The following is a 55,247-nucleotide window of genomic DNA, read 5'->3' on the forward strand; positions in this document are numbered from 1 at the left end:
TCACCGAGGACTTCGGTGATGCGGTATTTGCCGAGCTGAGAGGGATGCTTGGCCGGACTAGGCATCGAGTAGCTTCATGGCCTGCACGACGCTGGCGCGCATGCGCGAGAAGGAGTCGGACAGCGTGGCGATCTCGTCGCGGCCGCTGGTCTTGAACTCAGGGGCCTCCAGGTCGCCCTGGCTGACGCGGTCGGCCAGCGCCGACAGGCGCGTGACGGGGCGCACGACCAGCATCCACACCATCAGGTTGAGCACGATGCCGACAACGATGAAGACGCCGATCAGCGAGGTGATGAAGACCTGGAAGACCTTGTCTGCGCGTTGCAACGGCACGCCCAGCGGCACGGAGACGATCTGCGCGCCGATGACCTCGTTGAGGTTCCAGCCGAAGCCGTTGGCCGGGCCGTACTTGGCGACCATGGTGGCGGGCGCGGCGTCCACGCTGCTGTGGCAGGCCAGGCAGGCGGGGTCGGTGATGCGCAGCGGGCGGGCGATGTAGAGCGAGGGGCCGGCAGGGGTGTCACGCGTGCCGACGGTTTCCTTCAGGTCGGCGGCGCTCCTGAATTGACCCACGATGTCGGCCTCCCAACTGGTGGCGCGGTCGCGCGGGTTGGTGGGGTTGAGCGTCGCCTCCTTGTAGGCGAACTCGGGGTGCTTGGCCAGCAGCGTGCCCAGCACCTCGGTGGCGGAATAGCTGGGCACCGTCTGCGGCAGGAACTCCTGGGCCATCTGCGAGACCAGCAGCGGCTTGATCTGCGTGTTGGTGTAGGCGCGCACGGCCAGCGCCTTCTCCATCAGCATGCGGGCGCTGCCGACGACCTCCTGCTGGGCGTTGTCCTGCAGCAGCTGGCGGGCGATGTAGCCGCTGACTGCGATGCCCAGGCTCATGACCAGCAGATAGACCAGGTTGAATTTGACGAGCAGTTTCATGGTGACCCCGTAAGGGCGGCAATGTTAGTGCCGGCTTGTGTCGGCCGACCTTCGTGCTTGCGCGCAGATTCACGTGCTGGAAAGTAAAAAAGGGCGCCCGGCCGAAGCCGGGCGCCCTGAAGCAGTGCCACTGCACCGCATCAACCCTTCACGCACACCACCTGCTTGAGCGTGTGCACCACGTCGACCAGCTCGCTCTGCGCGGCCATGACGGCATCGATGTCCTTGTAGGCCGCGGGCGTCTCGTCGAGCACGTCCTTGTCCTTGCGGCACTCGACGCCCTCGGTCGCGGCGCGGTGGTCGGCCAGCGTGAAGGCGCGCTTGGCGTCGCCCCGGCTCATGACGCGGCCGGCACCGTGCGAACAACTTTCGAAGCTGTCCGCATTGCCCTTGCCGCGCACGATGTAGCTGCGCGCGCCCATGCTGCCCGGGATGATGCCGAGCTGCCCCTGCTTGGCGCTCACCGCGCCCTTGCGGGTCAGGTAGACCTCCTGGCCGAAGTGCGTTTCCTTCTGCACATAGTTGTGGTGGCAGTTCACCGCCTCGATGTGGCTCTGGAAGTTCTTGTGGATGACGGTCTTCGCCGCCTCGATGACGCGCTTCATCATCACCTCGCGGTTGGTGGCCGCAAACTTCTGCGCCCAGCCCACAGCGCGCACGTAGTCGCCGAAGTAGCGGCTGCCTTCCTCGAAGTAGGCCAGGTCGCGGTCCGGCAGATTCGCCTGGTGGCGCATCGCGTCCTGCTTGGCCAGCTCGATGAACATCGTGCCGATGAAGTTGCCCACGCCGCGCGAGCCCGAGTGCAGCATGAACCACACCGCGCCCGCTTCATCCAGGCAGACCTCGATGAAGTGGTTGCCCGAACCCAGCGTACCCAGGTGCTGGATGTGGTTGGTCTTGGCGATCTTGGGGTAGTCGCGGCAGAGCTCGGTGAACTCGGGCTCCAGCTGCGCCCAGGCCGTGTTGACCGAACCGGGTGCCTTCTGCCAGGCGCCCGGGTCGCGGCTGCCAGGCTGGCGGCCGTGGGGCACGGCGCGTTCGATGGCCGAGCGCAGGGGACCGAGGTTGTCGGGCAGGTCCTCGGCCCTCAGCGTGGTCTTGCAGGCCATCATGCCGCAGCCGATGTCCACGCCGACGGCGGCCGGGATGATGGCCTTGACGGTAGGGATGACCGAGCCGACGGTCGCGCCGATGCCGAAGTGAACGTCCGGCATCGCGGCGATGTGCTTGAAGACGATGGGCAGGCGGGCCGCGTTCTGCAGCTGGCGCTTGGCCTGCGGCTCGACGGGCACGCCCTGCGTCCACATCTTCAGCGGCACGCCGCCGGGGACGTCTTCGTGGATGTGTTGGGGTTCCATGGTTGTTCTTTCTATCAATAGGTCAGGTGATCGAACACGGCGTCCACCATGACGGGGAACGGCGCGCAGCCGTTGGACTGCGTCTGATCGACCTGATCCAGGAAGTGAGGGAGCAGCAGCTTGGTCGTGAAGGCTGCCTTGGTGGCGGGTGCCAGCATCCAAGCCTTGAAGACCGCCTGCAGTTGCGCGCGGTCGCTCGCAAAGGCGTTGGTGATCTCGTGTTGCGACCAGTAGCCCCAGTACGTGCTCTCCACGAACTTGATGGTGGATTGCGGGCTGGGGTGCAGGGTCCAGTGCTGCAGCAAGGGCGCCAGCGCGAGTCCGGCGTAGTCCGCCATCACCAGGAGCGCCAGCGGGTCTTCGAGCTCGTACCAGACGCCTTCGCCGCTGAAGTCGCCGCGCAGGCAGGCGTCGAAACAGGCCAGCATGAAGCCGTCGAGCGCGGCCCGCTCGTTGGCGCTGAAGGCATCGGCGGGACAGCGCCCCACGCGATCCAGCGTGAGCTCGACCGCGTGGTGTGTGTCGACGCCATCTGCCAGCAGCTCCAGCAGGCGCGGCAGCAGGTACTTCACCTCGTCGGCGGGCTGGTCGTCGACGGACTTGGCACCGGTGCTGTACTCGTAGAAGTGTTGCCGCTTCAGCTTGCGCAGCGGCACGGCGCGCATCTCGCGCTCCAGTTCCTCGGGCATGCAGCACTGCGTGCAGACGTCCAGATGTTGCCGGGGTGCGACGTAGTGGCCGAACACCTCGTAGGCGCGCCGAACTGCGGCTTGCAATGCCGGCGTGGTCATGATGTCTCCTTGGGTTGAGAACCCCCGCCGGTGACCCGGCGGGGGCGGCACTCAACGCAGCTTCACCAGCCCGTTGAGCACCTGGTCCAGACCTCCGAACACGGAGATCTTGTCGATGCGCTCGGCCACGCGTTCCAGCGTTTCCAGCTCCTTCAGGCGCAGGGCGACGGGGTTGTCCTCCATCACCTTGGCCGTGTTGAGCAGGGAACGCGTCGCCGCGGTTTCCTCGCGGCGGCGGATCACGTTGGCCTCAGCCGCCTTGCCGGCCTCCACCACCTGGGCGAGGATGGTCTTCATCTCGCCCGGCAGCACGATGTCCTTCACGCCCACGCCGTCCAGCTGCAGGCCGTAGCCGGCCAGCTTGGCGGTGACCTGGGCGGTCACGACCTCGTCGATGACCGACTTGTTCTCCAGCAGCTCGTCCAGCGTGCGCGTGCCCACCGCCGCGCGCAGACCGAACTGCAGCTCGCGGTAGAGGTGGTCGGCCGGCTTGGCCAGTTGCTCGAACGCGCGCAGCAGGTCGATGTAGCGCCAGGTGGCCGACAGGTTGAGCCGCAGCGAGACCTTGTCGCGGGTCAGGATCTCCTGGCCCGTCACCTCCAGCGCCTGCAGGCGCAGGTCGACCAGCTCCACGGCCACGTTGCGGCCGAACTTCCAGAAGGCGTAGGAACCTGCGGTCAGCAGGCGCTCCACCTTGCCGTCCACGCGCAGCAGGCCGGCACCGGTTTCCGGCACCTCCACCTGCAGCACGCCGGCCAGGCCAGTCACCGCGCGTGGGCGCAGCTGCGGCTGTGCCAGGCGCGCGGCCAAGGCGGCGGGCAGCTCGGCGGAGGCGCGGAGGTCGATCACCTCGACCTGCACGTCCACCAGGCCGAGCCAGTACAGGCGCCGCGTGGCGGGCGGCAGCACTTCGACGAGCACGCCGTTCTCGGAGCGCAGGCCGGCTTCGTGCTCGCCGAGTTCGACGCGCAGGAACTCCGCCGCGACGACCTCGGGCTCCCTGGCCATCAGGTAGTCGGTCAACGGATGCACAAAGGCCGGCGAGCTGATGGCGAACAGCTCGACCTTCAGCGTGTCCAGGCCGGCGAACAGCCAGTGCGCGCCCGGTTGCAGCACGCGCTCGAAATCGCCATTGCGCAGCAGGATGCCGCGCTCGTTCTTCTTCACAGTCACACGCTTGATCGTCATGGTGTTCTCCTTGTAGTGACGAGTGGTGATGGGGATGAGGGTGCCGTTACAGCAACCCATGCGGACGCCGGATGCCAGGGCTTGGCGCCACGGTGCGCGTTGAATGCCTCCTCCCTGAAGGCATTCGCGGCTGGCCGTGGAAGCAGAGCCCCGCTTGCCCGGCGCGCGAGCAAGGGCCGCTGATGCGCGGGTCCGGCCAAGGCCGGGGCGCACGTCCGGCGGGGTGGTCTTGCGACCGGTTTTGGATTGGCGTAGGCCAAGCTTGGAGCGGGAGTCGAACCCGCGACAGACGAATTACTAGTTCGTTGCTCTACCCGACTGAGCTATCCAGTGGTGGTGACGCCAGGACTCGAACCCGGACCCTTGCGGGACACCATGTCATCACCGTATCAACCGATTCCGGCAGGGCGGCATACGCCGCGGCAACGGGCGATGAAGCCCGGCCGCAACGCACCGGCGGGGCGTGTGAACCCCGGCCTGTGAGCCTTTGCCTTCCTCGGCAGATTTGTTGTCGCCCGAGCTTGTCAGCTGAGGCGAGATTCTCTCGGCAGGCGCGCGGCCAGCCAGTCGTGCACGTCGGCGCGGATGTGCCGCCCCTTCAAGATGAAGTCTTCGAAGCGGCTGGGCACGAACGGCGCGAACAGCAGCGGCATGCGCGCCTCGTCCGGCGTGCGGGCGGCCTTGTGCGAATTGCAGGCGCGGCAGGCCGCGACCGTGTTCATCCAGCTCAAGGGTCCGCCCCGGCTGGCCGGGACGATGTGGTCCACGGTCAGCGCGCGGTGGTCCTGCACGGCGCCGCAATAGGCGCAGGTGTGCCTGTCGCGCTTGAGCAGCTTGCCCTTGCCGAAGGTCGGCACCACGTCGAAAAGGTTGATCCTCGACGCGCCGCGCAGCGCCACGATGGGCGGCACGGCCAGCACCGACTGGCGGCCCGTGGCGGTGTTGACGCCGCCGCGCAGCACGGCCAGCGGCTGCGCGCCGACGGTCCAGACGACCGAGCCGGTCGCGACCAGGCAGGCGGCCTGCTCCACCGAGATCCAGGCCTGGGGCAGGCCGGTGATGTCCAACTGCAAAACGTCGTGCATGGTGACCTCCTTTCAGTCTGGGCACGGTTGAGGGGGAGGCGGGCGATCACCGTTGGTAGTGATCGCGGTTCACGCCGTCGAAAGCAGCCCTTGAGCAGGCAGCAGCGCTTGAAACGACCTCCGTGAACCACAGGGGCAAGGGTCGTTCCTGCCGAGCTTCTCGATCAATTCTTTGTGGCCATGCACGACACGGTCGCCACGCTTGACCTGGGTTTCAGACGGGAAGCCCTTGCGGCGCTTGCTCATGGTCTCGAAAGCTGTGGACGGTGTGCTTTTTCATGATGGTCTCCAGTGAAGGTGATGCATGCGCTTGGGGGTGGCCGGCCGGATTCGAACCGGCGATGCGAGGATCACAACCTCGAGCCTTAGGCCGCTAGGCGACGACCACACCCAAGCACACGCGCTGAGAAACGAGTGGCGCCGCCAGCGCGTCCTGACCCCGCGACCTCCGGTTCGACAGACCGGCGCTCTTCCAACTGAGCTATGGCGACATGAAATGGTTGGTCCGGGTGGCACGAGTTGAACGTGCGGCCCTCTTCGCAGAAGCAGACGCTCTACCTGGCTGAGCTACGCCCGGACTGAAAAGGTTGTCGGTAACGGGTTCCGACGCCGCCCAATCGTTGCGGCCGGTTTGCGCCCCTCGAAGCGTGAGTTCGCCGGGGGGCTTGGGTTGATGAGTGGTACCCCGTGCGGGAGTCGAACCCGCCTCTTCGGCTTGAAGGGCCGAGGACCTCACCGGAAGTCCAACGGGGCATGGTGAATGAATGGACTCGACGCTCGGAATCGAACCGAGGTGGGCTTGACGCCAGCGGCTTTGCAGGCCGCCGCCTTCGACCGCTTGGCTACGTCGAGTTTGTTTGGCGCCTCGTGAACGATTCGAACGTCCGACATCCGGCTTCGTAAACCGGCGCTCTTGTCCACTGAGCTAACGAGGCATGAAAAACCATCTCGGCTGTGTCCACACGCGACGCGGCTGGTTTGCGCAAACCAGAGATGCGTCGCTGCACGCGACAGGCGGCCGCCCGAGCGCACATGCACACCGGGCCGGCCGATGCTTGTGCGTGGGCACACCCGAGATGGGGCAGGGCAGCCGAGGACCAGCCTCGGCGCCTGCCAGTTTTTGAGCGCCGCGCCGATGTGGTCGGCGGGCGCTCGATGCAAGTTGTGAAAGAGCAGGCGCTGCGCTGGCGCAGCGGCGCCGAGGCAGCCCCGGCGGCGAAAACAAAACAAAAGGCCCGGTTCCTTGCGGATACCGGGCCTCAGAAGAGCGTGGAAGGGCGGCGCTAGCCGGGACCTTCTCCCGATGTGTGGGTGTCATGACGATCACGACCGCAGTCGTGGGCATAGCCGACCTGGGGCTGCATGCCCTCCGCTTTCGGTCCCTCAACCAGCGCCATCCAGGCGCCATCGCGCCTGCTCGAAGAGCCGAGGTGTGCGATGACGTTGAAGAGGTGGCGGTTCATGGCGAGGTGCGAAGCGGTTCGGTCGGGTTGAGGTTGTTCGGGTGCCCAACGGCTGTTGAGCGAATCCATGTATTGTGAAAACTGTTCACGCCTTGGTCAAGCGCGGCGCACCACCTAGAATGCATGTGAAGTGTTTTAACAACACTCAGCCCATCGACTGCTCACCGTGTCCAGCCCCGCCACCATCCGCCGGCTCAACGCCCTCGCGCTCTTCCAGACCTTCGCCGAGGCCCGCATCACTGCGGGCGATCCGCCCAAGGGCCTGGAGGCCGCGTGGGCGGCGCGCATCGGCGTCAGCGGCGCGACCTGGTCCATGGCCAAGAGCGGCGCCCGGCCCATCGGCGACAAGCTGGCGCGCCAGATCGAGCATCACTGCGACAAGCCGGCCGGCTGGATCGACGAAGAGCGCGAGCCCACCGGCCTCACGCCCGCCGAGCAGCAGTTCCTGGCGCTCGCGCTGAAGACCTATCGCGGCACGAACAGCGATGGGCGCAAGAAGCTCAGGCAGGCGCTGAAGGAGTTCGGCAGCGGCGGTTAACGCCGCTGCCTCGCGGCCTTACTTGGCCTGCGCCTTGTCTAAATCCCCCGCCCACGACCAGTTCGCCTTGGCCGGGTCCACCCAGCGCTTGATGGCCGCATTCACCTGGGCCAGCGTCAGCGCCTCGCCGCGTGCGTCCAGGTCGGCATTCCACTTGAACTGGCGGCCGCGCTCCAGGTGGCCGGCGATGGCACCGGCGACGGCGCCGTCCTCGCTGCGCCAGGTGTCGCTCTGCGCCTTCATGGCGCGCTTGGCGGTGTCCAGCTCGGCTTGCGTGATGCCGTCGCGCACGAAGCGGGCCAACTCGTCGTTCAGCGCGGCCTCGACGCGGCTGCGGTTCTCGGGCGCGAAGATGGCGGCCATGCCGATCTGGCCGTTGACGTCGAAGCTGGAGGCGTTCAGCCAGGCGCCGGCACCATAGGAGATGCCTTCCTTCTGGCGCAGCCGGGTCAGCAGCCGCGAGTCGAAGCCGCTGGCGCCCAGCACGTGCACGGCGATGCGCAGCGCGGCGTGGTCGGCGTTGTCATCGTCCAGGGGCAGCAGCAGGCCGCCCATGACCATGGCGTTGGGCTTGTCCTTCAGCGTCGCGTTGAGTTTGGCGCCCTGCAGGGGCGGCAGCGGCTGAGGGATGCGGGTGTAGGCCTGCGGTGCGCTCCAGCCGCCGAACAGGCGTTCGAGTAGCGGCTTGACCTCGGCGGGGTCGAAGTCGCCCACCAGCACCAGCTCTCCATGCGCGGCGCCCAGGAACTCACGGTGGAAGGCCTGCAACTTCTCCGGCGTCACGGCCTTCAGCGCGGCGATGGCTTCGGCGAAGCTGGCGACGTAGCGCGGGTCATCGGCCGGGTAGGCGGCGGTGACGGCCCGCTGCAGGTCGCGCGAGGCGACCGCCTGCGGCTGCTGAGAGGATTCCTCCAGGCCGGCGATCTGCTGGCGCGTCAGCTGCTCGACCTCGGCGGGCGGGAAGCTGGGCTCGCGCAGCACCTCGGCCAGCAGCGTCAGCGCTTCGGCCAGCTGTGGCCGGCGGCCGCTCAGCGTGACGTGGGTGCCGCTCACGGGGCCGCTTTGGGTGCGGACGGTGGTCTTGAGCTTGTCGAAGGTGTCGGCGATCTGCGCCCGCGTGCGCTGCTTCGTGCCCAGTGGCAGCGCGTCGCCCAGCAGGGCCGCCTCGGTGCGCTTGCCGCGCAGGCTGTCCGCCGTGCCGTAATGCAGATTGAGCGCCAGCTCCACGGTCTCGCCACGCGAGCGCTTGGGCACGAGGGCCACGCGCAGGCCGTTCTTGAGCTGGTAGCGCTCGGTGCGGCGGTCGATGTTGGCGGGCCTGGTGTCGAAGGTCTCGCCGGCGGCGACGGCGGCCTTGGGCGTGTAATCCTTCAACGCGTCGGCCGCGGCGACGGGCAGGGCCAGCGGCGTGCGCTCGGGCTTGGCCGTGGCGTAGAGGCGGCCGAGCGTGCGGTTGCTGGGCAGCAGCCATTGGCGCAGCGCCGCGTTGACGCCGTCCAACGTGGCCGCCTCGACGTGGTTGCGCAGCTGGAACAGCAGCCGCCAGTCGCCAGCCGCAATCGGCTCGGACAGCGCCACACACAGCTGCTGCGGGTTGGACAGCAGCTCGTCGAAGCCCTTGGCCCATTGCGCCTGGGCACGCTGCAGTTCCTCTGCGGTGATGGGTTCCTTGACGAGGCTCTCGACGGTGTCGCCCAGCAGCTGCTGGGCGCGATCAACGTCGTTGTCGGACTTCAGCACCAGGCCGAGGTTGAGCAGGCCGGGTTCGGCGTTGCGGGCGGCCCAGCCGAAGGCCTGGGCTGCCAGGCCGGGCTCGACGGCGCGCTTGTGCAGGCGGCCCGCAGGCGTGTCGGCCAGGGCCGTCACGGCGACCTCGAAGGCGGCGAAGTCGGGGCTGGCCAGTGGCGGGATGTGATAACTCGCGAACACGCCCTGCATGGCGCTGACGCGGCGCAGCGAGACCAGGCGCTCGCCCTCCTGCACGGGCTCGACGGTGTAGGTGGGCGGCAGCACGCGCGCCGGCTTGGGCAGGGCGCCGAACACGCGTGTGATCTCGGCCAGCGTGCGCTTGGCGTCAAACGCGCCGGCGACGATCAGCGTCGCGTTGTCGGGCTGGTAGTGGCGCTGGTAGAAGGCCTGCAGGCGCGGAATGTCGACGTGTTCGACGTCGGAGCGCGCGCCTATGGTGCTGCGGCCATAGGCATGCCACTGGTAGGCGGCGGCCTGGGTGCGCTGGATGAGGATGCCCAGCGCGTTGTTCTCGCCGGCTTCCATCTCGTTGCGCACGACGCTCATTTCGGTGTCGAGGTCGCTCTTCAGCACCTTGGAGCCGGTCATGCGGTCGGCCTCCATCGCCAGCGTCCACGAAAGCTGCGCGGGGTCGGCCGGGAAGGTCTCGAAGTAGTTGGTGCGGTCCGCGTTCGTCGAGCCGTTGAACTCCATGCCGCGCTTGGACATTTCGGTGCCGACGCTGGCGTACTTGCGCGTCGTCTTGAAGACGAGGTGCTCCAGTAGATGGGCCATGCCGGTCTCGCCCGCGCCCTCGTGACGGCTGCCGACGCGGTAGGTCACGTTGACGGTGACGGTGGGCTTGGTGGCGTCGGGGATGAGCAGCACCTGCAGGCCGTTGGCCAGGCGGTACTCGCTGACGCCCTCGGCCTCGCGCACCGGTGCTGGCGACGAGGGCGCGGCCATGGCCAGCAGGGGCAGCAGCAGGGCGATGGCGGCAAGACGGGGCGGCAGACGCATGGTGGGGGGCGCGTGGTCGGAAGGGGGCGCCAGCATAGCGACGGGTTAGGGCGTGAAGTCGGACGTCATACCTCGCGCCAGGCCACGGCCTAGGGGGCGACAGCCCTGCGTCAGCACCTCGGGTCGTCTCGCGCCATACTGCCCACCCATGCGCATCCTGCTCGTCGAAGACGACGAACAACTCGTCGAAACCACCGCTCGTGCACTGCGTTCGCAGGGCTGGGTCGTGGACTGCACCGCCCGAGGTGAGCCCGTGCCGCGCTCGCTGCGCGAGGACGCCTACGACCTGCTCATCCTGGACATTGGCCTGGCCGGCATCGACGGCTTCGAGACGCTGCGCCGCGTGCGCACCGAGGGCCTGGCCGTGCCGGTGCTCATCCTGACCGCGCGTGACGCCGTGGAAGACCGCGTGCGCGGCCTGGAGGGCGGGGCGGACGACTACCTCGTCAAGCCCTTTGCGCTGACCGAGCTCGTCGCCCGCGCCCGCGCGCTGGTTCGGCGCAGCCAGGCGCGCACCAGCAACCAGCTTCAGCTCGCCCGCCTGCGCATCGACCAGGAGGCGCGCCGCGCCTACATCGAGGATGAGCCGCTGGCGCTGTCCGCCCGCGAGTGGGACGTGCTGGGCTTCCTGATGGCGCGCGCCGGCAAGGTCGTGCCCAAGGAGCACATCGCCATGGCCAGCAATGCCTGGGACCAGGGCGTCAGCGACAACGCCATCGAAGTCTGCCTGTCGCGGCTGCGCGCCAAGATCGAACCCGGCGGCGTGCAGTTGCGCACGGTGCGCGGCCTCGGTTATCTGCTCGAAGAAATCATCTGAAGTGGCCCGGCGTGGCTGAAGGCTCGCGCTCCAGCCTGCAGCGCCGGCTGTTTGTCTGGCTGATGCTGCCGCTGCTGGTGGTGCTGCCGGTGCTGGGCACGGCGCTGTATCAGCAGGTGCAGAGCAGCGCCCAGAGCTGGCTGGACGAGGGCCTGGAGGACACCGCGCTGACGCTGGCCGGCCAGATCGACCTGCGCAGCGGCGAGCCGCGCATTGACATCAGCGCCACCATGGACCGCGCGCTGCGCTTCGACCGCCAGGACGATGTCTTCTACCTCGTGCTGGGGCCGCGCGGCGAGGTGATGCAGGGCGATGCCGGCCTGGCCGAGCTGCAGCCACGGCCCAAGATGCAGACGGCAGGCAAGGCCTACTACGGCGACGTGCGCCTGCGTGACCGCGAGCTGCGCCTGGTGCAACTGGGGCGCGAATGCGGCGATGGTGCCTGCCAGGTGCTGGTGGCCGAAACGCTGCACAAGCGCGACGCGCTGCAGCGCGAGATCGCCACCTACGTCGCGCTGAACGGCGTCACGCTGGCCGTGCTGCTGGCGCTGGCCGGCTGGTGGGCGGTGCGCCAGGGCCTGACGCCGCTGACCGGCCTGAGCGCCGAGCTGGAGCGCCGCGACCTGCACCGCCTGACGCCACTGACGGCCCGCCTGCCGCGCGAGCTGGTGCCGCTGCAGGCCGCCTTCAACCGCCTCTTCGACCGCCTGGGCCGCGCGGCCGGCGTGCAGCGCGAGTTCCTGGCCGACGCCGCCCACCAGCTGCGCACGCCGCTGACCTCGCTGCAGACCGAGATCGAGCTGGCCATGCTGGAGCCGCACGACCAGCGCGTCGACCCGCTGCTGGAGCGGCTGCGCCAGCGCGTCGTGCGCAGCGCCCGCCTGGCCCAGCAGCTGCTGTCGCTGGCTCGCGCCGAGGACCGCAGTGTCGACGTGGGCCAGCGCGTCGACCTGCGCGACATCGCCACCGAGAGCGGCCAGGACTGGGCGCACCGCAGCCTGCCCAGCGGTGTGGACCTGGGCTTCGAGCTGGCCGAGGCGCCGTGCCTGGGCCACGCCTTCCTGCTGCGCGAGGCGCTGGAGAACCTCATCCACAACGCCGTCAGCTATGCCGGCCCCAGCGCGCGCATCACCGTGCGCTGCGGCAGCGGGCTGGACGGCGCCTGGCTGGAGGTCGAGGACAACGGCCCCGGCATCGCACCGGCCGACCGGCCAGCGGCCATGCAGCGCTTTCGCCGCGGCGACACGGCGGTGGGCACCGGCAGCGGCCTGGGCCTGGCCATCGCGGCCGACATCGCGGCCCGCCACGGTGGCCAGCTGCTGCTGCTGGACGCGCATGGCGGCCCGGGCCTGCGCGCGCGGCTCAGCCTGCCGGCGGCGCCGGGTTCAATCCCAGCTGTTTGAACAGGTTCATCGCCACGACGACGCGCCGCCCCGGCGTGGCCGGCACCTCGTGCATTGCGATGCCCGGGAACATCACCAGCGTGGCCGGCCTGGGCTGGTAGGCGCTGGTCTTGGAGAACACCAGAGGCGCGCAGCCGGGCTCGGCCTCCAGGTAGACGACGCAGCTCAGGTCGGCTGGCCAGTGGTTGTGCGGCGCCGTGTAGTCGGCCTGCTCGTAGATGGCGCCCCAGCAGTGGGTGACGAGCAGGTCCAACCCCAGCGCGTCCAGGTCGCCCGACCAGGCCTTGGGCGCGGCCGCCCTGGCGATCTCGACGACGCTGGCGCACAGCGGCATCAGCTTCTCGTTGAGCAGGTGGCTCTTCCACGGGCTCATGTAGGCCGCCTTCACGTTGGACTCGGGCGACTGCGGGTGGCTGATGCGCAGCTCGTCAATCGCCTCGCGGGCCAGCTGCAGGCGGTCAGCGATGGGGCCGAGCTCGGCAATGATGACGGGCAGCTCGGTCTGGACACTGGCACCGACGACGCGGACGGATTCGCTCATCCGCGCAATTCTGCCCGTGACCCGCCTGACCGCGTGCCTACACTGACCCGAGCCCGACGGAGAGCCCTGCATGCTGCCCGCACCCATTCCCGCCAACGACGAAGAACGGCTGCGCGCCTTGCGCGAGCTGCTCATCCTCGACACGCCGCCCGAGGAGCGCTTCGACCGCCTTGTCGAGTTCGCGGCGGCCGAGTTCGATGTGCCCATCGCGCTGATCAGCCTCGTCGACCGCGAGCGCCAGTGGTTCAAGGCCCGCGTCGGGCTGGACGCCTGCGAGACCGGGCGCGACATCTCTTTCTGCGGCCACGCCATCGTGCAGTCGGAGTTGTTCCAGGTCATGGACGCGCTGCGCGACCCGCGCTTTGCCGACAACCCACTCGTGGCCGGTGCGCCGCACATCCGCTTCTACATCGGTGCGCCGCTGACGATGCCGAGCGGCGCTGCCATCGGCACGCTCTGCCTCATCGATGTCAAGCCGCGCGAGTTTGACGCCATGGACCGCGCCATCCTCGGCACGCTGCGCGACCTGGCCGTGGCCGAACTGGTGGGCCAGGGGGCCGAGGCGTGAACCCGCGCATCACCCCCAGCGGGCGGCTGCTGCTCGTCGAGCCGCAGTTCGTCATGCGCCGCACTGTCTCGACGATGGCGCGCGAGATGGGCCTGGCCGACGTGCAGGAGGCGACGAGCCCGGCGCACGCCGAGAAGCTGCTGACCGAACGCCGCTTCAATGCGCTGCTGATTGCCATCGACGACGAGGGTGAGGCACTGGAGCTGGTGCGCCGCGTGCGCGCCGGGGAGGCCTCGCACCCGGCCGACGTGCTCATCGCCGTCACGGCCATGAGCTGCGACGTGGAGCTGGCGCTGCGTCTGAAGCAGCTGGATGTCTGCCGCCTGCTGCTCAAGCCCTTCAAGGTGCGCGGCATGCTGGAGGTGATCTCTGCACTCGGGGCGCCCGAACCCCTGGCTGAGCACTGAACAGCCGGGCCTGATGGCCGCTTTTGCGGCCATCGCCCGAGCTGCTTCGGCCTAGCATGGGTCACCCATGCGCCGCCTTGCTCTCATCTCCGCTGCCCTGCTGGCCTCCGTGCTGGCCGGCTGCGGAACGCCCAGCCAGCCCCTGCCCATGGCCATCATGCCGGCCGAGGCATTGCAGATCCGCAGCTGGGTGCCGGACGCCTTGAAGGGCCAGGTGGCTGTCGCTGCCGTTCAGGGCGGCTTTGAGACGGGGCGCTGGTGGGGCTCCAAGGTCAGCGCCATGACGTTGCAGCAGGCGCTTGAGGAGTCGCTTCACGCCGTCGGCATGCGGCCCGCGTCGCCCGAACCGGCGCCGCGCTTCGAGCTGCAGGCCCGGCTGGTGCTGCTGGAGCAGCCCACCGTGCCCGTCGTCGGCGTGACCGTGGGCACGGCGGTGCACTACACGCTGGTCGACAAGGCCAGCGGCAAGCTCGTCTACCAGCGCCGCATCGCCAACACCGAGGAGGCCGGTTTCGGCGAGGCCGTGCTGTCGCCGTCCGAGCGGCTGCGCATCGCCAACGAGCGCGCGCTGCGCAGCAACATCAACTTGATGCTGCGCGATCTGGTGACGCTGCGTCCCTGATCTCGTGGTGACGGCGGCCAGCCGTCAGCCACAGCGCCAGTGCGCACAGCACACCCAGCACGCTGGCGATGCCGAAGAACTCCATCATGGCCGCATAGCCCGCTGGGTTGGCCGCGCTGGCGCCGGCGCGGTCGTTCAGCCAGCCGGCCACCAGGTTGGCGCCGCTGATGCCTGCGTTCTGTGCCACCCACATCAGGCCGATGGCTGTGCCGAAGCGGCTGGGCGCGACGATGCGGCTGGCCAGCGGCCACATGACGGCCGGCACCAGCGAGTAGCTGACGCCGATCAGCGCCGTCGACACCCACAGGCTCCAGTGCGTCAGCGCCATGACGGCCAGCGCCACCGGCAGCAGCAGCGCGCCGAAGGCGAGGAACGGCGCGTAGCGGTTGACGCGGTCGCACAGCCAGCCGAAGGCCGGCGTGGCGAACACGGCGGCCAGGAAGACGTAGCTGTTCATCTCGCCGGCCGTGGCCAGGTCCAGCCCGTGCACATGCTGGAAATACGTGATCGAGAAGGTGCTGCGGAAGGCCAGGATGACCGAGTACCACAGCACGCACAGCGCCAGCAGGTACCAGTAGGCGCGGCCGAAGTGCAGCAGGTCGCGCCACACCAGTCGCTCGGCCGTGCGGCCGGTGGGCAGCAAGCCGGCCTCACGCGGGCCGCGGTCCACGCGCCAGTAGACGAGCGACGCGGCGAACGAGGTCGCCGCGATGGCCGCCGCGATGATGAGCGGCGGCTGCCAGCCTTGGGCGTAGGCGGTGGCGAACCAGGTGGGCGACATGTCGGCGCTGTAGGAACCCAGCCGGCCTATGGCCAGGGCCAGGCCCATCGCCAAGGCGAGGCTGCGGCCGCCGAAGTAGTCGGCAATCGCGGCCAGCGTGGCGATGCTGAAGGTCTCGGCGCCGATGCCGAACAGCAATCGCCCGGCCGCCATGCCCGTGAAATTGGGGCTGAAGGCCGTGAGCGCCGCGCCGGCCAGGCAAATGGCTGCTGTCACCAGCGTCATGCGCGCCGCGCCGAAGCGGTCCACGAGGATGCCGCCCACCAGGATGAGGACGATGTTGGGCAGGCTGTAGATGGCGTTCAGCAGGCCGACCTGGCTGTTGCTGAAGCCCCGTTGCTGCTGCAGCAGGTCGGCCACCGGGCCGATGGAGTCGTAGACGTAGTAGTTGCCGAACAGCGCCAGCGCCACGAGGGCGCCGATGAGCCAGGCTGTGCCGCGCGGCGGCTGAGCAGCGGCCGTCACAGCTTGCGGTGGGCCAGTGCGGGCAACTGCTGGCGGACCTGGGCCAGGCGCGCCGGGTCGATGTCGGCGCAGACAACGCCCTCGCCTTCGGGCAGCACGGTCAGCACCTCGCCCCAGGGGTCGACGATCATGCTGTGGCCCCAGGTGCGGCGGCCGTTGGCGTGCTTGCCGCCCTGGGCCGGTGCGATGACATAGCACTGGTTCTCCACCGCGCGGGCGCGCAGCAGCAGTTCCCAGTGCTTCTCGCCCGTCGTGTACGTGAAGGCAGCCGGCACGGCAATCAGCTCGCAGGGGTTGTAGCTGCGGAACAGCTCGGGAAAGCGCAGGTCGTAGCAGACGGAAAGGCCCACGCGCACGTCCCCCGCGTTGAAGACCGTCGGCTGGCTGCCCGCCTCCAGCACGCGCGCCTCGTCATAGCTCTCGCGGCCGTTGTCGTAGGCGAACAGATGGATCTTGTCGTAGCGCGCCACGACCTCGCCAGTGGGCGAGAACACCAGCGTGGTGTTGCGCACGCGGCCCGGCTGCTCGGCCTTGATGGGCAACGTGCCGCCGATGATCCACAGCCTCAGCTCCCGCGCGGCGCGCGACAGCATGGCCTGGATGGGGCCGTGGCCCAGTTCCTCGGCAATGGCCAGCTTGTCGCTGTCCTGGTGGCCCATCAGGCAGAAGTATTCGGGCAGGGCGGCGAGGTGGGCCCCTTGCGCGGCGGCGGATTCGAGCAGTTGGCTCGCGGCAATGAGGTTGGCCCCCACGTCGGGGCCGGAGACCATTTGGCAGGCGGCGATTTTCATGTCGGCCATGCTATCGCTGACAGCGTTGGCAATGCGGCAGAAGTCACGCCGATCAGAGTCGCCCGGGACGAGAATCAAGCCGCCATGCCGCCTCCGTCCCGCCTGCGGCGTCACTTGCTGGCGCTTCCCCTCGCAGCCGCGCTGTCACCGGCCCGCGGCGCGAGTGCGGGCGCGCCGCTGACGCTGCGCGTGCCCGACCCGCAGGCCTACAGCGCGCACGGCCAGTTCTTCATCGAGGTGCTGAAGCTGGCGCTCGCCAGGACCGCCGACAGCGAGCCGCCGCCCACGCTCATCCACGCCCCGGTCGATCTGCCGCGCGAACGCCTGCGCCAGCTGCTGGCGGACAGCCAGCTCGACCTGCTGTGGAGCACGACGACGCCCGAGCGCGAGGCGCAAGCGCTGCCGGTGCGCTTCAACCTGCTCAAGGGCACCAACGAGCTGCGCTTCCTGCTCGTGCGCGCCGCCGACGTGCCGAGGTTGCGCAAGCTGCGCACGCTGGAAGAGCTGCGCCGGCTGAGCGCCGGTGCCGGCACCTTCTGGAGCGATGCGCAGATCCTGCGAGCCAACGGCTTCACCGTCGAGGCGACGCCCAAGTTCGATGCCTTGTTCCGCATGCTCAAGGCCGGTCGCTTCGATTTCATCCCGCGCACCCGCGAGGAGATCGACATCGAGGTGCAGCAGCATGCCGAGCTGGGGCTGGTCGAACTGCCGGGGCTGGCGCTGCAGTACCGGCAGCCGCTGTACTTCTTCGTCACGCCCGGCCGGCCGCAGCTGGCCGAGCGGCTGCAGCGCGGCTTGAACCTGGCGGCGGCCGATGGCAGCTTCGATGCCCTCTTCATGGCCCAGCCCGGGCTGAAGGCGGCGCTGGCGCAGCTGCGCGGCTACACGGGGCTGCGGCTGCAGCTGCGCGCGCTGGAGGCGGACGCAACACCCCGCCCGAATTGACCTAGAGCGCGCTGGCCGCGCTCGCGGCGCTCGCTGCCTTTGCCGCCGGCCCGTCCACCTTCTCGACCTTCGGGTCGTCCCAGGTGCCCGTGATGTGGAACTCGCGCGTGTTGGCCGCAGCCATGGGGCGGCTGAGGATCATCTGCGCCAGGAAGGCGCCCAGGGCGACGGCCGGGTTGATGGCCGCGTAGGCCAGCGAGGCGCCGCCGGCCGACACCTCGGGCACGACGACGACGCGCAGCTTCTGTGTCTCGGCGGCCAGGTCGGTGCTGCCGTCCACCAGCACGGCCGCCTGCAGGCCGCGGATGCGGATGTTGTCGCTGCGCGCCACGCCGGCGGCGATCTTCACGTCGCCGGTCACGCCGTCGAACGTGAAGCCCTCGGCGAAGACGTCGCGGAAGTCCAGCAGCAGCCGGCGCGGCAGCGACTGCAGGCTCAGCACGCCCAGCAGCCGGCCGACGCCGGGCTCGGCCTTCAGGAAGGTGCCTGTGTCGAGCTGGATGTTGAGGGCACCGGCCATGCTTGGGTAATGGGGCGCCAGCGGCGAGCCGTCCCAGCCCACCTGGCCGGCCAGCACACCCTTGCCGCCGCGCAAGGCCTGGCCCTGGCCGAGGCGCTCCAGCAGCTTGCCGCCATCGTGGACGTCGAGCTTCCAGTCGAGCGTGGTGCGGCGCTGGCCGTCGCTGCCGGGATTGCCGCCCCAACGGCCCGTGGCGCTCAGCGTCGCGTCGGGCGACAGGATCTGCAGCTTCTCCAGCTGCCAGTCGCGCGCGCCGGCCGGCGCCTGGGCCAGCACTTCCAGGCGCCCCATGTGCTTGCCGCGCAGCTCGAAGTCGTCGACCTCGATGTCCAGCGACGGCAGCGGGCTGCTGCTGGCCGCGGCCTTGGCCGGGTCCATCAGCTCGCTGACCGATTCGACCTCGGAGCGCGGCAGCGACAGGCGCGTCAGTCGCGCCTGCACGGCCTCGATCTGGCCGCCCTTGACGCCCTTCAGCTCGATGCGGCCGGTGAGCTGCTCGGCATCGACGTTGAGCCGCCAGTTGTTGCCATCGCGCGCCACCACGGCAGACACGCGGCCCAGCTGGCGGCCGCCCACCTTGAGGGCCTGGCTGCGCAGCGCGATCTGGCTGGGCAGCAGGCCCAGAGCGTCGTCACTGCTTTCGCCACCGTTGCCACCACCGCCGGCCAGCGCGCCCAGGCGCTGCTGCCAGGCATCCAGGTCCAGCGAGGCGACGTTGGCCTGCAGCAGCACGCCTGCCGCGGGCAGGGCGGGCAGCTTGTCCTGCACGGCCAGCGCGGCGCGCAAGACCTGCGAGACAGGGCCGGAGACGTCACGCTGCAACTGCGCCTGCAGCAGCGGCGCGCTCGCCGTGCCCACCTCCAGGCGGATCTCGTCGCGGCCGGCGCCGGTCGGCGCGATCAGCAGGCGCAGCGGCAGCTGGGTCTCGGCCTCCTTGCGTGCCGGCGCGGGCAGGTCCAGCGCCAGGCCTTGCAGGTTACTCGACACGCTCAGTTCCGGATGACCCTCCTTGCCCACGGCCAGCTGGAAGCGGTAGCCCGTCTGGCCGCTGGCCGCCTGGGCCAGGCGTGTGACGGCGCCCAGCTCGGTGGTGCGGCGCAGGCCCTCGGCCGTGGCCTGGCCCTGCACAGCGAAGCGCATGCTGCCGTCGCGCTGCGTGCCGCCCTCGATGCCGGCGTCTCCGCCCAGCAGCCGCGCCGTCATGCCAGCCAGCAGCAGGCCTTTGCGGTCGAAGTCGATGCGGCCGCGTGCGCTGGCCAGCGCGGGCAGCTCGGGCCGCAGCCGCAGGTCCACGCCGCCCAGCTGCAGCTGGCCCTTGACCGCCGTCTGCGTGGTGTCGTCCAGCGGGATGCTCAGACCCAGCTTGAGGGCCACCGGCCCCTGGGCCGCCGTGGTGCTCAGCGCGTGGCCCAGCCATTCGTCCAGCGGCGAGCTGCGCACGAAGTTGAGCAGCTCGGTGCCGGCGCCGCGCCCGTTGCCGTCCAGCGCCAGCACGCGGCCGCGGTGCAAGTCCTTGATGCCGCCGTTGACGCCGCTCAGCTCATAGCCCAGCACCTTGGCGCGGCCGTCCTTGATCTGCATGCCACCGCGCTCGAAGATGACCTCGGCGTCCACGCCCTCCATGACCGGCCAGTTGGTGCCGACGTCGCTCGGCGGCACATAGGCCAACCGCACGCCCTGGGCCTGAGTGGAGACGCGGAAGATGCCGCTGGATCTGGGCGTGTCGAAGGGGAAGTCAGCCAGCTCGCCCTTGATGCGCACATGGGTGTTGCGCGCCTCGCCGGCCAGCAGCGCGCGTGCGATGTAGCTGCGCGTGTTGGGCAGGCTCATCGGGACGTAGCGGGCCACGCGCGTCGCGTCCACCCGCTGGGCGACCCGGCCGGTCAGGTCCAGGAAGCCCGGCGTGGTGGCGCCGGCCTGGCGCTTCCAGGTCACGTCGAACTCGCCGCTCAGGTCGGGCGTCTGCAGCTTCAGGTCCTGCAACTTGAGCACCACCTCGCCGGGCGTCTTGGCAGTTGCTTGCGGCAACTGCCAGCTCAACTGCGTGGACAGCCGCGTGATTGGAAGCCGCGGGTCCTCGAACAGGCCGGGCAGCTCGACTTCGCCGTCGTGCACCGTCAGCCTGGCCGAGCCGCCGCGCTCGCTGGCGTCCAGTGCCAGGCTGGCGCCGCGCAGGCCGGGGCGGCCGAGGTGACCCTCTTCGCCGGGCTTGGCGGCCAGGGCCAGGCCGTCCAACTGGGCCTTGACGCGGTAGCTGCGCGGCGCGTCCAGCGTGCCCTGCCATTGGCCGGAGAGGGCCGTCAGCAGGCCGCGCGGCGCCAGTTCATCCAGCAGCTGGTGGGCGCGCTCGCCAAGCGGCAGGCGCTGGGCGATCTGGGCCATCAGCGCAAAGTCAAGGCGCTGGGCATTGACCTCGCCGCCCAGCACTTCGTCGGCCTTGCCGAGCTGCAGGCTCACGCCCCAGTCCGAGCGCGGCCAGGCCACGCCATCGCCGCTGACGAAACCGAGCTGATGGGCCTGCAGGCTCAAACGGTCCTTGCTGCGCGCCAGGTCCAGCCGGCCTTCGATGTGGTCCAGGTCCAGCTCGGGCGCGGACTCGAGCACCTTCAGGCGCACCGCGCGCAGCGCCAGGTCCAGCGTCGCGCTGACCGGCTCGCCGTCCTTGATCTGGCCCCAGGCGCGCACGGCGCCGTCGCCCTCGCTGAGCTGGAAGGGCAGGTCCACATGGCGCTTCAGCTGGCTGAGGTCGGCGCGCGGCAGTTCGGCATACAGCTCGCCGCTCCAGTGCGAGAACTCGGCCGGCCGCTTCAGCACGCTCTGCGTGAACTGGCCGCGCAGCGTGAAGCGCTGTCCCCAGTCGGCCGGCGGTGTCGCGTCCAGGCGCAGTTGGTGGCGGCGCAGGCCGTTGCGCATGATGAAGTTCAGGTCGGACAGCTCCAGCGGCCGCGCGTCGGCGCGCTTCTCGTCCACCCAGCGCACACGACCCTTGACGACGGCCAGCTCGGGTTGGCTGAACAGCCAGTCCAGGCCGGCGTCGCTGGTGCCGGTGTCGGAACGCTCGGCCTCGTCCAGGTTGAGGCCGCCGATGAAGATGCGGCCGTTGGCGTCGCGGCGGATGACGAGTTCGGGCGCGTCGATGAGCAGCTGCGAAAAGCGCGGCTGCAGCACGACCAGGGATTGCGCCGACAGCACGGCCGCCACGCGCGGCAAGGTGAGCGCCGGGCGGCCGCTGGCGTCCAGCACGCGCACGTCGCCCAGCTCCATGCGCGGCATCCAGCCGCCGCTCTCGACCGTGATGCGGCCGATGCGCAGCTCTACCCCCAGGGCCTTTGAGGCTTCCTTTTCCAGCCAGGGGCGCCATTCGTTGGCGTGCGGGAGAATGGCCCAGTGCAACACGCTCCAAGCCACCACGCCCAAGCCCCACAGCAAGGCCAGCAGCAGCAGCGCCCAGCGCAAAGCCCGCCAGCACAGGCGCAAAGGCCAGTTGACGGCGCGGGAACAATGGTGGAGGGCGGCCGTGAGGATGTCAGACACGTTGTCTTGGGGCAGTGGGAACCGGCCGGCGGCCAATCTAGCACAGGGATATGAGCGAACTGTTTCCCGTCTTTGCTGAACACAGCCGCTATGTGCAGCGCATCAGGCGCCGTTATGCGGCCGAGCTGCCGCTCCTTCAACCGGGCTTGCCCGACCGGGCCGTCATCGCCGCCTTGATCGAGACTTTGGCCACGGATAGGACGCTGGCCAGCGCCCTGCGCGTGGCACGCCACCTGGTGCTGGAGCGCTTGGCGGTGCTGGACATCGAACAGGGCGCGAGCGTGGCGGAGGTCACGCTGGCCATGACCCACCTCGCTGAAGTCACGCTGGACCTCGCTGTCGCGGCCGCCCGCGCCGAGCTGGACGAGATCCACGGCGAACCGCGCAATGCGGAGGGCGGCGACATCGCCTTCTGGGTGCTGGGCATGGGCAAGCTCGGCGCCCGCGAGCTGAATGTGTCGTCCGACATCGACCTCATCTACGTCTACGAGGACGACGGCGAAACGCAGGGCCGCCGGCCCATCAGCGCGCATGAATATTTCGCCAACGTCGCCAAGCGCCTTTACGCGCTGATCGGCGACGTGACCGACGACGGCCAGGTCTTCCGCGTCGACCTGGCGCTGCGGCCCAACGGCAAGAGCGGGCCGCCGGCCGTCAGCTTGGCCATGCTGGAGGAGTATTTCCTCGTGCAGGGCCGCGAGTGGGAGCGCTTCGCCTGGCTGAAGAGCCGTGTCGTCGCACCGCTCAGCGGCCCCGGCGCGCCGGGCGACCCGCGCACGCTGGCCCTGCGCGACCTCGTCACGCCCTTCGTCTACCGGCGCTACCTGGACTACGGCGTCTTCGAGGGCTTGCGGCAACTGCACGGCAAGATCCGCAGCGAGGCCAAGGCCCGCGCCGCCGGCCGGCCCGAGCGCGCCAACGACGTCAAGCTGTCGCGCGGCGGCATACGCGAGATCGAGTTCACCGTGCAGCTGCTGCAGGTGGTGCGCGGCGGCCAGTTCCCCGAGATCCGCACGCGCTCCACCGTCAAGGCGCTGGCCCAGGTTGCCGCCAGCGGCCTGATGAAGGCCGAGACGGCCCGGCGCCTCAGCGACGCCTACGTCTTCCTGCGCCGCGTCGAGCACCGCATCCAGTTCCTGGACGACCAGCAGACCCACTGCCTGCCGCAGGGCGACGCCGATCTGGCCTGGATTGCCGCTTCGCTGGGGCTGAAGTGCAGTCGCGAGACCTGCGAGTTGTTCGAGCAGCTCGGCGAGGTGCGCGAGCTGGTGGCGATGGAGTTCGACGCGCTGCTGCACGAGGGCGGCGCGGCGCCTCAGGGTGGCTGCAAGGGCGGCCAGTGCGGTGGCCCCAAGCCCACAGTGGACGGCGAGGACTTCCTGCAACGCCTGCCCGAGGCGCTGGCCGTGGCCGTGCGCGCGCTGGCCGAGACGCCGCGCGTGCAGGCGCTGCGCGAGGAGTCACGCCAGCGCCTGGCCAAGCTCTTCTACCGCGCCGCGCAGGCCGTCGAAGCCGATGAATGCTCGCTAGCCGCGGCGGTGCGCTTCGTCGACTGGGTCGAGCCCCTGCTGCGCCGCGAGAGTTATCTGGCCATGCTCGTCGAGCGCCCCGCCGTGCAGGCGCGGCTGCTGCGCCTGCTGGGCCTGGCGCGCTGGCCGGTGCGTTATCTGATGCAGCACCCGGGCGTCATCGATGAGCTGGCCGACCCGCTGCTGCTGACTGCCCGCTTCGACCGTGAGGCCTTCCTCACTGACCTGCGTGACCGCGAGAAGGGCTGGGCCCGCAGCGGCCAGGCCGACGAGGAGTCGCTGCTGGACACGCTGCGCCGCGCCCACCACGCCGAGGTCTTCCGCACGCTGGTGCGCGACGTCGAGGGCCGCATCACGGTGGAGCAGGTTGCCGACGACCTCTCGCTGCTGGCCGACGCCGTGCTGCAGATCGCCATCGACTGGGCCTGGGCGCGTTTCAACAAAGCGCATCGCCCCGACCCGCGCCTGGCCGTCATCGCCTACGGCAAGCTGGGCGGCAAGGAGCTGGGCTATGGCGGCGATCTGGACGTGGTGTTCGTCTTCGATGACGACGACGAGAACGCCAGCGAGATCTACGGCGCCTTCCTGCGCCGCCTCATCACCTGGCTGACGCTGCGCACGTCGGCCGGCGAGCTGTTCGACATCGACACGGCGTTGCGGCCGAATGGCAACTCGGGGCTGCTGGTCACGTCGCTGGCGCATTTCGAGGCCTATCAAACGGGCCGGGGCAGCAACACCGCCTGGACCTGGGAGCACCAGGCCATCACGCGGGCGCGCTTTTGCGCGGGCAACGCCGAGCTGGCCGAGCGCTGCGAGAGCGTGCGGCGCCAGGTGTTGACGGCGCCGCGCGACGCTGAGGCGCTCAGGCACGAGGTGCAGGCGATGCGCGAGAAGGTGCGGGCGGCGCGGCCGGTGAAGGAAGGCCTCTTCGATGTGAAGCACAGCGAGGGCGGCATGATGGACGCCGAGTTCGCCGTGCAGGTGTTGGTGCTGGCGCATTCGGCGGCGCATCCGCAGTTGCAGGACGACCTGGGCAATATTGCGCTGCTGCGGCTGGCGGAGACCTTAGGGCTGCTGCCTGGCGGGGTTGGCGAGGCGGCGGCGAATGCGTATCGGGAGCTGAGGCGGGTGCAGCACAAGGCAAGGCTGGATGAGCAGTCGACGGCGCTGGATGCCGAGGCGGCCGCGTTGTTGCAACCGCAACGGGATGCCGTGCAGGCGTTGTGGCTCGCGGTATTTGGTTGATGGCCAGGCCCAGCCGGGGGTTCGTCCCGGCGGCCGACTCACTTTTTGCGCCGCCAAAAAGTAAGCAAAAAGCTCTCCCCTGCGAAACCGCCCCTGTCGGGGTCCCCTGCGATGCTCGAAGCCCGGGGCCGCACCCAACTCACTTCGCTACGCTCCGTTCAAACAAAGGGGTGCGAAGTCAGAGCTTGAAGCTCGCTTCGCTCGCGCCCCGGGCTTCTGCGCTTCTCGGCGGTTTAGAAGGGGAGGTTCCCGAACAGCCCCAACAGCCAACAGCCAAACCCGAAAGCCGGGTGGTGGATGTATTTCTGTGTGCCCCCTTTAGCCCCGCCGAGGAACGGAAAGTCTTGAGGCCGTGCGCGCAGCGCACTTCAAGAACTGACTCCGCACGGTTGTTTGAGCAGAGCCTAGCGGCGCGAGTTCCGGGCGGGGCCTCGAGGCTTGAGTACCGCAGGGCGGGGCGGTCGGGGGGAGCTCTTTGGTTACTTTCTGGCGGCCCAGAAAACCGAAGGTTTCGGCGAAGCCAAAGTGACTCGCCCGCCGGGGCGAAATCCCGGCTCGGGCCTCGCCAGTGAACCGCACTAGGAGTTGGCTGACCGTCTGCGCTGCATTCGCCGCGCTGTCGTTGCTGACATGGCCGTTCCCGCGCGACGCGCTCGACTGGCAACCCGCCCTGATCGCCACCCAACCCTGGCGCGCCCTCACCGCCGCCTTCGTCCACTGGACGCCCCTCCACCTCGCCGCCAACCTCGCCGGCTGCGTCGTTCTCGCCCTGCTGGGCCACCGCGCCACCCTCGGCAAGCGTGAGGCACTCGCGGCCCTCATCGCCCTGCCGCTGACTCAAGCAGCCCTGCTGCTCCGCCCCGACCTCCACCGCTATGCCGGCCTCTCCGGTGAACTGCACGCCCTCGTCGCCATCGCCGCGCTGAGCCTGCTCGTGCGCCGCAGCCGCGACCACTTCATCGGCGCCGCCATCGCCATCGGCCTCATCGCCAAACTCGCCCTCGAACATCCCCTCGGCCCCGCCCTGCGCACCACCGCAGGTTTCGACTTCCCTGTCGCCCCATTCGCCCACCTCACCGGCGCCATCGCCGGCCTCATCGCCTGGAGCCTGACAATGCGCAGCTACCCGAAATCACCGAGGAACCCGCATGGGACGTGAAGCCAGCTGTACCGCCCGCGTCGGCAACGAGACCGCCGAGGCCACCGCCTTGCTCGAATCGACCACCGTCGTGCTGCGCGGCGACCTGAAACGCCGCTGGGACATCGCCACGCTCCAGAACCTGCGCGTCGAAGGCGAGGAACTGCGTTTCGAAGCCGGCGAGGAGCCCGTCGCCCTCGTGCTGGGCGAGAAGGAAGCCGGCCGCTGGCTGAAGAAGCTGCAGACGCCGCCACCCACGCTGGCCGCCAAGCTCGGCGTCAGCGCCGAGAACCCGGCCCTGCTGATCGGCCCGACCGTCGGCCCGCTGGACCCGGCCCTGGCCGAGGCGCTGGCCGGCGGCATCACCACCAACCTGCGCGAGGCGCGCATGCTGGTCGCCGTGCTGAGCAACCCGTCCGAACTGCCGCGCATGGCCGAGTTCCATGCCGACATGATCTGCAAGACCGTCTGGGTCGTGCACGCCAAGGGCCCCGAGGCCAGCCCGTCGGACACCGAGGTCCGCCTGGCCATGCGCAACTGGGGCTATGTGGACAACAAGACCAGCGCCGTGTCGGACAAGCTGACGGCGACGCGCTATGTGCAGACGCAGGAGCCGGCCAAGAAGCGGGTGCGTAAACGCTGATATCAAACGCCCCTCGCCCAACCCCGCATCGCTGAACGCGAGCGAGTCTGGTCGGTCCCCCGGGGGGACGGCGATGCGTGCGGCATCGAGCCGCTCGCACATCGCCAACGGGGCCGGCTTGGGAGCGGCCCTGCGCTCGGCCCCAACACTCACGCGTCGCGGAGCATGACCATCCCTATGCGCCAATCCCAGCTCGACCCCCGCGCCATTGCGCTGCTGCTGCTCTGCTGCGTCCTCTGGGGCATCAACCAGGTCGCCGCCAAGGCCGCGCTGACGGAGATCGCGCCGCTGTGGCAGGCCGGCCTGCGCTCGGTGGTCGCCGGCCTGCTCGTCTGGCTGTGGTCGGCGTCGCGTGGCGTGCGGCTGTTCGAGCGCGACGGCAGCCTGGGCGGCGGCCTGCTGGCCGGTGTGCTGTTCGCGGCGGAGTTCGCCTGCATCTTCCTGGGCCTGCAATACACCAGCGCCTCGCGCATGGTGGTCTTCATCTATCTGTCGCCCTTCGTCGTCGCCCTGGGCATGCCGTGGATCGCGCATGGCGAGAAGCTGGCCGGCAGGCAGTGGGCCGGCCTGGTGCTGGCCTTCGGCGCGGTGGCCTTTGCGTTCGCGGAAGGCTTCTCGTCGCCGCACAGCACTACGCAGTGGTGGGGCGACGCGCTGGGCGTGGCCGCCGCCGTGCTGTGGGCCGGCACGACGCTGGCCATCCGCGGCACGCGGCTGAGTTCCGCGCCGGCCGAGAAGACGCTGCTCTACCAGCTCGGCGTCTCGGCCCTCGCGCTCTGCGCTGCGGCCGTGTTCGCCGGCGAGCCGCTGCCTACGCACTGGTCGCCGCGCCTGCTCGGCCTGTTCGGCTTCCAGGCCGTCATCGTGTCGTTCGCGAGCTATCTGGTGTGGTTCTGGCTTATCCGCCACTACGCCGCCACCAAGCTCGCCGTGTTCACCTTGAGCACGCCGCTGTTCGGTCTGCTGGCCGGCGCGCTGCTGCTGGGCGAGGGCATCAGCACGCGGCTGGTGATGGCGCTCGCCGCGTTGGCGGCTGGGATCGTGCTCGTCAACCGTTGATGTCACGGCCGTGCCAGAGTGCGCGGCCGCTCCTGCCTAGACTGCACCTCCACACCCAGGAGACCCACCCATGATCACCCTCTGCGGCATCCCGCTGTCCAACTACTACAACAAGGCCAAGTTCGCGTTGCTGGAGAAGGGCATCCCCTTCACCGAGGAGCGCATCGAGACCCATTCGCACGAGGAAGCCGTGCTGAGCTGCTCGCCGCTGGGCAAGGTGCCGTTCCTGAAGACGCCGCAGGGCGCGCTGTGCGAGAGCCAGGTCATCGTCGACTACCTCGAAGCCGCCTACCCCGACACGCCCCGCCTCATCCCGGCCGACCCCTTCGAGGCCGCCAAGGTACGCGAGCTCATCGTCTACGTGGACTTGCACCTGGAGCTGGTCGCGCGCGAGCTGTATGCGGAGGCCTTCTTCGGCGGCCAGGTCAGCGACGGCACCAAGAAGCGCGTCGCCCGCGTGCTGCCCGAGAACATCGCTGCCTTCAAGCGCCTGGCCAAGTTCGGGCCCTACCTGGCCGGCGACACGTTCACGATGGCCGACTGCGCCGGCTGGGTCAGCCTGCCCCTGGTCGCCATGGCCACCAAGGCCATCTATGGCGAGGACCTGCTGGCCGCCGGCGGCGTGGACTGGAAGCCCTATGCCAAGCTGATCGGCGAGCGCCCGCATGCCGCCCGCGTGGTGGCCGACCGCAAGGCCGACCAGGAGCGCTCGCTGGCCGCCAACCGCGCCAAGACCTGACGCGCGGCTTGCCGCGGCGCCCGGGGCGTCGAGAAGTCATTCGGGTGCGACATTTGTTGCGACTGGCGACAGAGGGCCACGCCTAAACTGATTGCCCCCAACCTCGCCCGTCCCTGCCATGCCCATGCGCCCGTTGCTGATCGCCCTTGCTGCTGCAACGCTGGCCGTGCTGGCCGCGCCGGCATCGGCACAGACCCAGGCTGATGCCGAGGCCCGGGTCATCGTGCGTTTCAAGCCCAAGGCGGACAGCGTGCGTGCGAAGGCGCTGTCGCTGCGGGCCACGCGGCTGGAGGCGCGCGAGGTGGCCCAGACACGCGCCACGGCGCTGGGCCTGCGCACCGGCCACGCGCTGGCCGCCGGCCGCAGCCTGGACGAGCGCACCCACGTCGTCATGGCGCGCGGTCTGTCGGGCGCGCAGTTGGCCAAGAGGCTGGCGGCCGACCCCGAGGTGGAACTCGTCGCGGTGGACCAACTGCGCAAGCGCCTGGCATTGCCCAACGACCCGCTGTTCGGCGGCGCGGCGGTCAATGCCGAGACGGTGTCCGGCGGCATCCCCGCCCGCGTCATCGACCAGTGGTATCTGAAGGCCTACAGCAGCACGCCGGGCCAGGTTGTCTCCAGCATCAATGCGCCAGCGGCCTGGGACGCGACGGCGGGCATCACCACCACCACCGTCGTCGCCGTGCTGGACACCGGCGTGCGCACGGACCACCCCGACCTCGCGGGCCAGATCGTCGGGGGCTACGACATGATCGGCTTCGGCAGCCCGGGCAACCTGTCGACGGCGATCGCCAATGATGGCGACGGCGCGGACGCCGATGCCTCCGACCCCGGCGACTGGGTCAGCTCGGCCGACGTGTCCGGCGGCGCGCTGGGCAGCGGCTGCGACAGCGGCGACGTTGGCAACAGCTCCTGGCATGGCACGCGCGTCTCCGGCCTCATCGCCGCCAAAACCAACAACGGCATCGGCATGACCGGTGTCGGCTGGAATTTGCTGAAGGTCCTGCCCATCCGCGTGCTTGGCAAATGCGGCGGCTACGACAGCGACATCATGGCCGGCATGAAATGGGCCGCCGGCATCAGCGTGCCGGGCCTGCCCGCCAATCCCAACAAGGCCAAGGTGCTCAACCTCAGCCTGGGCGGCTCCGGCAGTTGCGCAACGACTGACACGACGGGCGCTCTTTATCTCCAAACCATCGGCCAGGTCAACGCAACCGGTGCGACCATCGTCGTCGCGGCTGGCAACTCTGAGGGACAGAAGGTGGGTCTGCCCGGCAACTGCCCGGGCGTCATCGCGGTGGCGGCGCTGCGCCATGTCGGCACCAAGGTCGGCTTCTCCAGCATCGGCAACGAAGTGACCATCGCCGCGCCGGGCGGCAACTGCATCAACATCCTCAACGGCCAGCCCTGCCTCTACCCGATGGTCAGCACGACCAACGGCGGCACGACCTCGCCGGCGGCCTACACCGGCGACGGCGTGTACACCGGCAGCAACGCGTCGGTCGGCACCAGCTTCTCGGCGCCCGTCGTCAGCGGCATCGTCGGCCTGATGGCAGCGGTGCGGCCGGTGCTGACCTCGGCCGAAGCGACGCCGATCCTGAAGTTGACCGCGCGCGCCTTCCCGACGAGCGGCGGCACCGCCGGCATCTTGGCCTGTACCGTGCCGACTACCGGCAGCGCAGTCCAGGACGAGTGCTACTGCACCACCAGCACCTGCGGCGCCGGCATGGTCGACGCCGAGAAGGCCGTTGCGGCGGCGAAGTTGCTCAACAACGCGACCGTCACCATCACGCCCAGCGCTGCCATGACGGCCGCGCAATCGGGCACGCTGACCGCCGCCATCACCGGCCTGGCCAGCGGCAAGACCGTGACCGCGACCAAGTGGACGATCAATGACAAGGGCGCCAACGTCGTCGGCGATTTCAGCAGCGGCGCCAACTCGGCCACCGCAACGCTGACGCCGACCGCCGCCGGCAACTTCATCGTGCAGGCGGACGTGACCGACAGTGACGGCTATGTGCACAGCCAGACGGCCACGGTCAGCGTCGCGGCGGGCGCTGTCGTCACGCCGCCGGCCACCTCGGGCGGTGGTGGCGGTGGCGGCGGTGCCGTCAGCGCCGCCTGGCTGCTGGCGCTGCTACTGGCCGCCTTCAGTTTGAAGCCGAAGCTGCAGCCGCTGCGCTGCAAGCCCTGAAGCCGGGCGCCAGCGCGGGGTCCTTGCTGGCCTTGAGCTTGGCCGCGAGCAGGCCGTCGGCCTGGGGAATGACCAGCGTGTGGTGCGTCAGCGGGGCCTTCAACGCCAGCACGCGCAAGCCCTTGAGGCCGCGCTTGTCCATCGCCGCCGCCTCGGCCGTCGCCTCGGCCAGGCTGGGCTGCTTGCTCAGCACGAAGGCCGGCTGCTCGGCGGGCAGGCCTTCCAGCGGCTCGAAGTTGAGCTTCAACTGCTTGTAGGTGGCTTCCTTGCGGGCGCGGAACTCGGCGTCGGCCAGCTTGATGGTGGCCACCACCCACACGCCGGCCTGCTCGCTGCTGCGCACCTGGGCTTGCGCGCCGGCCGACTTCAGCGCGGTCTGCGCGGCGGCCAGGGCTGCGTCGCCGTCCAGCGGGCCCAGCTCCAGGCAGCTGCGCTGGGCCAGGGCCGCGACGGCGCTTGCCGCCAGCGGCTGGATGCGCTCGGGATGCTGCTGGGCCGCGATGCGCTGGGGCTCGCGCCCGCCGTGGACCGGCATGCCGGTGACCGTGTCCAGCCAGCCGCGCGACCAGACGAAGAACAAGGCGTTGACCGCCAGAAGCACGAGGACGAGCACACGGATCACGGGGATTCCAATCTCAGACTGAGTTCACCACCACTCACGAGGACGATGCCTGCGTCCGTGTCCAGCAGCAGTTCGCCGCGCGTGGACACGCCGCGCGCCATGCCCACCTGCTCGCCGACTCGCACGCGCTGGCCGGCGGCCAGGTCACGGCGCGAGAACGCGGCCTGCCAGGGGCCGAAGCCCAGGGGCTCGAAGTCGGCCAGCAGCGCGCGCAGCGCGGGGGCGAGGCGGTCCAGCGTGGCCGCCGCCGTGGCGGCCGGGTCCAGGCTGTGCAAGGCGGCATGGCCGCTGGCGAAAGCGCCGCGGTCGGCCTCGGGCGGCAGCGGCTGCAGGTTGAGGCCGATGCCGATGACGACGCCACGGCGCTCATGCGCCATGGGTACGGTCTCGATGAGGATGCCGCCCAGCTTGGCACCGTCCAGGAACAAGTCGTTGGGCCACTTCAGGCGGATGCGCTCGCCACTCGGGTCCAGCGTGTCGGCCACGGTGCAGCCGACGGCGAGGGACAGGCCGGAGAGATCCAGCTCGGCCGGCAGCGACAGCGCCAGCGAGAAAGTCAGCGCGGCGTCGTCGGACTGCCAGGCCCGGCCGAGGCGGCCACGGCCGGCGGTCTGGCGGCTGGCCGACACCAGCAGCGGCCCGCCGCCTTCGCGCAGATGAGCCAGCGCCTCGGTGTTGGTCGAGCCGCATTCGGCGAGGTGGCGCCGCTCCATGGGGATCACCTCTTCTTCGGGGCCAGCATGGTGCCGCGGCAGGTGGCGGCGCCGCACCAGCAGGCGAACTGCTTCTTGACCTTGGCCGTGTGGCGCTCGTCCAGCACCAGGCGGTAGTCGTAGAACAGCTCCTCGCCCGCCGCCAGGTCGCGCAGCGCGTGCACGAAGACGCGGCCGTCGACCTCGTCGGCCTCGCAGTTTGGGGCGCAGGCGTGGTTGATCCAGCGTGCGTCGTTGCCGCGCAGGCCGTCGATGACCATGCCGCTGTCGAGATGGAAGTAGAAGGTGTGATTGGGCTGCGCCGGGTCGTGCGGGTGGCGCTCGACGGCCTCGTCCCAGGAAATGATCTCGCCGGTGTACTCGATGATGCGCGCGCCGGCCTTGATGGGCGCCACGGCGTAGACCCCCCGGCCATGCACGCCGGAATCACGAACTTCGATCTTGCGGCGTGGGGTTTTTGGCGTCATCGGCGCTGTGGTACGGTGATTTCATGGGTGCGCGTGTGCATGGGCGTGCGCGCGAGGCCCGGATTGTAGGCAGGGGATTTCATGTCCCCGGCCCTCTGAATAGCGTTTGAGAAAGACCGATGAGCAAGACTCTGATCATTGCCGAGAAGCCCTCTGTCGCGCAGGACATCGTCCGCGCGCTGACGACCGTGGCGGGCAAGTTCGACAAGCACGACGACCACTTCGAGAACGAGCAGTACGTCGTCAGCTCCGCCGTGGGCCACCTGGTGGAGATCGCGGCGCCGGAGGAGTTCGACGTCAAGCGGGGCAAGTGGAGCTTCAACAACCTCCCCGTCATCCCGCCGCACTTCGACCTCAATCCCATCGACAAGAACAAGGGCCGTCTGAACGCGCTCAGCAAGCTGATCCGCCGCAAGGACGTGACGGCGCTGATCAACGCCTGCGACGCGGGCCGCGAGGGCGAGCTGATCTTCCGGCTCATCGAGCAGTACGCGCAGCCGGCCAAGGGCAAGCTGAACAAGCCCATCCAGCGGCTGTGGCTGCAGTCCATGACGCCGGCCGCCATCCGTGACGGCTTCACCAAGCTGCGCAGCGACGAGCAGATGCTGCCGCTGGCCGACGCCGCGCGCTGCCGCTCCGAGGCCGACTGGCTGGTGGGCATCAACGGCACGCGGGCCATGACGGCCTTCAATTCGCGCGACGGCGGCTTCTTCCTGACGACGGTGGGCCGCGTGCAGACGCCGACGCTGTCGGTCGTCGTCGAGCGCGAAGAGAAGATCCGCAAGCACGTCTCCCGCGACTACTGGGAGCTGCGCGCCAACTTCGACGCCCAGGCCGGCCAGTACGAAGGCAAGTGGTTCGACCCCGCCTGGAAGAAGAACGACGACCTGGAGCGCCGCGCCGACCGGATGTGGAATGCGGCCGATGCCGAGGCCATCGCCAAGGCGGTGCTCGGCAAGCCGGCGGCGGTCTCTGAGGAGAGCAAGCCCAGCACGACCAGCTGCGGTGGGCTGTATGACCTGACGACGCTGCAGCGCGAGGCCAACTCGCGCTTCGGCTTCTCGGCCAAGACGACGCTGTCCATCGCCCAGGCGCTGTACGAGAAGCACAAGGTGCTGACCTATCCGCGGACGGACTCGCGCTTCCTGCCCGAGGACTATCTGGCCGTCGCCAAGGACACGGCCAAGATGCTGGCCACCGAGGATCTGCCCGGCCCGCTGGCCCTGCTGTCGAAGCACGCGGCCACGGCGCTGAAGGAGGGCTACATCAAGCCCACCAAGAAGGTCTTCGACAACGCCAAGGTGTCGGATCACTTCGCCATCATCCCGACGCTGCAGGCGCCCAAGAGCCTGACCGAGATCGAGGCCAAGCTCTACGACATGGTCGTCAAGCGCTTCCTGGGCGTGTTCTTCCCGCCGGCCGAGTTCCTGGTCACGACGCGCATCTCCAAGGTCGAGGCCGACGGCAAGACGCACCAGTTCCAGACCAACGGCAAGGTGCTCGTCAAGCCGGGCTGGCTGGCCGTCTACGGCAAGGACGTGGACGACGAGGACGCCAATCTCGTGCCGGTGCAGACCGGCGAGGTCGTGCGCACCGAGAGCGTCGACGTGAAGGCGCTGCAGACCAAGCCGCCGGCGCGCTACACGGAAGCGACGCTGCTGTCCGCCATGGAAGGCGCGGGCAAGCTCATCGACGACGACGAGCTGCGCGAGGCCATGGCCGAGAAGGGCCTGGGCACGCCAGCCACGCGCGCGGCCACCATTGAAGGCCTGATCAGCGAGAAATACATGCTGCGCGAGGGCCGCGAGCTGATCCCGACGGCCAAGGCCTTTCAGTTGATGACGCTGCTGCGCGGCCTGGAGGTCGAAGACCTGACCAAGCCCGAGCTGACCGGCGACTGGGAAAGCAAGCTGGCCCAGATGGAAAAGGGCAAGCTCAAGCGCGAGGTCTTCATGGCCGAGATCGCGGCCATGACCGAGAAGATGGTCGCCAAGGCCAAGGGCTATGACCGCGACACCATCCCCGGCGACTACGCGACGCTGAAGACGCCGTGCCCCAAGTGCGGCGGCGTCGTCAAGGAGAACTACCGCCGCTTCACTTGCCTGGGCCCCAAGGAGAACGGCGAGGGCTGCGGCTTCTCCATCGGCAAGATCCCGGGTGGGCGCAGCTTCGAGCTGAACGAGGTCGAGACCTTCCTGGCGCACAAGAAGATCGGGCCGCTGGAGGGCTTCCGCTCCAAGGCGGGCTGGCCCTTCACGGCCGAGCTGGCGCTGGTCTATGACGAAGAAATCCAGAACTGGAAGCTGGAGTTCGACTTCGGCGAGGACGCCAAGAAGGCCGAGGGCGACGGCGAGCCGGTCGACTTCTCGGCCCAGAACTCGCTGGGCGCCTGCCCCAAGTGCGCCGGCCATGTCTACGAACACGGCGCCAACTACGTCTGCGAGCGCTCGGTGGGCGAGACGGTGACCTGCGACTTCAAGACCGGCAAGGTCATCCTGACCCAGCCCATCGAACCGGCCCAGGTGCACAAGCTGCTGGCCAACGGCAAGACCGACCTGCTGGAGAACTTCGTCTCCAACAAGACGCGGCGCAAGTTCAAGGCCTTCCTGGCCTACGACAAGAAGGAAGGCAAGGTCATCTTCGAATTCGAGCCGCGCGCCGCCAAGCCGGGTGCCAAGGCACCCGCGGCCAAGAAGGCGCCCGCCAAGAAGGCCGCCGCCAAGGGTTGATTGCGACCATGGAGCTGTTGCGTTAGCGGCAACGGCTCCCAACCAGCCCTTGATTAGCCCCTATGCTCGCTTCGCGGCGCTGCAGCACGGGGCCGGGAGGAGAGCGGATGGCGTTGACGCCGTTGAGCATCGGCATACAGACGCGCCTGACGGCCGGCATTGCGCTGGTCGCCAGCCTGCTGGTGCTCGCGGTGGGCTTGACGTGGACGGCCTACGAGGGCGACGCCCTCATGCAGGGCCTGCGCCAGCGCGAGGCGCGCATGGCCGGCCTCATCGAGCGGGGCTTTGCCGGGCCGATCTGGAACCTCGACCATGTCGCCATCGAGAACCTGCTCGATGCCGTCATGGCCGACCCCGAGGTGCATGCCATCGAGCTGAAGGGCCTGGGCCTGCGCGGCGGCCAGGGCAAGCGCGAGCGCGACCACCCCGCCAACGGCCCGCTCCGGCGCGAGTTCGCCATCACCTACCAGCCGGCGGCGGACGCACCCGGCACCCAGGTCGCCTCGGCCGTGCTGACCTTCACCCGCGACCTGGTCGACGAGCAGATCCGCCGCACGCGGATCTTCGTCGTCGAACTGCTGGCCGTCGTTGTCATCGGCATCGTCATCGCCACATCGCTGCTCGTGCACTGGCTGGTGCGCCGGCCCGTCGCGCGGCTGGGGGCACTGGCGCAGCGCGTGGCCACGGGCGACCTCGGCGCGCAGGAGACGGTGGAGCGCGACGACGAGATCGGCGAGCTGACGATGCGCTTCAACGCCATGAGCCTGAAGCTGCGCACCGCCGCCGACCAGGTGCAGCTCAGCTCCCAAGGCCTGCGCGCCAGCGAGGCGCGCTACCGCAGCCTGTTCGAGAACGCGACCGAGGGCATCTTCCAGGCCGACGCTGAGGGTCGTGTGCTGGGCATGAACCGAGCCTTCATGCAGATGCTGGGCCTGGGCACGCAAAACCCGGTGGGCCGGGGGCTGCGCGAGGTCAGCGGCATTGACCGCGACGAGATGCAGCGTGTGGCCGCCATCATGAACGAGCAGGGCAAGGTGCAGCAGGCCCAGCTGCAGCTGCGCGGTGCCGGTGGCCGGCCGCTGTGGGTGGAACTGAGCGCCCATTGGGTGGAGGCCGGGGATGGCCAGCGTCGCATCGAGGGCATGGCCATCGACATCTCGCTGCGCCGCCAGGCCGAGGCCGAGCTGACCCGCCACCGCGACCATCTGGAAGAACTGGTGGCCGAGCGCACCGCCGAACTCAGCGAGGCCAAGCTGCGCGCCGAGGCCGCCAACCGGGCCAAGGGCCGCTTCCTGGCGACCATGAGCCATGAGTTCCGCACGCCGCTGAACGCCATCCTCGGCTTCACGCAGCTGATGCAGATGGACCCGCGCGTCCCGGCGCCCCAGCAAGCGCGCCTGCAACTGATGCGCGACTCGGGCCTGCATCTGTTGGAGCTCATCAACGACGTGCTCGACATGGCAAGCATCGAGGCCGGCAAGGTCAGCCTCAAGCCCACGCCCGTGGACCTGCGCGCCTTGCTCGACATGGCCTGCGACAGCGTGCGCCTGCGCGCCGAGCAGAAAAACCTGAGCTTTGCGCTGGACGTGGATCCACGCCTGCCGGTGCAGGTGCTGGCGGACGGCCAGCGCCTGCGCCAGGTGCTGCTCAACCTGCTGTCCAACGCCGTCAAGTTCACCGACAGCGGCGCCGTCACCCTCACCGCCGCCGTCACCGAACCGGCTCAGGGCGGCCATGTGCGGCTGCGCTTTGGCGTGACGGACAGCGGCATCGGCATGACACCGGCCCAGCAGGCACGGCTCTTCGAGGCCTTCGAGCAGGTCTCCGAGGCCTCGCGCCATCTCGGCGGCACGGGGCTGGGCCTGTCCATCAGCCAGCAGCTCGTGCGGCTGATGGGCAGCCAGATCCTGGTGCAGAGCACGGCGGGTCAGGGCAGTAGTTTCAGCTTCGAGCTGAGGTTGCCGTTGGCTTGAAATTTCGGCATGACTTGGGCGATTGCATTCAAGCTGCTGGCCATCCTGGTGGCGGTGGCCATCGGCTGGGCCGTCGGCCGCATGCGCTGGCTGGGCGGTGGCGAAGCAGGCAGCGATTCGGACCCCGCCCGCGTGCTGGCCAACGCGGCCTTCTTCATCTTCGTGCCGGCGCTGCTGTTCCGCACCACGGCGCGGCTGGACACGGCGACGCTGCCCTGGGCCTTTTTGTTCGCCTTCTTCGTGCCGGTGCTGGTGGTCGTGGGCCTCATCTACCTGTTCGAGCGCTGGCGGCGCAAGCCCGGCGAGCTGGTGACGGTGCCCAGCGTCAAGGCCATCACGGCCGGCTTCGGCAACACGCTGCAGGTGGGCCTGCCCGTCGCCGCAGGCGTGTTCGGCGAGAAGGGGCTGGCCATCCACATCGCCGTCGTCAGCCTGCATGCGCTGACCATCCTGACGCTGCTGACCGCCCTCGTCGAGCTGGACGTGGCGCGCGGCCGCGCCGACGCCAGCCTAGCCGCGACGCTGGCGCAGACGGTGCGCAACACTGTCATCCACCCGGTCGTGCTGCCGGTGCTGGCCGGCCTGGCCTGGAACGCCACCGGCTGGCCCCTGCCCGCCGTGCTGGACGAGGTGTTGCTGAGCCTGGGCACGGCCGTCGTGCCGCTGTGCCTGACGCTGATCGGCATGTCGCTGGCCTATTACGGCTGGCCCAAGTCCTGGCGCGGCCTGACCGGCCTGGTGCTGGCCAAGCTGCTGCTGATCCCGGCGGTCGTCTTCGGCATCGCGCACTGGGCCTTGGGATTGAACGGCCTGCCGCTGGCGGTCATCGTCATGCTGGCGGCCCTGCCGACCGGCTCCAACGCGCTGATCTTTGCGCAGCGTTACCGCACCATGGAGGCCGAGGTGACGGCCGCCACGGTGCTGTCGACGGTGCTCTACGTCGCCACGGCGCCGGTCTGGCTGGCGCTGCTGGCCTGGGTTTCTCCTTGGTGACCCTTTAGACACTTTTGGCACTTTTGGCACTTTTGGCACTTCTGGCGGCGGCCAAGCCCGTCGCCCAATCCCTGCATTGACCTTCGAGGACCGTACCGAATGAAAGCACCCGCTCCCCGTCGTCTCGTCGTGCTGCTGGCCCTGGCCGGCGCGCTGTCCAGTGGGCTGCCCGCCGTGGCCGCTCCCGCGCAGGGCGCCGTCAGCACGGCGGCCGGCCAGTTGGCCATACGCCACGAGAAGCTCACGCTGCCCAACGGCTTCGAGGTCATCCTGGTGGAAGACCACCGCCTGCCGCTGGTGTCCTTCAACCTCTGGGTGCACGCCGGCCCGCGCAACGAGGCCAAGGGGCAGACGGGCTTTGCCCACCTGTTCGAGCACCTGATGTTTGCCGGCAGCCGCCACATCCCGYGCGGCGAGTTCGACAAGTTCGTCGACGCCGCCGGCGGCACGGACGCCAACGGCTCCACCAACTTCGACCGCACCAACTACTTCTTCACACTGCCCTCCAACCAGTTGGAGAAGGGCCTGTGGCTGAAGGCCGACATGCTGGGCTGGATGATCGACGAGATCGACTCCGTGTCCCTGGCCAACCAGCAGGACGTGGTGCGCAACGAGCGCCGCCAGAGCGTGGAGAACCGGCCCTACGGCATCGTCGAGGAGGCGATGTACCAGGCCCTCTACCCCGAAGGCCACCCCTACCGCGCCTCGGTCATCGGCTCGCATGCCGACATCCAGAGCATCCAGTTGAAGGACGTGAAGGACTTTGCCCGCACCTACTACCGGCCCAACAACGCGACGCTGGTGCTGGCCGGCGACTTCGACCCCAAGCAGGCCAAGGCGCTGGTACAGAAGTATTTCGGCACGCTCAAGGCCGGGCCGAAGCCGCCGGAGGTCAACGTGGCCACGCCCGAGATCACGAAGGAACGCCGCCTCGTCGTCACCGACCGCATCGAGCTGAGCCGCCTGAACTTCGGCTGGCACACGCCCGCCATGTACAAGCCCGGCGACGCCGAGCTTGACATCGCCGCGCACGTGCTGGGCGGCGGCAAGGCGAGCCGGCTCTATGGCCTTCTGGTGCGCGACAAGCAACTCGCCCAGAGCGTGCAGGTCAGCCAGGGCTCGCAGTCGCTCAGCTCGGTGTTCGACATCGAGATCGTCGCCCGCCCCGGCGCGTCGCTGGACGAGATCGAGACGCTGGTGGACGCCGAGATCGCCAAGCTCGCCAGCACGCCGCCCACGGCCGCTGAGCTGGCCCAGGCCCGCGCCGTCATCGAGACCCAGGTCTTGCAGCGCATGGAGAAGGTCACGTCCCTGGCCGACCTGGTCAACCACTACAACCAGATGGCCGGCGACCCCGGCTACGTCGGCCAGGACCTGGCGCGCTATGGCCAGCTGACGCCTGCCGCCGTCAGCGCCGCCACGGCGCAATGGCTCAGGAAGGACCGCCGCGTCGTCGTGCTGGCCAAGCCGGGCGAACAGGTGCTGGCGCCCGAGGTGGCCACGCCGGCTGCTCCCACCAAGACTGCCAAGGGAGAGCGCGAGGCGCTGAACGCGCTGGAGGCCTGGCGCAACAAGCCACCGGGCGCCGCCAAGGCCAAGGCGCTGTCGCTGCCGGCGGCCCAGAGCTTCACGCTGGCCAACGGCCTGACCGTCATCCACTCGCCCAAGCCCGGCCTGCCGCTGGTCAGCGCCAGCCTGGTGCTGCGTGCCGGCCAGGCGGTGAATCCTGCCGACAAGCCCGGCCTGGCCGGCTTTACCGCCGCCATGCTGCCCGAGGGCACCACCTCGCGCAGCGCGCAGCAGATCGCCGAGGGCATCGCGGCCCTGGGCGCCACGCTGACCGCCCAGGCGGCGCCCGAGGATGCGCGCGTGGACTTCTCCGGCCGCAAGGCCGCCGCCAAGGAAGGCCTGACGCTGCTGGCCGACCTGGCGCTGAACCCCTCCTTTGCGCCGGCCGAGATCGAGCGGCTGAAGGCCCAGCGCCTAGCCGCCTTGGCGCAGCAGCGCGAGCAGGCACCGCTGCTGGCCAATGCCGTCGGCAACCGCGTGACCTATGGTGAAGGCCACCCGCTGGCCGAGAACGCGCTGGGTACCGAGGCCAGCATCAAGGCCGTCGACGCGGCCGCGCTGCGCGGCTTCTGGCAGGCGCACTACCGGCCCGAGCGCGCGGCCCTGGTGGTGGCGGGTGACCTGAGCGAGGCCGAGCTGCGCGCGCTCGTCGAGCCGCTGTTCGGCGCCTGGAAGGGCGAGGGCGCTGCGCCCGCCGCAGCGCTGCTGCCGCCCGCCAAGCCCATTGCCGCGCGCACCGTCGTCGTCGACAAGCCCGGCGCGCCGCAGACGGCCCTGGCCGTCGTCGCGCCCGGCCCCTATGCCGCCGCGGCCGATGCACCGGCCATCAAGGTCATGAACGCGGCGCTAGGCGGGCTGTTCACGTCACGCATCAACAACCAGCTGCGCGAGGTCAAGGGCTACACCTACGGCATCTACTCGGGCTACACGATGGGCCGCGAACGTGGCCAGTTCGGCATCCGCGGCAGCGTGCGCACCGACGTGACGGGCGCCGCGCTGGCCGACATGTGGACCGAGATCAACGGCATGCGCGCCAAGCCCATGGGCGCGGCCGAGCTGGGCCGCGTGCGCAATGCCCAGCTGCTGTCGCTGCCGGGCCTGTTCGACACCAACCTCGCCGTCGTCTCCGGCTATGCCGCCAACTGGTCCACCGGCCAGCCGCTGACGGCCATCACCGACCTGCCCAAGAAGTACGGCGCCGTCACGTCGGCCACGGCGCTGAAGGCGGCCAAAGAGCACCTGGACCCGGCGCAGCTGATCGTCGTGGCGGTGGGCGACAAGGCCAAGGTTGTGCCGCAGCTTGAGGCTATCGGCCGCAAGCCGACCATGGGCTCGGCCGCGGACTGATTCGTGCGACGCCACCCGGCCCTGCCGGGGCAGGTGGCGCCGGTCGAGGGGGCCGTTATCTCCAATTGCGCGGAGACTGGCGCCCTGCGATATTGAGCCAGCACTCGCATGAACCGCACCCAGCCAGGGAGGCTGCCTTGACGCCCTTCTCGTCACCTTGCGTCGCACCCGTGAGCCCCACCGCCCGTGAGGCCGCCCGAGTTCGTTTTTTTACCGAACGAAGACAACGTTGTCATCGTGCCGTGCCCATCGCCTTGCCCGGCGGGGCGCGGCATCTCCTGGCCGCCGTGCTTCTGGCGACGCTTGCAGCCTGCGGCGGCGGTGGGGGTGGCGCCTCAACGCCTGCGGGCAGCAACACCACTACCCCGCCGCCGCCTGAGGCGCTGAAGGTCTACGAGATCTTGTTGCCCGCGAATATCTGGGCAGACGGCACCCGCAAGGACGCTTCGATCGCTTTGAGAGCCACCGGCGGCGATGGCAAGAACACCTGGAGCGTCGATTGCAGCCCCACACTCGAGTGCAGCATCGCCGACAGCGTCCTCTCCGTGGTGTCCCGCGCGCAAGACAGCTTGAGCCGAGCAACAGTCACCATGACAGTGACGGATGGAACCGGTGCCCGCGCGTCCGCAACCCAGAGCGTCAACGCCTGGCCCAAGGCGATGACCCATGGCCTGCAGAGTGTTGTGGGTGCGGTCGACCGGCCGGGCTTGCACCTCCTGATCCTGGGCGATGGCTTCTCGGAAGCGGAGACCAGTGCCCTTCAGGAGATTGCGGTCACCTTCAAGGAGAAATTCTTCCGCCATCCGGAGATTGCCGCGCATCGCGCAGCATGGAACATCCACCGGATCGTCGTCCCTCCCGACGCGGACCCCGCGAACCCTGCCCAGACGCGCTCGCGCTTCGATGCGGTGATCGGCTGCCAGGGCATTGACCGGTACCTCTGTGTGGATGCCGCCCAGACGCAGCGGATCGCCGCGCTCTACGTGCCGCACTACACCCAGGTGCTGGTGGTCGTGAACAGCCAGGTCTATGCCGGTGGTGGTGGCCCGGTGGCATCGGTCACCCGCAACCCGGCTGCGCTGCCCCAAATCATCCATGAGCTCGGGCACAGCTTTGCAGGCTTGGGTGACGAATACGTCGATGGCGGCGCTGCGGCGCTGCCCCAGAATGCGTTCCGGGAGGGCTGGTATCGCAACGGCACCGCCTACACCGACCGAGAACGCATTCCGTGGAAGCACTGGATCGAGCCCGGCATGCAGTTGCCGACCCTCCAGTCCGTGTTCCCGGCGGGCACGGATCCCGTGGGGTTGTTCGAGGGCGGCGTGTTCTTCGCAAAAGGGGTCTATCGCCCCACCTACGAGAGCTTCATGCGCTTGAATGGTGATGCGCCGGTCGGCCCCGTGAACGGCGAGATCTGGGCCCAGGCCGTATACGGCCGGGGCGGCGCATGGGTCGAGACGGCCCCTGCCGAGACGGGCTCAGGCAGCGGCCCGGCGCTGGACCGCAACGCGCAGCCGGTTGGCGGCTGGCTCTTCAAGGCCCAGCCGGTGATGGACAGCACGATCTGCGAGACGCGCTGGTATGTGAACGATGTCGAACGCATCGATCAGCGCGGGGCCGGCCAGTTGGTGGTGGCCGACACCGGGGCGCTGAAGGTGCGCGTGGAGTTGGTGGATCTGACGGGCCGCGTTCGCCAGAATGCAGGCGTGGTGAGCACGCTGAAATGGAGTGTTCAATGAAGCCGTCGTTTCTCTTCATCGCGATGGCCTTCGGCCTCGCTTCGGCAGGCGCCGCCTCGGCCGGCGAGTTCGTAAACCTCGAACTGCGCGTCACGGCCACGGGCCATGAGCTGCTGGCGGCGCGGCGCTTCCAGGCGCCGCAGGGGTCGGCGAACGCCTGGAACGTCACTGCGGGCCCGCAGCTGGGCTGGCAGTTGCTCGATGAGCAGGGCCAGGTGCTGTCCACAGGGGCCGTGAGCGACCCCCGCGTGCTGCGGGGTCCGTTCGAGCCCGGCAAGGGGCACGCCATCATCGTGTTGCCGGCCACCGACTACATGCTGCGCGTGCCCGCGGACGCGCGAGCGGCGGATCTGCGACTGCTGCCGCTGGCGAAAGTCGCGTCGACCCACGCCGGACCCACCGCCCAGCAGGCGGCGCAAGGCGAAGGCGGGACCGGCGTGCCGGCTCAGCGCATCGACGTGCGCGGCTTGATGCAGGCCTTGAGCAAGCGCCCGTAGCGCCTGCGCATTCAGCTGCCGAGCGACTCGTACAGCGTCACCAGCTCCTGGGTGAGCTTGTGGCGCGCGTCGAGGTGGATCATGGGCCTGGACAGCTCGTGCGATTCCTTGACCTTCACGCTGCTGGACAGGAAGGGCTGCAGCACCGGCAGCCCTTCGTCGATCAGCTCCTGCACCACACGCTGCGGCAGCGACGCGCGGGCCTGGAACTGGTTGACGACGATGCCTTCGACGTGAAGCTCGGGCGCGTGGTCCGCACGGATTTCCTCGACAGCCTCCAACAACCCGTACAGCGCGCGGCGCGAGAAGTCGTCGCAGTCGAAGGGGATGAGGCAGCCCTGGGACGCGATCAGCGCCGAGCGCGTGTAGAAGTTCAACGCGGGCGGCGTGTCTATCCAGATCTCGTCGTAGGCGTCTTCAAGCTTCAGCAGCGCATCGCGCAGCTTGTAGATCTTGTAGCGGCTCTCCAGCTTGCCGTGCAGTTCGTCCAGTTCGGCGGAGGCCGGCATCACGTGCAGGTTCTCCCAGGGGCTCTCGACGATGAAGGCCATCGTGTCGCCTTCCTTGATGCTGAACTTCAGCGTCTGCCCGAAGAACTCCGCCGAGCCGGCCAGTTCCCCGTCGGCCGCGTCGCCCAACAGGTAGCGCGTGGTGTTTCCCTGGCAGTCCAGGTCGATGACGAGCACGCTCTTGCCCTGGGCCGCGGCGATCGCCGCCAGGTTGCTCGTGATCGTGGACTTGCCCACGCCGCCTTTTTGGTTGAACACGACTCGCCGCATGACCGCTACCTCCGGTTGGTTGCGGCGATTGTGCACTGCACAAAAGTCAGCTGGCGGGCGCGTTCTTCAACGGATGTGGGATGCCGCCGTCGCCATAGCTGCGAACCACCTCGGCGATGACGACCTGGTAGCCCTTCAGCCAGCGCGCCTGGGCCTGCTTGGCTTCGCGGTGGGTCGGGTGGCTCATCAGCTGCTGTAAGGCCTCCATCGAGTTCCAGTAGTAGACGTTGGAGATCAGCCCCGTGGCGGCGTTCTCCCAGGCCTCTTCCCCCAGGTAGCCGGGGATGGCGCGGGCGATCTGCGCGATGGTGTCGTCCAGAGCGAAGAATTCGGCGTCGTACTCGCCCTTGGCGAAGGTGAAGGTCGAAGTGAACATCAGCGCAGGGTCTCCAGCGCCCGCTCGACGAAGCGCCGCGGCACCGTCGTCTTGGGCACCCGCACCGGGAACCAGCTGCGGATGTCGCTGTCGACGCCGATGCCGTGCATGAAGTTGTAGAGCCCCTTCTTCAGCCCCTGGCCCAGGCCGTCGTGGTCGGTGGGCGTGGGGTCGATGAAGGCGATGTCGTTCTTCGCGAAACGGCCCGGCGGCAGCGGCTGCAGCGTGACGCCGTATTCCGCCGGGTTCAGGCCCACCGGCGAATGCACCGTGCAGGCAAAGCGGTGGAAGAAGCCGCTGTGGATGCAGCCGTTCTCGAACAGCTGGCGCACGTACTCCAGCGCGTCCACGGTGTCCTGCGTCGTCTGCGTGGGAAAGCCGTACATCAGGTAGGCGTGCACCAGCACGCCCGCGTCGGCGAACGCCTTGGTGACGCGGGCCACCTGCTCGATGGAGACGCCCTTCTTCATCAGCTTGAGCAGCCGGTCCGATGCCACCTCCAGCCCGCCCGAGATGGCGATGCAGCCGCTGTCGGCCAGTAGCTGCGCCAGCTCCGGGGTGAAGGTCTTCTCGAAGCGGATGTTGCCCCACCACGAGATGGCCACCCCGCGCCTTATCAGCTCCTCGGCCAGCGCCTTCAGCGCCTTGGGCGGCGCGGCCTCGTCGACGAAATGGAAGCCCGTCTGCCCCGTCTCCTTCACGATGGCCTCGATGCGGTCCACCAGCACCTCGGCGCTCGCCGCCTCGTAGCGCGAGATGTAGTCCAGGCTCACGTCGCAGAAGCTGCATTTCTTCCAGTAGCAGCCATGCGCCACCGTCAGCTTGTTCCAGCGCCCGTCGCTCCACAGCCGGTTCATGGGGTTGAGCATGTCCAGCAGCGACAGATAGCGGTCCAGCGGCAAGCCGTCCCAGGTCGGCGTGCCGACGTCGTCGAAGGGAATGTCGGGCTCGACAAAGTTGGTGTACTTCACCGCATCGCCGTCGCGCCAGAACGTGCGCACCAGGCGCGTCTTGGAGCGCTTGCCTGAGACGTGCTCCAGCAGCGCCAGCAGCGGCCGCTCGCCGGCGTCCAGCGTCACGTAGTCGACGAAGTCGAAGACCCGCGGTTCGGCCAGCTCGCGCAGCTCGGTGTTGACATAGCCGCCGCCCAGGATGGTGACGACATCCGGCCGCGCGGCCTTGATGGTCTGGGCGATGCGCAGCGCCGCGTAGACCGAGCCGGGGAAGGGCACGGACAGCAGCACGACGTCGGGCTGGTGCTGGTCCAGCGCCGCCAGTGTGAGGCGCTGCAGCGTCGTGTCGACCAGGTTGGCCGGCGCCGCGAGCGCCTCCGCCAGCGGGTCGAAGTGCGCCTGCGCGGCGGCCAGGCTTTCGGCATAGCGGACGAACTCGAAGCGCGCGTCCACCGCATCGCGCAGCACGTCGGCCAGGTCGTTCAGGAACAGCGTGGCCAGGTGGCGCGCGCGGTCCTGCAGGCCCAGGGCGCCGAAGGCCCAGGCCAGCGGGTCGCCGCCGTCCTCATCGACGTAGGCCTCCAGCGACGCGAAGCGCGCGCCCTCGGGCAGGAAGGCGCGCGCGTTGATGCGATGCGCCACCGTCGGGTCGCGGCCCTGCAGGAAGGCGATGACGCGCGGCGTGGCTGCGGCGATGGACCCGAACTCGGCGGCGAACCAGGCGGTCTGCGGCGTGCGCTTCGCGTCAGGCAGGGCCCGCACGGCGTCATGCAGTTGCGCGAGGCCGGCTGGGGTGAACAGCTCCAGCACCAGCGCCAACGCCAGGTCCACCTGCCGCGCATCCATGCCGCGCGAGCGCAAAAAACCGGTCAGATAGGCCGTGGACGGGTAGGGCGTGTTCAGCTGCGTCATAGGCGGGATGACGGCGAGCACGCGGGGGGACGGGGACGACATGGGCGAATTGTCGCGGCCCGCCGCAAAACGGGCGGTCCTTGGCGTCAGCGGTACGAGATCAGCACGCCATTCACATGCCGCTCCTGCTTGAACGCCTTTGATCCCAGAGCGCCAGAGACCACGAGTTCAGCCTCCGAAGTCCATTGGAGCTTCAGCGGCACCGTTCCGTCAGCGATGAAGGTATTGCCGCCGCCATCCGGGACGGGATCCCCCGTTCGGACGATGGAAATCTGTGTATTGAAGCCCGTTGTCGCACCGCAGTTGCGAGAGAACACGACGGCACGGAGATCGCCGCCGGGCGATGTGGCATCTGCGATGGGCTCGTTTCCACAAGCCACGTCGCACCCCACAAGCGCCGCTGAAATCGTCAACGCGACAAGCGCCGCGATGGTCCGCATGGACTTGCGTGAAGGCGTCGTCATCTATCGGCCACTGGCTTTCGCAGCGGGTGCGTCGGCCTCGCTCAGTTCCATCGACCTCTCGACCGCGAGCTCCCTGGGCACGAAAGGATTCGTCAGCACAAACCGCTTGGCTGAGCCCTCGCGGATCAGCAGCAGCTCGTGCGCGAAGCTGCTGCGGAACAGCCGCTCGAAAGATCCGTCCTGCCTGGCCAGGGCGAGACCCTTTTCCAGCCGCTCCGCCATCTGCGGCTCATGGATGTTGACGTAGAAGATGACGGGCAGCGGGAAGTAGAGCGTGATGTCGGGCAGCAGCATCAACTGGCCGGCCAGGTCCGGGCGGCTGGCCAGCGCGGTCTCGGCGTCCGTCAGGCTGATCGGGATATAGTCGATGCGCTTCCTGGCCAGCATGTCGAACAGCGAGGTCGGGGTCGGCATGTCGTTGACGCGGTAGCCGTTGTGCCGGTAGATATCGACATCGACCCAGCCGTTCGCCTGGCCGACAACCAGCGCCTTCAGCTCATCCGCATGCTGGATGTTCCTGAACCGGTCCAGATCGTCGCGGCGGATCAGCAGCCGCCGGTAGCCCAGCAAGTCCTTCAGGATGGGCAGGTTGACGCGCAGGCTGCGCTCCGGCAGCTTGTCCTCGCTGGTCTCCAGCGGGCGCCACGGCCCGGCATGCACGTTCACCACTTCGCCGCGGTTGATCTCACGCCTGAGCCTGGAGGTGGAGTAGCTCTGCACCACCCTTGAGAGCTGGTAGGGGCCGTAGTCCTTGACGGTCTTGTCGAGGGCCAGCGTCAGCAGCGCGAACTGATAGTCGTCGCGCTTCGGCGTGGCGCCCCAGTCCCAGTAGCGGTAGTGCATGCGGGCCTTGGCGGGCGTCGCTGCGGGTTCAGCGTTGGTCGCTTGCGAGGGCGCCGCGCCCAGGCCGAGGAAACAGCCTATAGCCCACGCGGCGAGCGTTGCGAAGCCAAACCCTCCCGTGTCACAGGCGCGATTCAGAGCCATGCCAGGGACAGCGCCGGCCAGACCACCAGGCCGACGGCGATGAACACGCCCAGGAACAACGAGGAATACCAGCGAAACACCTGTTGAACCGCGTTTGGCAGCCTGCCGAAGAGCCCTCTGCCCGACTGCAAGTTGCCGCGCTCCGGATGGAACCAGATGCATGCACAGAGCAACGCCCAGGGGACGAAGATCACAGGGCCGGCCAGGGTCGCCGCCACGGCGGCAGCCTCTGCCGGGCCATAGATCATCGCTGCGAGCAGCGACCCGATGCCGAGCAGCGAAGCCGCGAGAAACCACCAGCGATGGGAGAACCAGCGAGCGGCGATCTGTGTGGCGAACTTTGGGGTCATGGTGACGGGACGTTGCTTGATGCGCAGTGGCCGGGTCTCTTATCCCACCAACCATCCCGCTAGCTTCTCCGCAATCATCAGCGTCGGCGAGTTGGTGTTCCCGCTCGTGATCGTCGGCATCACGCTCGCGTCGGCGATGCGCAGGCCCGTCACGCCGCGCACACGCAGCCGCGAGTCCACCACCGCATCGGGGTCGTCCTTGCGGCCCATCTTGCAGGTGCCCACGGGGTGGAAGATGGTCGTGGCGATGTCGCCGGCCAGGCGCGCCAGGTCCTCGTCGGTCTGGTGCTCCGGCCCCGGCTTGTGCTCCACGGGCTTGAAGCCCGCCAGCGCCGGCTGCGCCACGATGCGGCGCGTCAGCTTCAGGCTCTCGACGGCGACCTGCTTGTCGGCGTCGGTGGCCAAATAGTTGGGCCGGATGGCCGGCGCCACGCCCGCGTTGGGCGACGTGATGTTCACCGTGCCGCGGCTGGTCGGGTTGAGGTTGCAGACGCTCGCCGTGAAGGCGTCGAAGCCGTGCAGCGGCTCGCCGAAGGCGTCCAGCGACAGCGGCTGGACGTGGTATTCCAGGTCGGGCCAGGCCTTGTCGGGGCTTGACCGAGTGAAGGCACCCAGTTGTGACGGCGCCATGCTCATCGGGCCGCTGCGGCGCAGTGCGTATTCCAGGCCGATCAGGGCCTTGCCGAACAGCGAGGCCGAGCGCATGTTCAGCGTCCTGGCGCCTTCCACCTTGTAGACGGCGCGGATCTGCAGATGGTCCTGCAGGTTGGCGCCCACGCCGCGCAGGTCCTGCTCGACGGTGATGCCCAGCCCCTGCAGCAGCTCGGCCGGCCCGAGGCCCGAGAGCTGCAGGATCTGCGGCGTGCCCACGGCGCCGGCGCACAGGATGACCTCGCCGCCCGCGTTCACCCAGGGCTGCTCCACGCCGTGCGGCGTTAGCACTTCCACGCCGCTGCAGCGCATGCCCGTGTCGTCTCGCATCAGCCGCAGCTTGCGCACCTGGGCGCCCGTCCACAGCTCGAAGTTGGGCCGGCCGAAGGTGGTGGGCCGCAAGAAGGCCTTGGCCGTGTTCCAGCGCAGGCCCTTCTTCTGGTTGACCTCGAAATAGCCCACACCCTCGTTGGTGCCGGCGTTGAAGTCGCCGGTGGCCGGGATGCCTGCCTGCTGCGCGGCGGCTGAAAAGGCGTCGAGGATGGGCCAGCGCAGGCGCTGCTGCTCCACGCGCCATTCGCCTTTGTGGCCGTGCGTGGCGGCAAAGCCCTCGGGCGCGGTCTTGGGGTCGTCCAGGCGCCAATGGTTCTCGTGGCGGCGGAAGGCGCGCAGCACGCGCTCCCAGCGCCAGGTGTCGTCGCCCGTGGCCTCGGCCCAGTGCTCGTAGTCGCGGCTCTGGCCGCGCATGTAGATCATGCCGTTGATGCTGGAGCTGCCGCCCAGCACCTTGCCGCGCGGGTAGCGCAGGCTGCGGCCATTCAGGCCCGGCTCCGGCTCCGTGCTGTAGCACCAGTCGGTGCGCGGGTTGCCGATGCAGTAGAGGTAGCCGACAGGGATGTGGACCCAGTGGTAGTCGTCCTTGCCGCCGGCCTCAATGAGCAGCACGCGCTTCGTCGGGTCGGCCGTGAGCCGGTTGGCCAGCAGGCAGCCGGCGGTGCCGGCGCCCACGATGATGTAGTCGAAACCTTCTTTTGCCATGGGCCCGAGGGTAATTCACTCGCCCTGCGGATTCCCTGACGTCAGTCCGTACCAGTCCAGCTTGCGCGTCAGCGTCATGACCACCGCCAGCACGATGAACAGCAGCACCGCGCCGATGACCAGCGCCGTCTGCTCCCGGCTCAGCAGCACGTAGAGCGCGCCGTACAGCAGCGCGATGCCGCCGCCAAACGCCGCGCCGCGCAGCCAGCCGCCCAGCATGGCAGCGGCGTACTGCGTCAGCACCAGGGCCGCCGCGCCGGCTGCGATCAGGTAGGCCACCAGGAAGGGCAGGTGCTCCGACAGGCTCAGCAGCAGCAGGAAGAACAGGCTCAGCGCCAGGCCCACGAGCAGGTATTGCACAGGGTGCACGCGCCGGCCTGTCAGCAGCTCGGTGAGGCCGACGGTGACGAAGGTCAGCGCGATGAACATCAGGCCGTACTTGATGGCGCGGTCGCTCATGACATAGGGGTTCACGGGGTCGATGAGTTCGACGGCGAGGACGTCCAGGCCGCCCTTGGCCTGCCGGGTGGCGCCATCGGTATAGGGCACCTGCACCGCGCCGTCGTTCAGGTTGGGCAATGCGTGGCCGGCCTGCACGTCGGCCACGGCGGTGCTGGCCAGCGAGGACACCTGCCAGCGCGCCGAGAAGCCGCTGACGCCGACGTTGTGCTCGATGGGCAGGAACTGCCCCGTGAAGCTCGGGTGCGGCCAGCTCGACTGCAGCGAGATCTGGGTGTCGCCGGCCGCCGGCACGATGCCCAGTCGTTGGCTGCCGACGAGGCTGAGCTTGAGCGACACGGCCAGCGGCTCGTCGGTGCGGACGTCGGGCAACACGGCATGCAGGCCGCCGCGGAAGGCCGGGTGGGTGGTGCCGGGCAAGACAGCGAGCTCGCGACCGTCACGCTTGAGCTCCGCTGTGCGGATGCCGCGAGAGTCGCTCAGCGCCACGACGACGGCCGGGTCGCCGCAGGCCATGCGGCCGTTGGCGTGCTCGGCCTTGGGCAGCAGCGCGGCCAGGTTTTCCCAGCGCGCTTCGGCGTTGAGCTGACTGGCGTAGGTGTTGATCTTGAAGAGGCCGCGCTTGCGCACCTCGGGGCTGACGGCGCCGCTGATCTGCAGCTTGGCCGGCGCGGCCGTGAGCCAGAAGTCGCGCGACTCGGTGACTTCCGTTTTGTTGTCGCTGTGCACGGGCCAGCTCTCCTTGCAGGCCCGTACGAGCAGCGGCCCGACGAGGGCCTGCGGCCCGGCCAATGACTGTTCGACACTCTGCGACGCCTCGCGCTGGCGGGTCTGGCGCTCCTGCACAAGACCGCCAATTTGCGCGAGCACGGCGCACAGCAGGATGGAAACGACGGCCAGGATGGCCAGCTTGAGAAAGAGGGCTTGTCTGTTCATGCCGCCAGCATCGCCAGCGGTGGTGAGGACACGACGAAGTGTGTGAAGTCGCTGTGAAGTCAGCGCGGAAGAACGAGGCTCACCTTCAACCCCGGCTCCGCCGCCTCGAACGCCAGCCGCCCGCCATGCAGCTCCGCCACCCGCCGCGCGATGGCCAGGCCCAGGCCCGAGCCCTTGACCAGGCTGCCGGGCCGCGCTGTCGAGAAGAAGCGTTTGCTTAAGCGCGAGAACGCGGCGGCCGGCACACCGGGGCCGTGGTCGCGCAGCGTCAGCCGCGCCGTCGTTGGCGTCGCGCTGACGGCCAGCTCCAGCGCCGAGCCGACGGGCGCGAAGTCGATGGCGTTGACGAGCAGGTTGCCGAAAGCCAGCTCCAGCAACGCGACATCCACGTCCGCCGCCACGTCGTCCCGTGCCGTCCAGACGATGCGCAATTCCTTCTGCGCCAGCCGCGATGCCTGGCGGTCCAGCTGCGCCTCGGCCCAATCCACCAGCGCCAGGCGTTGCCGTTCACCCAGCCCCAGCTGAGCTTCCAGCTGCGACAGCCCCAGCACGCGCTCCACCAGCGTCTGCAGGCGTGCGGTCTGGTCCAGCACCTGGGCGGCAAAGCGCTGGCGGTCGGCGGCGGGCAGTTCGTCCTGCAACAACTCGCCGCTGGCACGCAGCGCGGCCAGCGGGCTCTTGAGCTCATGCGTCAGCGCGCGCACGTCGTGCTCCAGCTGCTCGCGGCCCTCCAGGCGCCGGCGCATGTCGTCCATGGCGTTGGCCAGGTCGCCCAGCTCGCCGGGCATGTCCGGCGGCGCAATGGCCTGGCCGGCCTGCGCCTGCTGGGCATAGCGGCGCAGCCGGCGCACCGAGGCCACCAGCCACAGCGTCACCGCCACGCCGACGATGAGGCTGGCCGCCAGCAGCGCCGCGCCCGCCCAGAAGACACGGCGCTCGGCGCGGTCGATGAAGCGCTGCACGCTGGCCACCGGCTTCGCGACGCTGACGACGCCGAGCTTGCGGCCGTCCTTCATCACCGGCGCGGCCACGACGAGGACGGTGCTCAGGTCCCGGTGCGTCTCATAGGGCGTGGCGCGGGCACCGTAGTCGCCGCGCAGCGTCAGCGCCACGTCGCGCCACTGCGAGTAGTCCTGGCCCACGGCCGAGGGCTGGCCGGAGTCCAGCACGACGCGGCCGTTCGCGTCGGTCACGTAGATGCGCAGGTCCAGGCTCTGCTTGCGCAGGCCCCAGATCATGGCGTCCACCTCGCGTTGGGCATAACGATGCAGCTGGGCGGCCAGGCGGCTGTCGGCCGTCAGGTGGCCTGCGCCGTCCATCTCGTCGGCGGCGGTCTCGGCCAGCAGGTTGGCCGTGTCCACCATCAGGTCTTCCATGACCTCGCGCACGCTGGGCTTCACCTCGGCCAGGAAGACCTTCAGCAGCAGCACGGCGCTCAGGCCGGCGATGAGGAAGAAGCCGAAGAAGACGCGCAGGCCCAACCGCATCAGGGCTCCAGGGAATAGCCCATGCCGCGGTGGGTCTTGATTGGGTCCTTACCCGGCGCCGCCTCGCGCAGCTTGGCGCGCAGCGTCTTGATATGGGTGTCCACCGTGCGGTCACTGCTGTCGGCGCTGACGCCCCAGACGGTGTCCAGCAGGGCCTCGCGCGAGTGGATGCGCTGCGGCGCCTGCAGCAGCTTGAGCAAGAGGCCCAGCTCCAGCTTGGTGAGGTTGAGCAGTGCGCCGTCCAGCCGCACGCGCGAGCCGTCGACGGCAAAGCCTATTGACGGTGCAGCCGGGGCCGGGGCTGCCAGCGCACGGCGCAGCAGCGCCCGCACGCGCGCCACCAGCTCGCGCGGGCTGAAGGGCTTGGCCAGGTAGTCGTCGGCGCCCAGCTCCAGGCCCAGCACGCGGTCCATCTCCTCGCTGCGGGCGCTCAGCACGATGACGGGCAAGTGCTTCAACGGCCCGGCGCGCAGCTCGCGGCACAGGTCCAGGCCGTTGCCGTCGGGCAGGCCGATGTCGAGGATGAGCAGCTCGGGGGCCGGCGCGGCGCGCAGACGCTCGCGCGCCTCGGCCAGCCAGGCGCGGTGCTCCACGGTGAAGCCTTCGCGCCGCAGCGCGAATACGACGGTGTCCGCGATGGCGGGGTCGTCTTCCAGCAGCAGCAGGGTCGTCAAGCGCGCCTGCCCTGGCTCAGCCGACCGTCCGGGCCGCCAGCACCGGGAAGAGCTTGATCAGCCCGTCGGCCAGCAGCTCTACCGCCAGCGCGGCGAGGATGAGGCCCATCAGCCGCGTCATGATGTTGATGCCCGTCTGGCCCAGCACCTTGGCGATCTTGCTGCTGGCCGAGAAGGTGATGAAGGTCACCAGCGCGACGACGACGCCGTAGCCGCACAGGATGGCCAGCTCCCACCAGACGCGCGTCTTGTCGGCGTAGATGACCATGGTCGAGATGGTGGCCGGCCCCGTCAGCAGCGGGATGGCCAGCGGCACCACGGCGATGCTGGCACCCGCGTCGGCCTTGGTGTTGCCTTCGGAGACATCCTCCTTGCGCGCCTCGGCCGGCTGGGCGTTCAGCATCTGCAGCGAGCTGATCAGCAGCAGGCAGCCGCCGCCGACCTGGAAGCTGGCCAGCGAGATGCCGAAGAACTCGATGATCTTCAGCCCGAACAGCGCACTCAGCGCGATGACGATGCCGGCGGTGCAGGAGCTGACCAGGATGGTCTTGCGCCGCTGCTCGCGCGGCAGGCTGCTGGTGAAGTGGATGAAGAAGGGCACCACGCCCACCGGGTTCACGATGGCCAGCAGCGCAACGAGGGGCTTGTAGATGTCCATGGCGGGCGATTGTGGCCGGTAGGATGCCGTCGCGGCCGCTGCCCGAGGTCTTTGCCAGCCTTCATTGGCCAGCACTCCGGGGCAACCCCGGGGGTTCTCGATGTCGCGTCCAGCAGGGCGTGAAGCTCGGGGCGCTCTGCGCCCTACACCTCACGCATCACCCGTCGCTCGGGCAGCGTGCCGCACCTTTTTGTCGCAGGGAGATGACGGGTGAACACAGCCCGCAACATGACCGCCCGGGCCTTGGCCCGCGCGATGCTGGCCAGCCCGCATGAGGCGAGCGGCCTGGCGGCGCGCATGGCCGTCTGCCTGGATGCCCGCCCGCCCTGGCTCGCCGTGCTGGCGCAGGCGATGGCGCGTGTGCCGGGCGAGGTCTGGCGGCGGCTGGAGGTGGCGACGCTGGCCGAGCGTGTCGAGGCGCACGATGCCTTTGCCCAAGCCTGGCGCAGCGAGGCGCGGCCGGTCGCCCGCCACTGGCTGCTGTGCCCGCCCGATGACCTGGCCGCCGCACCGGCCGGCCTGGATCGCCCGCACTGGCCCACCGTCGGCGCGCTGGCGCGCGGCCTGGGGATGACGCCCGCCGGCCTGTGGCGGCTGACGCTGCCCGCCGACTGGCAGCGCCGTCGCCCTCTGGTGCAGCAGCACTACCGCCAGCATCTGCTGCCCAAGCGCGGCGAGGGCGCCGGCTGGCGGCTGCTGGAGGTGCCCGAGCCGCATCTGCGCGCCATCCAGCGTCGCTTGCTCGGCCAGTTGCTGAACGGCCTGCCGCCGCACGAGGCCGCCTTTGGCTACACGCCGGGCCGCTCGGTCGTGCAGCACGCGGCCCGGCACACGGGCCAGGGCCGGGTCTTACGCTTCGACCTGAGCGACTTCTTCTCGACGGTGCGCGCCGCGCGCATCCACGCCCTCTTCAAGACACTGGGCTACTCCACCGCAATCGCCCGCGCGCTGACCGCGCTGTGCACCACGTCCACGCCCGAAGCCTGGTTGCGCGCCGAGCCGCGCCTGAGCTGGCCGCAGCGCCAGCGGCTGCGCGACGCCCACCTGCCTCAGGGCGCACCGACCTCGCCCGCGCTGGCCAACCTCTGCGCCTTCGCTCTGGACGCGCGCCTCAATGGCCTGGCGGAGTCCTTCGGCGCGCGCTACAGCCGCTACGCCGACGACCTCGTCATCTCCGGCCCGGCCACGCTGCCCATGCGCCAGATTGCCGCCTGGGTCGCGGCCGTCGCCGCGGACGAGGGCTTTGCCGTGAACCCACGCAAGACGCGCAGCCTCGGCACCGCGCAGCGGCAATCGGTCTGCGGCATCGTCGTCAACGAGCGGCCCAACCTGCCGCGCGACGAGTTCGACCGGCTCAAGGCCACGCTGCATCGCTGCGTCGTCGACGGCCCCGCCGGCCAGAACCGCGACGGCCATGCCGACTGGCGGGCCCACCTGCAGGGCCGCGTCGCCTGGGCTACTCAGCTCAATGCTGTCAAGGCGCAAAAACTCAAGGTCTTGCTCGACCAGGTCAATTGGAATCGCTGAGGCCGCGCAGGTAGTCCAGCCCCGCCGCGCCACGCGCGCCCCACCAGCTCAGCAGCTCGCCATCGACCAGCTGCACCCGCGCCTGCGGGCACAGCGCCTGCGCCTCGGCGACGTGCGCAGGGCCGAAGCGGTAGGGCTCGGAGCTGAGCAGCACGCGGTCGATGTGGCGCAGCCAGGCTTCGTCGCCCGTCAGCGCCGGGTAGCGGCCCGCGCCGTGCTCGCCGCCAGGCACGTCGGGCCAGCTGCGCCAGCGGGCCTCCGCCAGCAGCGTCGAGATGTAGGTGTCGCGCGCCACGGTCATCCAG

The 55,247-nt window shown here is 69.3% G+C and carries 48 protein-coding genes, 7 tRNA genes and 2 pseudogenes (2 of these 57 only partly in view); 21 read left to right on the forward strand and 36 right to left on the reverse strand.

Translation table 11 applies throughout. The annotated features are described in order from the left end of the window. The 15 genes from ACXRVZ_RS05900 to ACXRVZ_RS05970 all read right to left on the reverse strand — a co-directional run. Positions 1-65: the beginning of a serine/threonine-protein kinase gene (locus ACXRVZ_RS05900; protein ID WP_457418640.1), read on the reverse strand. It extends 1,408 nt beyond the left edge of the window; the window shows 65 of its 1,473 coding nt (coding positions 1-65); the start codon lies at positions 63-65; its stop codon lies beyond the left edge, outside the window. Beyond that, positions 58-930, reverse strand: coding sequence for a c-type heme family protein (locus tag ACXRVZ_RS05905; protein WP_457418642.1), 873 nt, complete (start codon positions 928-930; stop codon positions 58-60). Before ACXRVZ_RS05905 ends, ACXRVZ_RS05900 begins: the two co-directional genes overlap by 8 nt. 140 nt (positions 931-1,070) lie before the next feature. Then, positions 1,071-2,288, reverse strand: a complete 1,218-nt coding sequence (locus ACXRVZ_RS05910) for an RtcB family protein (RefSeq protein ID WP_457418644.1) — start codon at positions 2,286-2,288, stop codon at positions 1,071-1,073. Positions 2,289-2,302: 14 nt separating this feature from the next. After that, positions 2,303-3,079 carry a hypothetical protein gene (locus tag ACXRVZ_RS05915; protein ID WP_457418646.1) on the reverse strand — a complete coding sequence of 259 codons (777 nt, stop codon included), beginning with the start codon at positions 3,077-3,079 and terminating at the stop codon, positions 2,303-2,305. A 51-nt stretch (positions 3,080-3,130) separates the two neighbouring features. After that, positions 3,131-4,267 carry an SPFH domain-containing protein gene (locus ACXRVZ_RS05920; RefSeq protein ID WP_458232239.1) on the reverse strand — a complete coding sequence of 379 codons (1,137 nt, stop codon included), beginning with the start codon at positions 4,265-4,267 and terminating at the stop codon, positions 3,131-3,133. A 262-nt stretch (positions 4,268-4,529) separates the two neighbouring features. Beyond that, positions 4,530-4,597: transfer RNA gene (locus ACXRVZ_RS05925), tRNA-Thr, on the reverse strand. Between the two features lie 194 nt (positions 4,598-4,791). Further along, on the reverse strand, positions 4,792-5,352 hold the full coding sequence (locus ACXRVZ_RS05930; RefSeq protein ID WP_457418650.1) for an HNH endonuclease: 561 nt from the start codon (positions 5,350-5,352) through the stop codon (positions 4,792-4,794). 69 nt (positions 5,353-5,421) lie between these two features. Continuing rightward, complete coding sequence (locus tag ACXRVZ_RS05935) at positions 5,422-5,598, reverse strand: SEC-C metal-binding domain-containing protein (RefSeq protein WP_457418652.1); 177 nt, start codon at positions 5,596-5,598, stop codon at positions 5,422-5,424. A gap of 69 nt (positions 5,599-5,667) precedes the next feature. Continuing rightward, positions 5,668-5,740: transfer RNA gene (locus tag ACXRVZ_RS05940), tRNA-His, on the reverse strand. Positions 5,741-5,767: 27 nt separating this feature from the next. After that, positions 5,768-5,843: transfer RNA gene (locus ACXRVZ_RS05945), tRNA-Asp, on the reverse strand. A gap of 10 nt (positions 5,844-5,853) precedes the next feature. Next, positions 5,854-5,929: transfer RNA gene (locus tag ACXRVZ_RS05950), tRNA-OTHER, on the reverse strand. A 101-nt stretch (positions 5,930-6,030) separates the two neighbouring features. Continuing rightward, positions 6,031-6,105, reverse strand: a tRNA-Glu gene (locus tag ACXRVZ_RS05955). A gap of 12 nt (positions 6,106-6,117) precedes the next feature. After that, positions 6,118-6,204 (reverse strand) — tRNA-Cys (locus ACXRVZ_RS05960). Positions 6,205-6,210: 6 nt separating this feature from the next. Continuing rightward, positions 6,211-6,287, reverse strand: a tRNA-Arg gene (locus tag ACXRVZ_RS05965). 348 nt (positions 6,288-6,635) lie between these two features. After that, on the reverse strand, positions 6,636-6,815 hold the full coding sequence (locus ACXRVZ_RS05970) for a hypothetical protein (protein ID WP_458232240.1): 180 nt from the start codon (positions 6,813-6,815) through the stop codon (positions 6,636-6,638). A 166-nt stretch (positions 6,816-6,981) separates the two neighbouring features. On the opposite strand from ACXRVZ_RS05970, the gene ACXRVZ_RS05975 reads away from it, so the two are divergent. Further along, on the forward strand, positions 6,982-7,353 hold the full coding sequence (locus tag ACXRVZ_RS05975; RefSeq protein WP_457418654.1) for a hypothetical protein: 372 nt from the start codon (positions 6,982-6,984) through the stop codon (positions 7,351-7,353). Positions 7,354-7,371: 18 nt separating this feature from the next. Here ACXRVZ_RS05975 and ACXRVZ_RS05980 read toward each other — a convergent pair whose 3' ends face one another. Next, positions 7,372-10,101, reverse strand: coding sequence for a M16 family metallopeptidase (locus ACXRVZ_RS05980; RefSeq protein ID WP_457418656.1), 2,730 nt, complete (start codon positions 10,099-10,101; stop codon positions 7,372-7,374). 148 nt (positions 10,102-10,249) lie between these two features. On the opposite strand from ACXRVZ_RS05980, the gene ACXRVZ_RS05985 reads away from it, so the two are divergent. Both ACXRVZ_RS05985 and ACXRVZ_RS05990 read left to right on the forward strand, forming a co-directional pair. Continuing rightward, entirely contained in the window at positions 10,250-10,918 is a 669-nt protein-coding gene (locus ACXRVZ_RS05985; protein ID WP_457418658.1) for a response regulator, read from the forward strand. Between the two features lie 11 nt (positions 10,919-10,929). Beyond that, entirely contained in the window at positions 10,930-12,321 is a 1,392-nt protein-coding gene (locus ACXRVZ_RS05990; protein ID WP_457418660.1) for a sensor histidine kinase, read from the forward strand. Here the strand turns inward: ACXRVZ_RS05990 and ACXRVZ_RS05995 are convergent. Further along, on the reverse strand, positions 12,281-12,862 hold the full coding sequence (locus ACXRVZ_RS05995; protein WP_457418662.1) for a hypothetical protein: 582 nt from the start codon (positions 12,860-12,862) through the stop codon (positions 12,281-12,283). The genes ACXRVZ_RS05990 and ACXRVZ_RS05995 overlap by 41 nt on opposite strands. A gap of 70 nt (positions 12,863-12,932) precedes the next feature. Between ACXRVZ_RS05995 and ACXRVZ_RS06000 the strand changes: the two genes are divergently transcribed. The 3 genes from ACXRVZ_RS06000 to ACXRVZ_RS06010 all read left to right on the forward strand — a co-directional run bounded on the left by ACXRVZ_RS06000 (position 12,933) and on the right by ACXRVZ_RS06010 (position 14,459). Further along, entirely contained in the window at positions 12,933-13,430 is a 498-nt protein-coding gene (locus ACXRVZ_RS06000) for a GAF domain-containing protein (protein WP_457418664.1), read from the forward strand. Beyond that, positions 13,427-13,837, forward strand: coding sequence for a hypothetical protein (locus ACXRVZ_RS06005; RefSeq protein ID WP_457418666.1), 411 nt, complete (start codon positions 13,427-13,429; stop codon positions 13,835-13,837). The genes ACXRVZ_RS06000 and ACXRVZ_RS06005 overlap by 4 nt, the downstream gene beginning before the upstream one ends. A 67-nt stretch (positions 13,838-13,904) precedes the next feature. After that, positions 13,905-14,459: a hypothetical protein gene (locus tag ACXRVZ_RS06010; protein WP_457418668.1), complete on the forward strand. Its 555-nt coding sequence runs from the start codon at positions 13,905-13,907 to the stop codon at positions 14,457-14,459. On the opposite strand, the gene ACXRVZ_RS06015 is transcribed toward ACXRVZ_RS06010, so the two are convergent. After that, positions 14,419-15,705 carry an MFS transporter gene (locus ACXRVZ_RS06015; RefSeq protein ID WP_457418670.1) on the reverse strand — a complete coding sequence of 429 codons (1,287 nt, stop codon included), beginning with the start codon at positions 15,703-15,705 and terminating at the stop codon, positions 14,419-14,421. The genes ACXRVZ_RS06010 and ACXRVZ_RS06015 overlap by 41 nt on opposite strands. Then, positions 15,702-16,505 (reverse strand): carbon-nitrogen hydrolase family protein, encoded by an 804-nt coding sequence (locus ACXRVZ_RS06020; protein ID WP_457418672.1) that lies wholly within the window; start codon positions 16,503-16,505, stop codon positions 15,702-15,704. Before ACXRVZ_RS06020 ends, ACXRVZ_RS06015 begins: the two co-directional genes overlap by 4 nt. Before the next feature lie 75 nt (positions 16,506-16,580). Here ACXRVZ_RS06020 and ACXRVZ_RS06025 point away from each other — a divergent pair, with 75 nt between their 5' ends. Continuing rightward, entirely contained in the window at positions 16,581-17,441 is an 861-nt protein-coding gene (locus tag ACXRVZ_RS06025; RefSeq protein ID WP_457418674.1) for a substrate-binding periplasmic protein, read from the forward strand. 1 nt (position 17,442) lies between these two features. On the opposite strand, the gene ACXRVZ_RS06030 is transcribed toward ACXRVZ_RS06025, so the two are convergent. Next, positions 17,443-21,495, reverse strand: a complete 4,053-nt coding sequence (locus ACXRVZ_RS06030) for a YhdP family protein (protein ID WP_457418675.1) — start codon at positions 21,493-21,495, stop codon at positions 17,443-17,445. Positions 21,496-21,545: 50 nt separating this feature from the next. On the opposite strand from ACXRVZ_RS06030, the gene glnE reads away from it, so the two are divergent. The 6 genes from glnE to ACXRVZ_RS06060 all read left to right on the forward strand — a co-directional run bounded on the left by glnE (position 21,546) and on the right by ACXRVZ_RS06060 (position 30,042). Beyond that, positions 21,546-24,269, forward strand: a complete 2,724-nt coding sequence (glnE, locus tag ACXRVZ_RS06035) for a bifunctional [glutamate--ammonia ligase]-adenylyl-L-tyrosine phosphorylase/[glutamate--ammonia-ligase] adenylyltransferase (protein ID WP_458232241.1) — start codon at positions 21,546-21,548, stop codon at positions 24,267-24,269. Positions 24,270-24,837: 568 nt separating this feature from the next. After that, positions 24,838-25,428: a rhombosortase gene (rrtA, locus tag ACXRVZ_RS06040; RefSeq protein WP_458232242.1), complete on the forward strand. Its 591-nt coding sequence runs from the start codon at positions 24,838-24,840 to the stop codon at positions 25,426-25,428. Continuing rightward, on the forward strand, positions 25,418-26,050 hold the full coding sequence (locus ACXRVZ_RS06045) for a hypothetical protein (protein WP_457418681.1): 633 nt from the start codon (positions 25,418-25,420) through the stop codon (positions 26,048-26,050). Before rrtA ends, ACXRVZ_RS06045 begins: the two co-directional genes overlap by 11 nt. A 165-nt stretch (positions 26,051-26,215) precedes the next feature. Continuing rightward, positions 26,216-27,109 (forward strand): DMT family transporter, encoded by an 894-nt coding sequence (locus ACXRVZ_RS06050; protein ID WP_457418683.1) that lies wholly within the window; start codon positions 26,216-26,218, stop codon positions 27,107-27,109. A 70-nt stretch (positions 27,110-27,179) separates the two neighbouring features. Further along, positions 27,180-27,848 carry a glutathione S-transferase family protein gene (locus tag ACXRVZ_RS06055; RefSeq protein ID WP_457418685.1) on the forward strand — a complete coding sequence of 223 codons (669 nt, stop codon included), beginning with the start codon at positions 27,180-27,182 and terminating at the stop codon, positions 27,846-27,848. 118 nt (positions 27,849-27,966) lie between these two features. After that, positions 27,967-30,042 carry a S8 family peptidase gene (locus ACXRVZ_RS06060; protein WP_457418687.1) on the forward strand — a complete coding sequence of 692 codons (2,076 nt, stop codon included), beginning with the start codon at positions 27,967-27,969 and terminating at the stop codon, positions 30,040-30,042. Here the strand turns inward: ACXRVZ_RS06060 and ACXRVZ_RS06065 are convergent. Genes ACXRVZ_RS06065 through ACXRVZ_RS06075 form a run of 3 tightly spaced genes read right to left on the reverse strand, consistent with a single transcriptional unit; the run spans position 29,999 to position 31,844 of the window. Then, positions 29,999-30,664, reverse strand: coding sequence for a hypothetical protein (locus ACXRVZ_RS06065; protein WP_457418689.1), 666 nt, complete (start codon positions 30,662-30,664; stop codon positions 29,999-30,001). The genes ACXRVZ_RS06060 and ACXRVZ_RS06065 overlap by 44 nt on opposite strands. After that, positions 30,661-31,377 carry a biotin--[acetyl-CoA-carboxylase] ligase gene (locus ACXRVZ_RS06070; RefSeq protein ID WP_457418691.1) on the reverse strand — a complete coding sequence of 239 codons (717 nt, stop codon included), beginning with the start codon at positions 31,375-31,377 and terminating at the stop codon, positions 30,661-30,663. Before ACXRVZ_RS06070 ends, ACXRVZ_RS06065 begins: the two co-directional genes overlap by 4 nt. Positions 31,378-31,382: 5 nt before the next feature. Beyond that, a complete protein-coding gene (locus tag ACXRVZ_RS06075; RefSeq protein ID WP_457418693.1) occupies positions 31,383-31,844 on the reverse strand; it encodes an SET domain-containing protein in 462 nt (153 codons plus the stop codon). Positions 31,845-31,963: 119 nt separating this feature from the next. Between ACXRVZ_RS06075 and ACXRVZ_RS06080 the strand changes: the two genes are divergently transcribed. The 4 genes and pseudogenes from ACXRVZ_RS06080 to ACXRVZ_RS06095 all read left to right on the forward strand — a co-directional run. Then, positions 31,964-34,573, forward strand: coding sequence for a DNA topoisomerase III (locus tag ACXRVZ_RS06080; protein WP_457418695.1), 2,610 nt, complete (start codon positions 31,964-31,966; stop codon positions 34,571-34,573). A gap of 107 nt (positions 34,574-34,680) precedes the next feature. Beyond that, the gene (locus ACXRVZ_RS06085) at positions 34,681-36,546 is read left to right on the forward strand and encodes an ATP-binding protein (RefSeq protein ID WP_457418697.1); all 1,866 of its coding nucleotides are present in this window, start codon (positions 34,681-34,683) and stop codon (positions 36,544-36,546) included. A 9-nt stretch (positions 36,547-36,555) separates the two neighbouring features. Then, positions 36,556-37,539, forward strand: a complete 984-nt coding sequence (locus ACXRVZ_RS06090) for an AEC family transporter (protein ID WP_457418699.1) — start codon at positions 36,556-36,558, stop codon at positions 37,537-37,539. A 99-nt stretch (positions 37,540-37,638) separates the two neighbouring features. Continuing rightward, positions 37,639-38,793, forward strand: a pseudogene (locus ACXRVZ_RS06095) (M16 family metallopeptidase); the annotation flags it as partial. Between the two features lie 128 nt (positions 38,794-38,921). On the opposite strand, the gene ACXRVZ_RS06100 reads toward ACXRVZ_RS06095, so the two are convergent. Continuing rightward, positions 38,922-39,305, reverse strand: a complete 384-nt coding sequence (locus tag ACXRVZ_RS06100; protein ID WP_457418818.1) for a twin-arginine translocation signal domain-containing protein — start codon at positions 39,303-39,305, stop codon at positions 38,922-38,924. Between ACXRVZ_RS06100 and ACXRVZ_RS06105 the strand changes: the two are divergent. The 3 genes and pseudogenes from ACXRVZ_RS06105 to ACXRVZ_RS06115 form a co-directional block, all read left to right on the forward strand. After that, positions 39,220-40,455 (forward strand): annotated as a pseudogene (locus ACXRVZ_RS06105) (M16 family metallopeptidase); the annotation flags it as partial. The gene ACXRVZ_RS06100 and the pseudogene ACXRVZ_RS06105 overlap by 86 nt on opposite strands. Before the next feature lie 170 nt (positions 40,456-40,625). Next, positions 40,626-42,194 (forward strand): M64 family metallopeptidase, encoded by a 1,569-nt coding sequence (locus ACXRVZ_RS06110; protein WP_457418701.1) that lies wholly within the window; start codon positions 40,626-40,628, stop codon positions 42,192-42,194. Continuing rightward, the gene (locus ACXRVZ_RS06115; protein WP_457418703.1) at positions 42,191-42,691 is read left to right on the forward strand and encodes a hypothetical protein; all 501 of its coding nucleotides are present in this window, start codon (positions 42,191-42,193) and stop codon (positions 42,689-42,691) included. Before ACXRVZ_RS06110 ends, ACXRVZ_RS06115 begins: the two co-directional genes overlap by 4 nt. A gap of 11 nt (positions 42,692-42,702) precedes the next feature. On the opposite strand, the gene ACXRVZ_RS06120 is transcribed toward ACXRVZ_RS06115, so the two are convergent. Genes ACXRVZ_RS06120 through ACXRVZ_RS06170 form a run of 11 tightly spaced genes read right to left on the reverse strand, consistent with a single transcriptional unit; the run spans position 42,703 to position 53,415 of the window. Then, on the reverse strand, positions 42,703-43,470 hold the full coding sequence (locus ACXRVZ_RS06120; RefSeq protein WP_457418705.1) for a ParA family protein: 768 nt from the start codon (positions 43,468-43,470) through the stop codon (positions 42,703-42,705). 46 nt (positions 43,471-43,516) lie between these two features. Beyond that, positions 43,517-43,846, reverse strand: coding sequence for an antibiotic biosynthesis monooxygenase family protein (locus ACXRVZ_RS06125; protein ID WP_457418707.1), 330 nt, complete (start codon positions 43,844-43,846; stop codon positions 43,517-43,519). Continuing rightward, entirely contained in the window at positions 43,846-45,753 is a 1,908-nt protein-coding gene (locus tag ACXRVZ_RS06130; protein WP_457418709.1) for a B12-binding domain-containing radical SAM protein, read from the reverse strand. Before ACXRVZ_RS06130 ends, ACXRVZ_RS06125 begins: the two co-directional genes overlap by 1 nt. 44 nt (positions 45,754-45,797) lie before the next feature. Next, the gene (locus ACXRVZ_RS06135; RefSeq protein WP_457418711.1) at positions 45,798-46,151 is read right to left on the reverse strand and encodes a hypothetical protein; all 354 of its coding nucleotides are present in this window, start codon (positions 46,149-46,151) and stop codon (positions 45,798-45,800) included. 24 nt (positions 46,152-46,175) lie between these two features. Next, positions 46,176-47,162, reverse strand: a complete 987-nt coding sequence (locus ACXRVZ_RS06140) for a hypothetical protein (RefSeq protein ID WP_458232243.1) — start codon at positions 47,160-47,162, stop codon at positions 46,176-46,178. Further along, positions 47,153-47,512 (reverse strand): hypothetical protein, encoded by a 360-nt coding sequence (locus tag ACXRVZ_RS06145; protein WP_457418715.1) that lies wholly within the window; start codon positions 47,510-47,512, stop codon positions 47,153-47,155. The genes ACXRVZ_RS06140 and ACXRVZ_RS06145 overlap by 10 nt, the downstream gene beginning before the upstream one ends. A 39-nt stretch (positions 47,513-47,551) precedes the next feature. Beyond that, the gene (locus tag ACXRVZ_RS06150; protein WP_457418717.1) at positions 47,552-49,201 is read right to left on the reverse strand and encodes a GMC family oxidoreductase; all 1,650 of its coding nucleotides are present in this window, start codon (positions 49,199-49,201) and stop codon (positions 47,552-47,554) included. A gap of 15 nt (positions 49,202-49,216) precedes the next feature. Next, positions 49,217-50,596: a cell envelope integrity protein CreD gene (creD, locus tag ACXRVZ_RS06155; RefSeq protein WP_457418719.1), complete on the reverse strand. Its 1,380-nt coding sequence runs from the start codon at positions 50,594-50,596 to the stop codon at positions 49,217-49,219. A gap of 59 nt (positions 50,597-50,655) precedes the next feature. Further along, a complete protein-coding gene (gene creC, locus ACXRVZ_RS06160) occupies positions 50,656-52,083 on the reverse strand; it encodes a two-component system sensor histidine kinase CreC (RefSeq protein ID WP_457418721.1) in 1,428 nt (475 codons plus the stop codon). Next, positions 52,083-52,757, reverse strand: a complete 675-nt coding sequence (creB, locus tag ACXRVZ_RS06165) for a two-component system response regulator CreB (RefSeq protein ID WP_457418723.1) — start codon at positions 52,755-52,757, stop codon at positions 52,083-52,085. The genes creC and creB overlap by 1 nt, the downstream gene beginning before the upstream one ends. A gap of 16 nt (positions 52,758-52,773) precedes the next feature. Continuing rightward, complete coding sequence (locus tag ACXRVZ_RS06170) at positions 52,774-53,415, reverse strand: MarC family protein (RefSeq protein ID WP_457418725.1); 642 nt, start codon at positions 53,413-53,415, stop codon at positions 52,774-52,776. Between the two features lie 210 nt (positions 53,416-53,625). On the opposite strand from ACXRVZ_RS06170, the gene ACXRVZ_RS06175 reads away from it, so the two are divergent. Next, entirely contained in the window at positions 53,626-54,942 is a 1,317-nt protein-coding gene (locus ACXRVZ_RS06175) for a reverse transcriptase family protein (protein WP_457418727.1), read from the forward strand. Here the strand turns inward: ACXRVZ_RS06175 and ACXRVZ_RS06180 are convergent. Then, positions 54,926-55,247: the end of a helical backbone metal receptor gene (locus ACXRVZ_RS06180; RefSeq protein ID WP_457418729.1), read on the reverse strand. Its footprint extends 461 nt past the window's final position; the window shows 322 of its 783 coding nt (coding positions 462-783); its start codon lies off the right edge, out of view; the stop codon is at positions 54,926-54,928. The genes ACXRVZ_RS06175 and ACXRVZ_RS06180 overlap by 17 nt on opposite strands.

The sequence above is a fragment of the Roseateles sp. P5_E8 genome, assembly GCF_054177665.1.

Excerpts from the sequence above, each read along its gene's own strand:
- ACXRVZ_RS05985 (WP_457418658.1), top strand. The coding sequence starts at position 10,250 with ATGCGCATCCTGCTCGTCGAAGACGACGAACAACTCGTCGAAACCACC.
- ACXRVZ_RS06115 (WP_457418703.1), top strand. The coding sequence starts at position 42,191 with ATGAAGCCGTCGTTTCTCTTCATCGCGATGGCCTTCGGCCTCGCTTCG.
- ACXRVZ_RS06150 (WP_457418717.1), bottom strand. The coding sequence starts at position 49,201 with ATGGCAAAAGAAGGTTTCGACTACATCATCGTGGGCGCCGGCACCGCC.
- ACXRVZ_RS05915 (WP_457418646.1), bottom strand. The coding sequence starts at position 3,079 with ATGACCACGCCGGCATTGCAAGCCGCAGTTCGGCGCGCCTACGAGGTG.
- ACXRVZ_RS06090 (WP_457418699.1), top strand. The coding sequence starts at position 36,556 with ATGACTTGGGCGATTGCATTCAAGCTGCTGGCCATCCTGGTGGCGGTG.
- ACXRVZ_RS06140 (WP_458232243.1), bottom strand. The coding sequence starts at position 47,162 with ATGGCTCTGAATCGCGCCTGTGACACGGGAGGGTTTGGCTTCGCAACG.
- ACXRVZ_RS06045 (WP_457418681.1), top strand. The coding sequence starts at position 25,418 with ATGGGACGTGAAGCCAGCTGTACCGCCCGCGTCGGCAACGAGACCGCC.
- ACXRVZ_RS06020 (WP_457418672.1), bottom strand. The coding sequence starts at position 16,505 with ATGGCCGACATGAAAATCGCCGCCTGCCAAATGGTCTCCGGCCCCGAC.
- ACXRVZ_RS05980 (WP_457418656.1), bottom strand. The coding sequence starts at position 10,101 with ATGCGTCTGCCGCCCCGTCTTGCCGCCATCGCCCTGCTGCTGCCCCTG.
- ACXRVZ_RS05920 (WP_458232239.1), bottom strand. The coding sequence starts at position 4,267 with ATGACGATCAAGCGTGTGACTGTGAAGAAGAACGAGCGCGGCATCCTG.
- ACXRVZ_RS06050 (WP_457418683.1), top strand. The coding sequence starts at position 26,216 with ATGACCATCCCTATGCGCCAATCCCAGCTCGACCCCCGCGCCATTGCG.
- ACXRVZ_RS06080 (WP_457418695.1), top strand. The coding sequence starts at position 31,964 with ATGAGCAAGACTCTGATCATTGCCGAGAAGCCCTCTGTCGCGCAGGAC.
- ACXRVZ_RS05910 (WP_457418644.1), bottom strand. The coding sequence starts at position 2,288 with ATGGAACCCCAACACATCCACGAAGACGTCCCCGGCGGCGTGCCGCTG.
- creD (WP_457418719.1), bottom strand. The coding sequence starts at position 50,596 with ATGAACAGACAAGCCCTCTTTCTCAAGCTGGCCATCCTGGCCGTCGTT.
- glnE (WP_458232241.1), top strand. The coding sequence starts at position 21,546 with ATGAGCGAACTGTTTCCCGTCTTTGCTGAACACAGCCGCTATGTGCAG.
- ACXRVZ_RS06125 (WP_457418707.1), bottom strand. The coding sequence starts at position 43,846 with ATGTTCACTTCGACCTTCACCTTCGCCAAGGGCGAGTACGACGCCGAA.
- ACXRVZ_RS05930 (WP_457418650.1), bottom strand. The coding sequence starts at position 5,352 with ATGCACGACGTTTTGCAGTTGGACATCACCGGCCTGCCCCAGGCCTGG.
- ACXRVZ_RS06100 (WP_457418818.1), bottom strand. The coding sequence starts at position 39,305 with ATGGCGGCGGTAAAGCCGGCCAGGCCGGGCTTGTCGGCAGGATTCACC.
- ACXRVZ_RS06085 (WP_457418697.1), top strand. The coding sequence starts at position 34,681 with ATGGCGTTGACGCCGTTGAGCATCGGCATACAGACGCGCCTGACGGCC.
- creC (WP_457418721.1), bottom strand. The coding sequence starts at position 52,083 with ATGCGGTTGGGCCTGCGCGTCTTCTTCGGCTTCTTCCTCATCGCCGGC.
- ACXRVZ_RS06055 (WP_457418685.1), top strand. The coding sequence starts at position 27,180 with ATGATCACCCTCTGCGGCATCCCGCTGTCCAACTACTACAACAAGGCC.
- ACXRVZ_RS06060 (WP_457418687.1), top strand. The coding sequence starts at position 27,967 with ATGCCCATGCGCCCGTTGCTGATCGCCCTTGCTGCTGCAACGCTGGCC.
- ACXRVZ_RS06145 (WP_457418715.1), bottom strand. The coding sequence starts at position 47,512 with ATGACCCCAAAGTTCGCCACACAGATCGCCGCTCGCTGGTTCTCCCAT.
- ACXRVZ_RS06130 (WP_457418709.1), bottom strand. The coding sequence starts at position 45,753 with ATGTCGTCCCCGTCCCCCCGCGTGCTCGCCGTCATCCCGCCTATGACG.
- ACXRVZ_RS06025 (WP_457418674.1), top strand. The coding sequence starts at position 16,581 with ATGCCGCCTCCGTCCCGCCTGCGGCGTCACTTGCTGGCGCTTCCCCTC.
- ACXRVZ_RS06010 (WP_457418668.1), top strand. The coding sequence starts at position 13,905 with ATGCGCCGCCTTGCTCTCATCTCCGCTGCCCTGCTGGCCTCCGTGCTG.
- ACXRVZ_RS05995 (WP_457418662.1), bottom strand. The coding sequence starts at position 12,862 with ATGAGCGAATCCGTCCGCGTCGTCGGTGCCAGTGTCCAGACCGAGCTG.
- ACXRVZ_RS06075 (WP_457418693.1), bottom strand. The coding sequence starts at position 31,844 with ATGACGCCAAAAACCCCACGCCGCAAGATCGAAGTTCGTGATTCCGGC.
- ACXRVZ_RS06170 (WP_457418725.1), bottom strand. The coding sequence starts at position 53,415 with ATGGACATCTACAAGCCCCTCGTTGCGCTGCTGGCCATCGTGAACCCG.
- ACXRVZ_RS06120 (WP_457418705.1), bottom strand. The coding sequence starts at position 43,470 with ATGCGGCGAGTCGTGTTCAACCAAAAAGGCGGCGTGGGCAAGTCCACG.
- ACXRVZ_RS05905 (WP_457418642.1), bottom strand. The coding sequence starts at position 930 with ATGAAACTGCTCGTCAAATTCAACCTGGTCTATCTGCTGGTCATGAGC.
- ACXRVZ_RS05935 (WP_457418652.1), bottom strand. The coding sequence starts at position 5,598 with ATGAGCAAGCGCCGCAAGGGCTTCCCGTCTGAAACCCAGGTCAAGCGT.
- ACXRVZ_RS06070 (WP_457418691.1), bottom strand. The coding sequence starts at position 31,377 with ATGGAGCGGCGCCACCTCGCCGAATGCGGCTCGACCAACACCGAGGCG.
- ACXRVZ_RS05970 (WP_458232240.1), bottom strand. The coding sequence starts at position 6,815 with ATGAACCGCCACCTCTTCAACGTCATCGCACACCTCGGCTCTTCGAGC.
- ACXRVZ_RS06000 (WP_457418664.1), top strand. The coding sequence starts at position 12,933 with ATGCTGCCCGCACCCATTCCCGCCAACGACGAAGAACGGCTGCGCGCC.
- ACXRVZ_RS06135 (WP_457418711.1), bottom strand. The coding sequence starts at position 46,151 with ATGCGGACCATCGCGGCGCTTGTCGCGTTGACGATTTCAGCGGCGCTT.